Source organism: Curtobacterium sp. MCJR17_055 (assembly GCF_003224335.1).
Classification (GTDB): domain Bacteria; phylum Actinomycetota; class Actinomycetes; order Actinomycetales; family Microbacteriaceae; genus Curtobacterium.
This window is the reverse complement of sequence record NZ_QKLF01000001.1, coordinates 683,266-740,936: the sequence shown is the minus strand read 5'-3', so window position 1 is coordinate 740,936 and position 57,671 is coordinate 683,266. Positions and strand designations below refer to the sequence as shown.

The 57,671-nt window shown below is 71.1% G+C and carries 47 protein-coding genes and 1 pseudogene (2 of these 48 only partly in view); 35 read left to right on the top strand and 13 right to left on the bottom strand.

Annotated features, from left to right (window positions below; all coding sequences use genetic code 11):
- Positions 1-418 carry the 5' portion of an ABC-F family ATP-binding cassette domain-containing protein gene (locus DEJ16_RS03410; protein ID WP_110823299.1) on the bottom strand. The gene continues 1,235 nt to the left of window position 1, outside the view, so the window shows 418 of its 1,653 coding nt (coding positions 1-418); its start codon is at positions 416-418; its stop codon lies beyond the left edge, outside the window.
- A gap of 276 nt (positions 419-694) precedes the next feature.
- Between DEJ16_RS03410 and DEJ16_RS03405 the strand changes: the two genes are divergently transcribed.
- Both DEJ16_RS03405 and DEJ16_RS03400 read left to right on the top strand, forming a co-directional pair.
- Complete coding sequence (locus DEJ16_RS03405) at positions 695-1,027, top strand: DUF3140 domain-containing protein (RefSeq protein WP_110823940.1); 333 nt, start codon at positions 695-697, stop codon at positions 1,025-1,027.
- A gap of 26 nt (positions 1,028-1,053) precedes the next feature.
- Positions 1,054-1,476 (top strand): DUF3151 domain-containing protein, encoded by a 423-nt coding sequence (locus DEJ16_RS03400; RefSeq protein ID WP_110823941.1) that lies wholly within the window; start codon positions 1,054-1,056, stop codon positions 1,474-1,476.
- A gap of 117 nt (positions 1,477-1,593) precedes the next feature.
- On the opposite strand, the gene DEJ16_RS03395 is transcribed toward DEJ16_RS03400, so the two are convergent.
- Positions 1,594-4,659 carry a glycoside hydrolase family 2 TIM barrel-domain containing protein gene (locus tag DEJ16_RS03395; RefSeq protein ID WP_110823301.1) on the bottom strand — a complete coding sequence of 1,022 codons (3,066 nt, stop codon included), beginning with the start codon at positions 4,657-4,659 and terminating at the stop codon, positions 1,594-1,596.
- A gap of 205 nt (positions 4,660-4,864) precedes the next feature.
- Here DEJ16_RS03395 and DEJ16_RS03390 point away from each other — a divergent pair, with 205 nt between their 5' ends.
- Both DEJ16_RS03390 and DEJ16_RS03385 read left to right on the top strand, forming a co-directional pair.
- A complete protein-coding gene (locus DEJ16_RS03390) occupies positions 4,865-5,278 on the top strand; it encodes a hypothetical protein (protein ID WP_110823303.1) in 414 nt (137 codons plus the stop codon).
- Between the two features lie 2 nt (positions 5,279-5,280).
- Positions 5,281-6,453, top strand: a complete 1,173-nt coding sequence (locus DEJ16_RS03385; RefSeq protein ID WP_110823305.1) for a Vms1/Ankzf1 family peptidyl-tRNA hydrolase — start codon at positions 5,281-5,283, stop codon at positions 6,451-6,453.
- 87 nt (positions 6,454-6,540) lie between these two features.
- Here the strand turns inward: DEJ16_RS03385 and DEJ16_RS03380 are convergent, their stop codons facing one another.
- Positions 6,541-7,683 carry an MFS transporter gene (locus DEJ16_RS03380; RefSeq protein ID WP_110823942.1) on the bottom strand — a complete coding sequence of 381 codons (1,143 nt, stop codon included), beginning with the start codon at positions 7,681-7,683 and terminating at the stop codon, positions 6,541-6,543.
- Between the two features lie 100 nt (positions 7,684-7,783).
- Between DEJ16_RS03380 and DEJ16_RS03375 the strand changes: the two genes are divergently transcribed.
- On the top strand, positions 7,784-8,515 hold the full coding sequence (locus DEJ16_RS03375) for a GntR family transcriptional regulator (RefSeq protein ID WP_110823307.1): 732 nt from the start codon (positions 7,784-7,786) through the stop codon (positions 8,513-8,515).
- 24 nt (positions 8,516-8,539) lie between these two features.
- Here the strand turns inward: DEJ16_RS03375 and DEJ16_RS15680 are convergent, their stop codons facing one another.
- The gene (locus DEJ16_RS15680) at positions 8,540-8,698 is read right to left on the bottom strand and encodes a hypothetical protein (RefSeq protein WP_181419437.1); all 159 of its coding nucleotides are present in this window, start codon (positions 8,696-8,698) and stop codon (positions 8,540-8,542) included.
- A gap of 155 nt (positions 8,699-8,853) precedes the next feature.
- On the opposite strand from DEJ16_RS15680, the gene DEJ16_RS03365 reads away from it, so the two are divergent.
- The 10 genes and pseudogenes from DEJ16_RS03365 to DEJ16_RS03325 all read left to right on the top strand — a co-directional run bounded on the left by DEJ16_RS03365 (position 8,854) and on the right by DEJ16_RS03325 (position 22,046).
- Positions 8,854-9,954 carry a LacI family DNA-binding transcriptional regulator gene (locus DEJ16_RS03365; protein WP_110823311.1) on the top strand — a complete coding sequence of 367 codons (1,101 nt, stop codon included), beginning with the start codon at positions 8,854-8,856 and terminating at the stop codon, positions 9,952-9,954.
- A 115-nt stretch (positions 9,955-10,069) separates the two neighbouring features.
- A complete protein-coding gene (locus tag DEJ16_RS03360) occupies positions 10,070-11,854 on the top strand; it encodes an ABC transporter substrate-binding protein (protein ID WP_181419436.1) in 1,785 nt (594 codons plus the stop codon).
- Positions 11,851-12,831 carry an ABC transporter permease gene (locus tag DEJ16_RS03355; protein WP_110823313.1) on the top strand — a complete coding sequence of 327 codons (981 nt, stop codon included), beginning with the start codon at positions 11,851-11,853 and terminating at the stop codon, positions 12,829-12,831. The genes DEJ16_RS03360 and DEJ16_RS03355 overlap by 4 nt, the downstream gene beginning before the upstream one ends.
- Positions 12,828-13,781 carry an ABC transporter permease gene (locus DEJ16_RS03350; protein ID WP_110823315.1) on the top strand — a complete coding sequence of 318 codons (954 nt, stop codon included), beginning with the start codon at positions 12,828-12,830 and terminating at the stop codon, positions 13,779-13,781. The genes DEJ16_RS03355 and DEJ16_RS03350 overlap by 4 nt, the downstream gene beginning before the upstream one ends.
- A complete protein-coding gene (locus DEJ16_RS03345) occupies positions 13,778-15,553 on the top strand; it encodes an ABC transporter ATP-binding protein (protein ID WP_110823317.1) in 1,776 nt (591 codons plus the stop codon). Before DEJ16_RS03350 ends, DEJ16_RS03345 begins: the two co-directional genes overlap by 4 nt.
- Positions 15,550-16,380: pseudogene (locus DEJ16_RS15915) on the top strand (alpha/beta fold hydrolase); the annotation flags it as partial. The gene DEJ16_RS03345 and the pseudogene DEJ16_RS15915, both read left to right, overlap by 4 nt.
- A 75-nt stretch (positions 16,381-16,455) precedes the next feature.
- Entirely contained in the window at positions 16,456-17,652 is a 1,197-nt protein-coding gene (locus DEJ16_RS15910; RefSeq protein ID WP_375232126.1) for a glycoside hydrolase family 1 protein, read from the top strand.
- A gap of 608 nt (positions 17,653-18,260) precedes the next feature.
- Entirely contained in the window at positions 18,261-20,270 is a 2,010-nt protein-coding gene (locus DEJ16_RS03335) for an acyltransferase family protein (RefSeq protein ID WP_181419435.1), read from the top strand.
- A 5-nt stretch (positions 20,271-20,275) separates the two neighbouring features.
- Positions 20,276-21,280 (top strand): UDP-glucose 4-epimerase GalE, encoded by a 1,005-nt coding sequence (gene galE, locus DEJ16_RS03330; RefSeq protein WP_110823944.1) that lies wholly within the window; start codon positions 20,276-20,278, stop codon positions 21,278-21,280.
- A gap of 43 nt (positions 21,281-21,323) precedes the next feature.
- Positions 21,324-22,046 (top strand): sugar transferase, encoded by a 723-nt coding sequence (locus DEJ16_RS03325; RefSeq protein ID WP_110823323.1) that lies wholly within the window; start codon positions 21,324-21,326, stop codon positions 22,044-22,046.
- A gap of 95 nt (positions 22,047-22,141) precedes the next feature.
- On the opposite strand, the gene DEJ16_RS03320 is transcribed toward DEJ16_RS03325, so the two are convergent.
- Positions 22,142-23,338: a glycosyltransferase gene (locus tag DEJ16_RS03320; protein WP_181419434.1), complete on the bottom strand. Its 1,197-nt coding sequence runs from the start codon at positions 23,336-23,338 to the stop codon at positions 22,142-22,144.
- A 31-nt stretch (positions 23,339-23,369) separates the two neighbouring features.
- Positions 23,370-24,188: a glycosyltransferase gene (locus tag DEJ16_RS03315; protein ID WP_258365786.1), complete on the bottom strand. Its 819-nt coding sequence runs from the start codon at positions 24,186-24,188 to the stop codon at positions 23,370-23,372.
- Positions 24,189-24,210: 22 nt separating this feature from the next.
- Here DEJ16_RS03315 and DEJ16_RS03310 point away from each other — a divergent pair, with 22 nt between their 5' ends.
- Genes DEJ16_RS03310 through DEJ16_RS03300 form a run of 4 tightly spaced genes read left to right on the top strand, consistent with a single transcriptional unit; the run spans position 24,211 to position 29,341 of the window.
- On the top strand, positions 24,211-25,506 hold the full coding sequence (locus DEJ16_RS03310; protein ID WP_146232799.1) for a hypothetical protein: 1,296 nt from the start codon (positions 24,211-24,213) through the stop codon (positions 25,504-25,506).
- On the top strand, positions 25,503-27,110 hold the full coding sequence (locus DEJ16_RS15905) for a hypothetical protein (RefSeq protein WP_258365785.1): 1,608 nt from the start codon (positions 25,503-25,505) through the stop codon (positions 27,108-27,110). Before DEJ16_RS03310 ends, DEJ16_RS15905 begins: the two co-directional genes overlap by 4 nt.
- A complete protein-coding gene (locus DEJ16_RS03305) occupies positions 27,022-27,945 on the top strand; it encodes a glycosyltransferase family 4 protein (RefSeq protein ID WP_258365806.1) in 924 nt (307 codons plus the stop codon). Before DEJ16_RS15905 ends, DEJ16_RS03305 begins: the two co-directional genes overlap by 89 nt.
- Positions 27,946-27,982: 37 nt before the next feature.
- The gene (locus DEJ16_RS03300; RefSeq protein ID WP_110823333.1) at positions 27,983-29,341 is read left to right on the top strand and encodes a polysaccharide biosynthesis tyrosine autokinase; all 1,359 of its coding nucleotides are present in this window, start codon (positions 27,983-27,985) and stop codon (positions 29,339-29,341) included.
- Positions 29,342-29,825: 484 nt separating this feature from the next.
- Here the strand turns inward: DEJ16_RS03300 and DEJ16_RS15675 are convergent, their stop codons facing one another.
- Positions 29,826-30,227 (bottom strand): DUF3060 domain-containing protein, encoded by a 402-nt coding sequence (locus DEJ16_RS15675; RefSeq protein WP_181419432.1) that lies wholly within the window; start codon positions 30,225-30,227, stop codon positions 29,826-29,828.
- A 122-nt stretch (positions 30,228-30,349) separates the two neighbouring features.
- On the bottom strand, positions 30,350-32,578 hold the full coding sequence (locus DEJ16_RS03285; protein WP_146236251.1) for an Ig-like domain-containing protein: 2,229 nt from the start codon (positions 32,576-32,578) through the stop codon (positions 30,350-30,352).
- An 877-nt stretch (positions 32,579-33,455) separates the two neighbouring features.
- On the opposite strand from DEJ16_RS03285, the gene dnaK reads away from it, so the two are divergent.
- The 4 genes from dnaK (at position 33,456) to DEJ16_RS03265 (ending at position 37,750) form a co-directional block, all read left to right on the top strand.
- Positions 33,456-35,327: a molecular chaperone DnaK gene (dnaK, locus tag DEJ16_RS03280; RefSeq protein ID WP_110823339.1), complete on the top strand. Its 1,872-nt coding sequence runs from the start codon at positions 33,456-33,458 to the stop codon at positions 35,325-35,327.
- A gap of 5 nt (positions 35,328-35,332) precedes the next feature.
- The gene (locus DEJ16_RS03275) at positions 35,333-36,124 is read left to right on the top strand and encodes a nucleotide exchange factor GrpE (protein WP_110823341.1); all 792 of its coding nucleotides are present in this window, start codon (positions 35,333-35,335) and stop codon (positions 36,122-36,124) included.
- A gap of 30 nt (positions 36,125-36,154) precedes the next feature.
- Positions 36,155-37,156 (top strand): DnaJ C-terminal domain-containing protein, encoded by a 1,002-nt coding sequence (locus tag DEJ16_RS03270; protein WP_110823343.1) that lies wholly within the window; start codon positions 36,155-36,157, stop codon positions 37,154-37,156.
- Positions 37,157-37,339: 183 nt separating this feature from the next.
- Complete coding sequence (locus DEJ16_RS03265; RefSeq protein WP_110823945.1) at positions 37,340-37,750, top strand: heat shock protein transcriptional repressor HspR; 411 nt, start codon at positions 37,340-37,342, stop codon at positions 37,748-37,750.
- A gap of 190 nt (positions 37,751-37,940) precedes the next feature.
- Here the strand turns inward: DEJ16_RS03265 and DEJ16_RS03260 are convergent, their stop codons facing one another.
- Positions 37,941-38,642 carry a GntR family transcriptional regulator gene (locus DEJ16_RS03260; protein ID WP_110823345.1) on the bottom strand — a complete coding sequence of 234 codons (702 nt, stop codon included), beginning with the start codon at positions 38,640-38,642 and terminating at the stop codon, positions 37,941-37,943.
- A gap of 159 nt (positions 38,643-38,801) precedes the next feature.
- Between DEJ16_RS03260 and DEJ16_RS03255 the strand changes: the two genes are divergently transcribed.
- Entirely contained in the window at positions 38,802-39,953 is a 1,152-nt protein-coding gene (locus DEJ16_RS03255) for a class I SAM-dependent methyltransferase (protein WP_110823946.1), read from the top strand.
- A gap of 135 nt (positions 39,954-40,088) precedes the next feature.
- Here the strand turns inward: DEJ16_RS03255 and DEJ16_RS03250 are convergent, their stop codons facing one another.
- From DEJ16_RS03250 to DEJ16_RS03240, 3 genes are all read right to left on the bottom strand, one after another.
- On the bottom strand, positions 40,089-42,161 hold the full coding sequence (locus DEJ16_RS03250) for a hypothetical protein (RefSeq protein WP_110823347.1): 2,073 nt from the start codon (positions 42,159-42,161) through the stop codon (positions 40,089-40,091).
- A 149-nt stretch (positions 42,162-42,310) separates the two neighbouring features.
- The gene (locus DEJ16_RS03245) at positions 42,311-43,144 is read right to left on the bottom strand and encodes an aldo/keto reductase (protein ID WP_110823349.1); all 834 of its coding nucleotides are present in this window, start codon (positions 43,142-43,144) and stop codon (positions 42,311-42,313) included.
- 83 nt (positions 43,145-43,227) lie between these two features.
- Entirely contained in the window at positions 43,228-43,650 is a 423-nt protein-coding gene (locus DEJ16_RS03240) for a pilus assembly protein CpaE (RefSeq protein ID WP_110823351.1), read from the bottom strand.
- Between the two features lie 294 nt (positions 43,651-43,944).
- Here DEJ16_RS03240 and DEJ16_RS03235 point away from each other — a divergent pair, with 294 nt between their 5' ends.
- From DEJ16_RS03235 to DEJ16_RS03225, 3 genes are all read left to right on the top strand, one after another.
- Positions 43,945-46,683 carry a glycoside hydrolase family 2 protein gene (locus DEJ16_RS03235; RefSeq protein WP_110823353.1) on the top strand — a complete coding sequence of 913 codons (2,739 nt, stop codon included), beginning with the start codon at positions 43,945-43,947 and terminating at the stop codon, positions 46,681-46,683.
- A gap of 201 nt (positions 46,684-46,884) precedes the next feature.
- The gene (gene tatA / locus DEJ16_RS03230) at positions 46,885-47,184 is read left to right on the top strand and encodes a twin-arginine translocase TatA/TatE family subunit (RefSeq protein WP_110823355.1); all 300 of its coding nucleotides are present in this window, start codon (positions 46,885-46,887) and stop codon (positions 47,182-47,184) included.
- Positions 47,185-47,289: 105 nt separating this feature from the next.
- Positions 47,290-48,726, top strand: a complete 1,437-nt coding sequence (locus DEJ16_RS03225; RefSeq protein ID WP_110823357.1) for an MFS transporter — start codon at positions 47,290-47,292, stop codon at positions 48,724-48,726.
- On the opposite strand, the gene DEJ16_RS03220 is transcribed toward DEJ16_RS03225, so the two are convergent.
- Positions 48,671-49,882 carry a heparan-alpha-glucosaminide N-acetyltransferase domain-containing protein gene (locus DEJ16_RS03220; protein ID WP_181419431.1) on the bottom strand — a complete coding sequence of 404 codons (1,212 nt, stop codon included), beginning with the start codon at positions 49,880-49,882 and terminating at the stop codon, positions 48,671-48,673. The genes DEJ16_RS03225 and DEJ16_RS03220 overlap by 56 nt on opposite strands.
- 357 nt (positions 49,883-50,239) lie before the next feature.
- On the opposite strand from DEJ16_RS03220, the gene DEJ16_RS03215 reads away from it, so the two are divergent.
- From DEJ16_RS03215 to DEJ16_RS03180, 8 genes are all read left to right on the top strand, one after another.
- Positions 50,240-52,408: an ATP-dependent Clp protease ATP-binding subunit gene (locus DEJ16_RS03215; RefSeq protein ID WP_110823361.1), complete on the top strand. Its 2,169-nt coding sequence runs from the start codon at positions 50,240-50,242 to the stop codon at positions 52,406-52,408.
- 198 nt (positions 52,409-52,606) lie between these two features.
- Positions 52,607-53,161 (top strand): DUF2231 domain-containing protein, encoded by a 555-nt coding sequence (locus tag DEJ16_RS03210; RefSeq protein WP_110823364.1) that lies wholly within the window; start codon positions 52,607-52,609, stop codon positions 53,159-53,161.
- 42 nt (positions 53,162-53,203) lie between these two features.
- Positions 53,204-53,857 (top strand): response regulator transcription factor, encoded by a 654-nt coding sequence (locus DEJ16_RS03205; protein WP_110823366.1) that lies wholly within the window; start codon positions 53,204-53,206, stop codon positions 53,855-53,857.
- Complete coding sequence (locus DEJ16_RS03200; RefSeq protein ID WP_110823368.1) at positions 53,854-55,029, top strand: HAMP domain-containing sensor histidine kinase; 1,176 nt, start codon at positions 53,854-53,856, stop codon at positions 55,027-55,029. The genes DEJ16_RS03205 and DEJ16_RS03200 overlap by 4 nt, the downstream gene beginning before the upstream one ends.
- Before the next feature lie 47 nt (positions 55,030-55,076).
- The gene (locus tag DEJ16_RS03195; RefSeq protein ID WP_110823370.1) at positions 55,077-55,589 is read left to right on the top strand and encodes a hypothetical protein; all 513 of its coding nucleotides are present in this window, start codon (positions 55,077-55,079) and stop codon (positions 55,587-55,589) included.
- 107 nt (positions 55,590-55,696) lie between these two features.
- Positions 55,697-56,212 carry a hypothetical protein gene (locus tag DEJ16_RS03190; protein WP_110823373.1) on the top strand — a complete coding sequence of 172 codons (516 nt, stop codon included), beginning with the start codon at positions 55,697-55,699 and terminating at the stop codon, positions 56,210-56,212.
- Positions 56,212-56,709, top strand: coding sequence for a hypothetical protein (locus DEJ16_RS03185; protein ID WP_110823375.1), 498 nt, complete (start codon positions 56,212-56,214; stop codon positions 56,707-56,709). The genes DEJ16_RS03190 and DEJ16_RS03185 overlap by 1 nt, the downstream gene beginning before the upstream one ends.
- A 23-nt stretch (positions 56,710-56,732) precedes the next feature.
- Positions 56,733-57,671, top strand: the 5' portion of a protein-coding gene (locus tag DEJ16_RS03180; RefSeq protein WP_181419430.1) for an efflux RND transporter periplasmic adaptor subunit. The gene runs 78 nt beyond the window's last position; only the first 939 of its 1,017 coding nucleotides appear in the window; the start codon lies at positions 56,733-56,735; its stop codon lies beyond the right edge, outside the window.

Genomic DNA, 57,671 nt, shown 5'->3' with positions numbered 1-57,671 from the left:
CGTCCCAGTCGTCGCCGACCACCTCGAAGTCGTCCGGCGTCGCGTTCCCGGCGAGGACGGCACGGAGCGCCGTGACCTGCGCACCGACCCCGAGCAGGTCCGCGACGGTCCGCGGAGGGCCGGGACGGGCCTCCAGACCGGACCGCACGGCGGTGCCTGCTCCGGACGGGAGGTGCGGTGCGGCTCCGGCGAGCCGCTGCGGCAGGTGGTCCACGGCCCCCGTCGTCTCGACGGAACCGGCGGTGGGGACGAGCTGACCGGTGACGAGGCGGACGAGGGTCGACTTGCCGGCCCCGTTCCGGCCGACCAGACCGGTGCGGCCGCGACCGAACGCGGCGGTGATGCGGTCGAGCGCGACGGTGCCGTCGGGCCACGCGAAGGAGACGTCGTGCAGGACGACGGACGGACTGATGGGCATGCGGATGCCTCCGGAGGTCGTGCGGGCGCACGACACCGTCAGCCGCTCGGGCGGCGGTCCCACCGGTGGGCGGGCGAGGTCACGGTGTCAGCGCAGGGACAGCTGCTGCTGCGGCGCAGTGCCGGTGATCTCGCGCAATGTCGCACCGTCTCCGTCGGGGATCCCCGTGGCCGTCACCCGTGCCGTCGGCCGGTCGTCCCGCACCGCGACCCCGGAGCGATGACGGGGTACGACTCACCGTACGACCGTGCAGTCGCCGCGCGCAAGATGTCCGGCATGGCTGACGACGAGAAGCAGACGCGGGACGACTTCCACGACGCGGTGAACATGACCGCGTCCCAGCTCGAGAAGTGGCTGGACACCGACGAGTCGAAGTCCGTCGGGCAGAAGAAGGACGGCGCGACCGAGTCCACCGGGCACGAGTCCGGTCGGCACATCGTGGCGATCCTGCAGAAGAAGCAGGGTGACCTCACCGACGAGGACTACGCACACATGCGCAAGGTCGTCGGGTACGTCGCCCGGCACTCGGAGCAGCGGCCCTCGGGCGACGTCACCGACACCAAGTGGCGCTACTCGCTCATGAACTGGGGCAACGACCCGCTGAAGTAGGCGACGGCTCAAGTAGCGTGGCGGTCATGCCGGACAACCTGCTCCCGACCCCCTCGACCAACCCCGAGACCCTGCTGCCCGCCGAACCCGAGGTGGACGCGCTCCTCCGGTCGAACGCGCCCGTCTCCTCGGTCGTGGTGTCGCACCCGTCGTCGAGCCTGGCGTGGGCGCTGCTCGCCGACGAGGCGTGGGAGCGCGGCGCCACGCTCGAGTCCTACGCGTACGCCCGGGTCGGCTACCACCGCGGGCTGGACGCGCTCCGGAAGGCCGGGTGGCGCGGTGCCGGGCCAGTGCCGTGGTCGCACGAGCCGAACCGGGGCGTCCTGCGGTCCCTGTTCGCCCTGCGCCGCGCGGCCGAGGCGATCGACGAACCCGGCGAGCCCGAGCGCCTGACGCAGTTCCTCGACGGTGCGGACCCCGCGGCCGCCGAGGCCATCGCGCGCGGCTGAGCCGCGGCGCGCGCCGGCTGTGCCCAACAGGAACCCGTCCGAACCGGGGGATCCCCTGGTTCGGACGGGTTCCTGTTGTGCCGGTGCAGCCGCCGCCGTGCAGCTGCCGCCGCGGCCCTACGCCAGCAGCACGCTCCAGCTCCGGGCGCTCGGCCAGAGCTGGTGCTCGGGCAGGACGTCGAGGCCGCACGCCCGGCTCCCGAGGCCGTGCTGCGCGTCGTCGAGGTACAGGTACAGCGCGTCCGGCGTCGGCAACTCGTGCGGGTGCCCGGCACGCCCGACCTGCTGCGCGGTCCACGGCGTCAGGGTGAACCCGGCGCGGTGCCCCGACGCCGGGTCCGGCACGGTCGACACCGTGAACGGACCGACCGTCAGCGTCCGCAGCTCCGGACGGTGCCCGGTCTCCTGCGGCATCGAGTAGCGCGTCGTCATCGCGGACACGGGCGCCTCGAAACGTCCGACGCGCGCGGCGTGCGAGGAGTCCGCGTACGACTCGTCCGGGCCGGTACCGAACCACGAGACCGTCCCGTCCAGCAGCGCGGCGGGCAGGTCGATGCGGACCCCGACCCGCGGCCAGGTCACGTCCCACCCACCGAACGGCACCGCGTCGGTCCGCAGGAGCAGCCCGGCGTCGGTCAGCGTCCAGCGGTGCGTGACCTCGACGCCGGCCCCGCTGTTCGCCGCCGCGACGCGGACGCGCTGCACGAGGCCGTCGTCGGTCCGCTCGACCGCGACGAGCCGGTGCGTCAGGCGGTCGAGCCCACGGGCCTCCCACCGGGACGCAGAGGAGGGCGCATCCGGATCGCCGACCCCGCCGGTGAGCACCGGGTCCGCCGTCTCGTAGCCGCCCTGGGACGCGCCACGGTCGTTGTCCGTCGGCGCACGCCACAGTTCGAGGCGTGGGCCGGCGACCGCGTGCCCCTTGAGGGAGGCGAGGTCGCCACGGGCGGTGAAGGTCGCCTCCCCGAGACGGTCGCCGTCCCAGCCCGACCTGGGTCCACGGGAGCCGGTCCCGGCGCGCTGCGGAGCGGCGTCGACCACCCGGGCGGGCGCGCTCGCCACGAGCGTCTGGGTGCGTGCCACGACGTGGCCGGTGTCCGCCCACGCCGTCGGTCCGGCGAGCTCCGCCACGACCTCGAACCACAGCTCGTCGCCGGGGGCGAGCGCCGCCGCGGCGAGCACCTCCGCCGGGACCGGCACCGTGGCGGACCCCCGCGCGGCGACGACACCGGGGGCGAGTCTCCCGGACGCCTCGACGACGCCGTTCCGCGACAGCGTCCAGACGAACCGCAGGCCCGCGGTGGACGCGGAGTGGTACCGGTTCTCGATGAGCACGGTGCCGCCGCCCGCGGCCGTCCCACCGCCGAAGGGTGAGACGGAGAGGCGCACCGGCGCGACCACGGCCGCGAACTCGGCGAGGCCGGGCGTCGGGGTGTCGTCCGGCAACACGAGGCCGTCCATCACGAAGTTGCCGTCGTGCACGACCTCGTGGTGGTCGCCGCCGTAGGCGTAGTACGGGGTGCCGTCGGCGGTGTGGGCGAGGAGGCCGTGGTCACGCCACTCCCACACGAAGCCGCCGTGCAGTCGCGGGTACCGGTCGACCAGAGCCTCGTACTCGGCGATCTGGCCGGGGCCGTTGCCCATCGCGTGCACGTACTCGCAGTGCAGGAACGGCTTCGAGCGCTGCCGGGCGGCCTCGGCGGGACCGCACCCGAGCAGGGGCGTGGCCGCACCGCCGCCGATCGACTCGGTCTCCTGCAGCGTCGGGTACATCCGCGAGTAGACGTCGGTGTACTCGCCCGTGTAGTCGCCCTCGTAGTGCACGGGGCGTTCGGTGTCGCGGGCGTGCACCCACTGCGCCATCGCGGCGAGGTTGCGTCCCGTGCCGGACTCGTTGCCGAGCGACCACATCACGATCGACGCGTGGTTCTTGTCCCGCTCGACGGTCCGCGCGATGCGGTCGAGGTAGGCGTCCTCCCACGCGGGGTCGTCCGACGGGTTGCCCTGCCAGCCGAGGGCCTCGAACCCGTGCGTCTCGAGGTCGCACTCCAGGACCACCCAGAACCCGAGCTCGTCGGCGAGGTCGAGCACGCGCGGGTGCGGCGGGTAGTGCGACGTCCGGATCGCGTTGACGTTGCTGCGCTTCATGAGCGCCATGTCCGCGCGGGCGTGCGCCTCGTCGAACACCCGCCCGCGCTCGGGGTGCGTCTCGTGCCGGTTCACGCCGTGGAAGACGACCCGCTCGCCGTTGACGAGGAAGCGGTCGCCGACGATCTGCACGGTGCGGAAGCCGAGCCGGAGCGCGACCGTCTCACCCGCGGCCGACATCGTGGCGTCGTACAGGCGGGGGACCTCGGCGCTCCACGGCTCGACGCCCTCGACGGTCACCGGTGCGACGTCCTCGGCGGAGGCCCAGGTGACGTCCACGCCGAGCTCGGGCACCCGGAAGCGCACCGGGAAGGTGGCCTCGATGCTCGGCACCGTGATCGTGCCGGTGCCCGTCGCGGGACGGCCGGACGCTGCGGTCCCGGCGCTCGCTCCGTCGCCGGGGACGGCGGACCAGGCGGCGCGCACGAACACGTCGTCGATCGGTGCGACCGGACGGGCGAGCAGGGTGACGTCCCGGAAGATGCCGGGGAGCCACCACTGGTCCTGGTCCTCCAGGTACGAGGCCGCCGACCACTGGTGCACGCGCACCCGGAGTTCGTTGTCCCCGGGTACGAGCAGCTCGGTGACGTCGAACTCGGTCGCGAGCCGGGACCCGGTCGACCACCCGACCTCCTGCCCGTTCAGCCACACCCGGAAGTGCGACTCGACACCGTCGAAGCGGAGCAGCACCCGCGCGGCACCGTCGAAGGAGCCCGGCACGGTGAAGGTCCGGCGGTGGTCACCGGTCGGGTTCTCGTCCGGCGGGTGCGGGGCGTCGATCGGGAAGGGGTACTGGACGTTCGTGTAGCTCGGCGCCCCGTGGCCGTGCAGGACCCAGTGCGAGGGCACCGGGAGCGTGCCCCAGCCGTCCGGGTCCTCGAAGGCGGGGGCGTCGGCGACGGGCGACCAGCGGAAGTCCCACTCCCCGGCGAGCGACAGGCACGGAGCGTCCGTGTGCAGCCAGGCGCGCGGCGCCAGTCGTGTCGCCGAGCCCGGCGTCGTCGCGTGCAGGTCGTCGAGTGCGGCGTCGGTCAACGTCGACCAGTCCTTCCGTGGTGCCCCGCGCTCGGGGCGCTCGGGACGGGTGTGGCGATCAGCGGGGCCGGGACGGCGACCGTGCCGTCGTCCCGGCGCGTCGTCGATCGGGTGCAGCGTCAAGCCAACCACAGGACCCGACGTCCACCTGGGATCGGGGTCAGGTGCCGTCGCGGAGCGTGGGACCCCCACGAGAGGAGCAACGATGAGCGAACGCGGGAACACCACCCACAACCCGGAGCTCGACGACCAGCTGGCGCACGAGGCGCAGAGCATCGTCCAGGGACACGGCAGCAACGCCCACGTCGAGGAGTTCCGCCAGTCCGAGCCGGTACCGGACGACACCGACGACGCCGAGACCGTCCAGGCCTCGGGCTACGACGGCGACCTCGAGGGCGCACTCGTCGACGACTCGACGGACGTCGACACCGCCGACGACCCGGACGGGGTCGCCGCCGAACAGCCGGACGGCAGCGGTGACGGTGCCGACGCGACGGTCTACTCGACGTCCTCGGCGGCCGACCCGGACGCGTCGGCCGACGTCACGTCGTCGAACGCCTCGGCGGCCGACGGTGCGAGCGACACCGACGACCTGCCGACCACGGACGAGGAGGCCTGAGCATGCCCGTCACCGCGAACGAGGCCACCGACGAAGGACGCTCGCTCGGCACCCGGCTCGCCACCGGCGGCACGTGGACCTGGGCGTACGTCGACGCCTCCGGGGACCGCGAGGACCCGCAGCACCTCGCCGCCCTGCAGCGCCGGAAGGCCGAGGACGCCCTCCGCGCCGCGGGTGCCGACGCGGACGTCATCGACACCGTGATGGCCGAGCTCGAGGAGACGCCCGGGGTCCCCGCGCCGGTCAGCCGCTACGTCCTGGTGCACGACGGCAAGCTCGTGCTCAGTGACCTGCTGCCCGGGCACATGCACGGACCCGAGTCCGTCGGCCACGGCGCCGTGCCCGACCTCGTGCCGCTCCTGGCGCACCGCCCGCTCGACGTCCCGTTCCTCGTCGTCGAGGTCGGCCGTGGTGGCGGTGGCTACCGCGCCTACCGGCTCGGGCACGTCGACCACCCCGACCAGCGCGAGGAGCAGGAGGTCGAGGGCCGTACCGACACGCTCCACAAGTTCCAGGGCGGCGGCTGGTCGCACCTGCGCTGGCAGCACCACACCGAGGAACTCTGGCGACAGAACGAGTCCGAGGTGGCCGCCGCCGTGCAGGACGCCGTCGACCGGCTGGCACCACGGCTGATCGTCGTCGCCGGGGACATCCGGGCGCGGCAGCTCCTCGTCGCCGAGCTGTCGAAGACGAAGGCGACCGCACCCCTGCTCTCCGAGGTGCCGATCGACCCGCGGGCGTCCGACGCGTCGGAGGACGGTGTCCGCGAGCACGTCGACATCGCGCTCGCCCGCGTCGTCGCCCAGCGGCGGCACGACGTCGAGGATCTCCTCCGCACACACGAGGGACGCGGTGACGGCGAGGTCGCGGCGGGGCTCGGCCCGGTCGTCGAGGCGCTGCAGCAGGCGCAGCCGTCGGTCGTCGTCCTCGACCCCGTCGGGTTCGCCGACCGCACGGTCCTGGCCCTCGACGCCGCGCCCTGGATCGCGACCGCCCCGGAGCAGGCGCTCGGTGCAGCGGTGCTCGGACCCGTCCCGGCGGCGGTCGGGCTCGTCCGCGCCGCACTGCTCACCGACGCCGAGGTCGTGTACGCCAACGCCGCGGCGCTGCCCGGCGGCGGCCCGACCGCCGCGCTGCTGCGCTGGCGCACCGGACCGGAGGTCCCCGGGGCCTGACCGGCCGACGACGGACGGGAGGCTCGTGGCGGCGCCACCACGAGCCTCCCGTCCGTCCACCATCCCGACACGCGACCGGCGCGGAGGTCAGTCGTGCGAGCGGTCCGCCCGCGGGACGAGCGGCAGGGCCAGCACCGGCAGCGCCGCCACCAGCAGGAACGACCCCGCGAACCCGACCAGTCCGACCAGGGCGCCGATGCCCGGGCCGACGGCGCTCGCCGCGATGAACTGCCCGGTGTTCTGCGCGCCGAGGGCCCGGCCCGACCACCGCGGGCCGGCGGCCTCCGCGACCGACGTGTACGCGAGCCCGTTGTCGGCCACCGTGACGCTCGTCGCCACCACGAGGACGACCGCGGCGGCCGGCAGGTGCGCCACGTCGACGAGCGCGAGGACCGCCATCACCGCCGCCGCCGAGACGGCCACGACGCGCAACGGGCCGACGCGGGAGCCGACGCGGTCGCTCCACACCCCGACCAGGATCCGACCGACCGCCCCGACGAACTGGGACGCGCCGACCAGGAGGCCCGCGGCAGCCGTCGACCACCCGAGCGTCACGAGCCACACCAGGCCGTACGTGGACAGCGTGAACTGCGGCACGACGAGCAGGACCGACACCGCGTGGATGCGCCAGAGGAACCCCGTCGACCGGTAGGGGTTCTCGGCGGCAGGGCCGGCGGCTGCCGCAGGCGGGCGAGGCGGATCGACGATCCCGAGCGCGCCGGCCACCGCGAGGACCGCGCACAGCACCACCGGCAGGACGAGGGCCGCCCGGATGCCGGACGTCTCGGCGAGCGTCGGCACCGTGACGGCCGCCAGCGTCACACCGAGCGGCTGCGACATCTGCCGGATCCCCATCGCGAGACCGCGCCGTTCCTTCGGGAACCAGCCGACGACCACCCGCCCGCTCGCCGCGTTCGTCGACGCGCTCGTCATGCCGGCCAGGAGGAACGCCACCCCGAGCAGCACCGCGTCGTGGTCGGCGATCCACGCCCCGGCGACCGCGAGGGTGGTGAGGACGAGGCCGCCCGCGATGACGATGCGCTCGCCGATGCGGTCGGTGACCGCGCCCCAGGCGATGAGCGTGAGGACCATGCCCGCGGTGGGGGCGGCGGCCAGCAGACCGGCCTGCGTGAGGGACAGCCCCTGGGCGTGCAGGTGCGGGATGAGGAGTGCTGGCGCGGTCACGACGAGCGTGCCGGCGGCCTGCGCGGCGACCCCGAGCCCGAGCATCGTCCACGCTCGGGCGGGGGTGCGGGTCACGTGGCCTCCGTCTCGGCTGGTGTACCGGAACGGTATACCAACGGGGACGACGCCACTACGCTGGGTGCCCGTGACCGAACCGACCGACGCCGCACCCGTGTCGCAGACGGCCCAGCTCTACGACAACCTCCGCGCCGCGATCCTGACGCTCGACATCGCACCGGGGGAGCGGATCTCGGAGCGCGGCCTCGAAGCGCGCTTCCACGCCTCGCGCACCCCGGTCCGGGCGGCGCTGTCGCGGCTCGAGCGTGAGGGGCTCATCCTGCACGAGGGCCGCTCGTGGACGGTCACGCCGATCGACCTCGGCGAGATCGCCTCGCTCGCCGAACTCCGCGGGGTGCTCGAGCCCGCCGCGGCCCGGCTCGCCGTCGCCCGCGCCCAGCCGGACGCCCTCGACGCCGTCCGAGCGCACCTCGACGCCCTCCGCCCGACGCCGGACCAGCAGGCCGGCATCCGGATGGGCTCGACGTTCCACCTCGACCTCGCGGCCCTCGGCGGCAACCGGTTCATCACCGACGCCGTCGCGGACGCCCTGACCCGGCTCGAGCGAACCCGGTGGATCGAGGTCCGGACGCCGGAGACGCGCGACGCCGCGTGGCAGGAGCACAGCGACATCCTCGACGCGGTGCAGAGCGGCGACGCGGACCGTGCGGCGGAGCTCGTGGCGGCGCACGTGGCCGGCACGAACGACCGCCTGCTCGGGTTCATCGCCCAGGAGGGACGACGCCTCCGTGGTGCCGGCATGGCGATCGTCGGTGCGCCGGAGCGGGCGGGCGTCGACGCGGGAGCCGGCCGGGCCTGACGCGGCCCGCACCGGCGGCCGCGGTCACTCGACGAGCGGGTGCTCCTCCGTCCCGTCGAGCTGCGCGGTCACCCACGTCAGGTGCGGATCGGCGTCGTGGTCGAGGAGGGCCTCCCGCACCTCGGCCTCGTCGCTGGAGAGCCGGTGCGCGTCCCTGCGCCCGGACGGTGTCGACTGTGACATCTGCTCGTCCCTTCTCCGGATGGTCGGGCCAGTGTCGTCCTGCCCGCGTCCGTCCGCAAGACCCTCCGGGCGCGTCCGGAGGAACACGGGCTGCCTAGGATGGTCGGCGTCGTCGGGCGGCTCGCCCACGGCTCCGATCGCGAGGGAGGACCGGCGTGGGCCCGCAGCGCAGCGCACCTCCCACGGTCTACGACGTCGCCTCCGCGGCCGGGGTGTCGATCGCGACGGTCTCCCGGGTCCTCCGCACCCCCGACGCGGTCCGCGAGGGCACGCGCGACCGGGTGCAGGCGGCGATCCGGACGCTCGGGTACGTGCCGTCGGGGAACGCCCGCGCGCTGGCCGGTCGCCGGACCGGGGTGGTGGGCCTCCTGCTGCCCGGGTTCGACGTCGTCCCGGACGAGCGGCCGGACGTGGTCACCGACGGCGGCGTGCGCGTGGTCGACGACCGGCGGCACGTGATCCAGCCGACGCCGTCGAACCTGTACTTCGACGAGGTGCTCCGCGGCGCCGAGACCGAGGCCTGGCAGCGCGGTCTGGCACTCATGGTCGCGGCCGGTCGAGGGCCGTCCCGCGACGTCGTCGTGAACGACGTCGCCGGCCGGGTGGACGGACTGGCGGTCCTCGCGCAGACGGTCCCGGACGAGTTGCTCGAGCACGTGGCGCGCCGGATCCCGGTCGTCGTGTTGGCGGACGACCGGCGCTCGCGGGGCTTCGACTCGATCAGCGTCGACAACGCGGCCGGCATGCGGACCCTCGGCGCCCACGTCATCGGGCGTCTCGGCATCCGGTCGATCGCGTACGTGGCCGGGCCGGTCGACTCGCCGGACGACCAGGAGCGGACGGCCGGGTTCCGCCGCGCGCTCGAGGACCACGGACTCGACCAGCACGCGGTGCGCACCGTGCACGGGGACTTCGGACGCGCCCGGGCCCGCGAACTCGCCCGGGCCCTGCTCGACGAGCAGGTGCCGCGGGCGATCGTGTGCTCGAACGACCAGTCGGCGCTCGGGGTGCTCGACGCCGTGCTCGCACGCGGTCTCCGGGTGCCTGACGACGTGGTCGTGACGGGCTTCGACGGGATCGACGCCGGACGCTTCTCGTCCCCACGCCTGACGACCGTGCACCAGCCGATGGGTGAACTCGGCCGGGCCGCGGTCCGGGCGATCGTCGACCGGCTGGACTCCCGTGAGGGTCCGCCACGGTCCGTCCGGCTGCCGGTCGAGGTGCTCCTGCGCGAGAGCTGCCCGCCGTCGCTCTGACCGTCGGCCCCGGTCCGGAGCGTGACACCCTGCGCAACAACGTCCACACTTGCACCGCGAGATGTAAGCGCATACATTGGGTGGGTACCCACTCGACACGGAGGTCGACCGAGCAATGACGCTTCCCCCGCAGCGCACGCGCAGGCCCGCCGCCCAGGGCCCTCGGCCCCGGCTGGGCGGCATCCCGGGCGCATCGCACCGGTCCGGCCAGTCCCGTGCCGGCCGGACCCGTGCCGGCCGCCTCGCCGCAGCCATCGCCGGACTCGCGGTCGTGGCCCTCGTGGCCACCGGCTGCAGCATCCAGGTCCGTTCCCAGCCGGACCCGAGCATCGGCAAGGACACGATGCTCATCAACGCGGACCGCGGCAACCCGCTGTTCGACCGCAACTTCAACCCCTACATCCCGAACGCCCGCACCGCGAGCAAGTGGATGTACGAGCCGCTCATCGAGATCAACCCCCTCGACGGCACGGGCACCCCGTGGCTCGCGAGCTCCTGGGAGCTGCCCGACGCGCGGACGATCGACATGACGATCCGGAAGGGCGTCGAGTGGTCCGACGGCACGGAGTTCACGCCAGAGGACGTCGTCTTCACGTTCGACCTCCTCAAGGAGTTCCCCGCGATGGACGTGAAGGGCGCGTGGCAGCACATCGACCGCATCGAGCGGGACGGCGACCACCTGGTCTTCCACCTCAAGGGCGAGGACGTCCCGAGCCTCAACATCATCGGCGCGACGTACATCCTGCCCGAGCACCACTACGGCACGGTGAAGGACCCCGTCACCTGGCGTGACCCAGACCCCGTCGGCACCGGCCCGTTCGTGCTCGGCAACTACTCCGACCAGCAGTACTCGATGGACAAGAACCCGACGTACTGGCAGGCCGACGAGATCGCGATCGAGCACCTCGTGCTCCCCGCGACGAACACGCAGCTCGACACCGTCACACGCGGCTACGACTGGGCGTACTCGTTCATCTCGGACGTCGAGGGCACGTGGGGCGCTGCATCGCCGGACAACAAGTGGTGGTTCCCTGCCGGCGGCGTGATCGGCCTCATCCCGAACCTGACGAAGGCGCCGTACAACGACGTCAACGTGCGCAAGGGCATCTCGTACGCGCTCGACCGCGACGGCATCGCCGAGACCGCCTCCGAGGGCAACCTCAGCGCAGCGGGTCAGACCGGCTTGATCCTGCCGAACCAGGAGCAGTACCTCGACCCGTCGATCCCCGACGAGGGGATGATCACGCAGGACACCGACCGCGCCCTGGCCGAGTTCGCGAAGTCCGGCTACGAGCAGCAGGGCGGCAAGCTCGTCAAGGACGGCAAGCAGCTCGAGATCACCCTGATGACCGCGAACGGCTACTCGGACTGGCTCCGTGCCGCACAGCAGGTGCAGCGTGACCTCGGGAAGATCGGCGTGGAGGTGCAGATCCAGGCTCCGCAACCCGCCGGCTACCAGCAGAACATCAACAACGGCACGTTCGACATGGCGATGGGCGGCATGGGGAACGGTGACGTCTTCCAGGCCTACAACTCACTGCTGTCGAGCGACTTCTACCAGCCGGTCGGCAAGTCGACGGTGAACAACTTCGAGCGGTACAAGAACGCGGACACCCAGAAGCTCCTCGACGAGTACCGCGGCACGACCGACCGGGGCGAGCAGCAGCAGATCCTCAACAAGCTGCAGGCCATCGTGTACGACGACCTGCCCGTGATCGGCATGTACTACGGCGGACTCTGGGGCCTGTTCAACACCGGCAAGTTCGTCGGCTGGCCGAGTGCCGAGGACCCGTACATGGCACCGCAGAACTACGACTCCGCACCGCTGTTGATCTTCACGAAGCTCCGGCTCCGTGACAGTGCGGCGGGCAAGAAGATCCTGGAGGAGCAGGCCAAGTGAAGTACGTCCTCCAGAAACTCGTCCTCTTCGTCCTGACCCTCTGGGCTGCGGTCACGCTGAACTTCGTGCTCCCGCGTCTCATGCCGGGCAGCCCGTCCGATGCGGCGCTCGCGAAGCTCAGCCAGAACGGTCCGGTCACCGACGCCACGAAGAAGGCCATCGAGGCCCAGCTCGGCGTCCCCAGCGGCAACCTCTGGGACCAGTACGTCAGCTACCTGCACCAGGTCGTCACGCTCGACTTCGGCACGAGCTACACGTTCTACCCGCAGCCCGTCGGCGACCTGGTCGGCCGTGCCCTGCCGTACACGCTCGTGCTCGTCGGAACGGTGACGATCCTGGCGTTCGTCATCGGCACGCTGATCGGCGTCGCGGCGGCGTGGAAGCGCGGCACCTGGCTCGACTCGCTCCCGACCCTGTCGGGCTCCTTCATGTCGACGTTCCCGTACTTCTGGACGGCGCTCCTGCTGCTGTTCTTCCTCGGCTACGTCCTGCACTGGTTCCCGACCACCGGTGCCTCGTCCGCGACGAGCGTCCCGGGCTGGAACGGCACCTACATCGGCGACGTCCTGCGGCACGCGATCCTGCCGGCGGTGACGATCCTCGTGACGAGCCTGGGCGGCTGGATCATCGGCATGCGCAACGCGATGATCAACACGCTCGGCGACGACTACGTCACCTTCGCCGAGGCGAACGGCCTCCGCGGTCGCACGGTCGCCGTCCGCTACGCCGCCCGGAACGCGATCCTGCCGAACCTGACCGGCTTCGGCCTGGCACTCGGCGGTGTCGTCGGCGGCTCGGTGCTGGTCGAGCAGGTGTTCGGCTACCCGGGCATCGGCTACCTGCTGTTCAACGCCGTGATCGGGCAGGACTACCCGCTGATGCAGGCCCTCTTCCTGATGATCACCGTGTCGGTGCTCATCGCCAACTTCATCGTGGACGTCCTGTACGGCGTCCTGGACCCGAGGACGCGCCGATGACCACCACGAAAGCACCGGACACAACGGTGGCAGTACGGACCCGAGGAGAACAGGAAACCGCCCCCTCCAAGCTCAGGGCAGCCGCTCGCCAGCTCGGCGTCGTCTGGAGCAACACCAAGGCCCGCGTCGGCATCTGCATCCTCGGCGCCTTCGTCCTCATCGCCCTGTCCGCCCCGCTCCTCGCCCCCTACGGCGCCAGCCAGAACGGCTTCGAGCGCAACGCCGACGCCACGTGGGCGCACTGGATGGGCACCACCGCCGCCGGCGAGGACGTCCTCTCCCAGTTGATCTACGGCGCCCGGGTCTCCGTGCTCGTCGGCGCGGTCGCGGGCTTCCTCTCCACGCTCGTCGCCGTCGCGATCGGTCTGAGCTGGGGCTACATCCGCGGCTGGGTCGCCGAGGTCATCGGGTTCATCGTGAACCTCTTCCTCGTCATCCCGGGTCTTCCCCTGATGATCGTCATCGCGGCGTACCTGCAGAACGGCGGCATCGCGGTGATCATCGCCGTGATCGTCGTCACCGGCTGGGCGTGGGGCGCGCGCGTCCTCCGCAGCCAGACGCAGTCCCTGCGCAGCCGCGACTTCGTCACGGCCGCGCAGTTCTCCGGCGACGGTGCGACGCGCATCGTCTTCCGCGAGATCCTGCCGAACATGACGTCCCTGATCGTCGGCAGCTTCTTCGGCGCGGCGACGAGCGCGATCCTCGCTGAGGCGGGCCTCGAGTTCCTCGGACTCGGTGACTCGTCGATCGTCAGCTGGGGCACGATCCTCTACTGGGCGCAGAACTCGAACGCGCTGCTCACCGGTCAGTGGATCCTGCTGTTCGCCCCGGGTCTCTGCATCGCCCTCCTGGCGATGAGCCTCACCCTGATCAACTTCGGCGTCGACGCCGTGTCCAACCCGCGGCTGCGCGAGGGCGCGCGCCGCAAGCGCAAGGAGGTCACCGCATGAGCGGCGCAACCAGCGACGGCCTGGAGGCGCGTGGCGGCGCCGCCACGCGCCTCCCGTCCGGAACTCCGCAGGACCAGGGCCGGACCGACGTCCTGCTCGACGTCCGCGACCTGTCCGTCGTCTACGAGTCGGCCGGCCAGACGGCCGTCCAGGCCGTCGACCACGTCTCCTTCTCCCTGCGCAAGGGCGAGTTCGTCGGCCTGGTCGGCGAGTCCGGCTCCGGCAAGTCGACGCTCGGCTACGCGCTCACCCGGCTGCAGAAGCCGCCGGCGCGCACCAACGGCGGCAACATCGTCTTCGGCGGGAGCGACATCCGCGACCTCGGCGACGAGGAGCTCCGGCGCCAGCGCCAGGGCGGTTTCGCCATGGTGCTGCAGTCCGGCATGAACGCGCTCAACCCGGTACGGACGATCCGCAACCACTTCATCGACGTCTTCAGGGCCCACGGTCATGTGCCCCGCGAGCGGTGGGACGCCCGGATGCGCGAGCTCATCGGCAAGGTGAAGCTGCCCGAGACCATGCTCGCGCGGTACCCGGGGGAGCTCTCCGGCGGCATGCGGCAGCGCGTGTCGATCGCCCTCGCCCTGTCGCTCGAGCCGCAGCTCATGGTGTTCGACGAGCCGACCACGGCCCTCGACGTGCTCGTGCAGCACGCCGTGATGGACACGATCATCGAGCTGCAGCGTTCCGAGGGGTTCACCGCGATCCTCATCAGCCACGACCTCGGCATCGTGCTCGAGGCGACCGAGCGCGTGCTCGTCATGCACGAGGGGCGGATCGTCGAGGACGGCCGCTCGCTCGAGGTCCTCCGTGACCCGCAGGACGACTACACGACGATGCTGCTGTCGCACTACGCGGACCCGCGGGCTGAGGTCGTGTCGTTGCCGGGGTTCCCGGACCGGTCGCAGCGCTCGGCGTCCCGTCAGGAGACCACCTCGTCCTTCGCCACCGTCGGCTCCCGGGAGCGCTCGGCCGCGAAGAACCCGATCGTCGTCGACCACCTGGTCAAGACGTACCCGGCGCCCCGTCGTGGCGAGCAGCCCGTGCAGGCCGTCCGCGACGTGTCGTTCACCCTCGAGCCCGGGCAGTCGCTCGCCCTGGTCGGCCAGTCCGGCTCGGGCAAGTCGACCATCGCGAAGATGCTCACCGGCGTCGAGCAGCCGACCTCGGGCACGGTGCGCTTCGGCGACACGGACGTGGCGAAGCTCGGGAGGCGCGGTCTGAAGGACCTGCGCTCCGAGGTGCAGATGGTGTTCCAGGACCCGTACGCGGCGCTCAACCCGCTGCACACGGTGGAGTACATCCTGTCCCGACCGATCGCGAACTACACCGGACTCCGCGGGCGCGATGCCCGGCGTCGGATGCTCGAGATCCTCGAGACCGTGGGCCTGACGCCCGTCGAGCAGTTCGCGCAGAAGCTCCCGCACCAGCTCTCCGGCGGGCAGCGGCAGCGTGTGGTCATCGCCCGGGCGCTGGCCAGCGACCCGCAGGTGATCATCGCCGACGAGCCCGTCTCGATGCTCGACGTGACGCTGCGGGCCGGCGTCCTCGCGCTGCTCGAGGACCTGCGGGAGCAGTGGGGCGTCTCGCTCCTCTACATCACGCACGACCTGCTGAGCGCCCGCCTCATCACCGACGACATCATGGTGCTGCACGACGGCGCCGTGGTCGAGCGCGGCAGGACGGCCGAGGTACTGCAGCACCCGCAGGACGACTACACGGTCGCGCTGCTGGACGCGGTCCCGAACCCGCGGCGGACACTGCTCGGATGACGACCTTGCTCGACTTCCCGCCCGTTCCGCCCTTCGGGCACCTCCCGACTCCGGAGGGTGTCGACGCCGTCGGCATCGACCTGCCCGTCGGTCGGCTCACCGCCTACCGCGTCGTCCCTGCGGGGGAGTCGAAGGGCACGGTCCTGATCGTCCCCGGGTACACCGGGTCGAAGGAGGACTGGCGCACCTTCATGCCCCTGCTGCGCGAGGCCGGCTGGACCGCGGTCGCGATCAGCCGCCGCGGCCAGGCCGACTCGGCAGCACCGACCTCGCCGTCCGACTACTCGCTCGACGAGGAAGCGGCCGACGTCGTCCGGGTCGCGGCGCTGCTCGACGACGGCGCCCCGGTGCACCTGATCGGTCACTCGCTCGGCGGCGTGATCGCCCGCGCGGCCGCCATCGCCTCGCCGGGGTCGTTCCGCAGCGTCGTGCAGTTCTGCTCCGGCCCGTACGGCTGGCCCTACCGCAAGGTCACCGAGCTCACGATCCTGCACGACACCGGCGGGAACAACCGCACGCTGTTCGACGCCACGAACCCGCTCTGGGCGTACCGACCCGACGAGGACCTCCCCGACGACGTCCGCATGGTGCGCGACCGCTTCGACGCCACGAGCCCCCTGAGCGTCGTCGCTGGCGGACACATCCTCGAGGACCACACCGATTCGTCCGCCGAACTCCGCGCGACCGGGCTCCCGGTCCTCGTGGCGCACGGCGAGTGGGACGGCGCCTGGCCGATCCCGTGGCAGCGGCAGATGGCCGAGGACACCGGCGCCAGCTACGAGGTCGTCCCCACGAGCTACCACGGCCCCCACGTCGAGAACCCGGCCGCGACCATCGCGCTGTTCGACGACTTCCTCGGCCGGCACGCACCGGCTCGCACCGGCTCGCACCTGAAAGGCACCATCATCACCACGCTGCAGTTCCCCGACGGCTTCCTCTGGGGTGCCGCCACCGCCGCCCACCAGATCGAGGGCAACAACGTAGGCTCCAACTGGTGGGTGCACGAGCACGAGCCCGACACCACCATCGTCGAGCCCTCCGGCGACGCCGCGGACAGCTACCACCGCTACCGCGAGGACATCCGCATCGCCGCCGACCTCGGCCTGAACTCCTACCGGTTCAGCATCGAGTGGGCCCGCATCGAGCCCGAGCGCGGGTTCGTCTCCCGCGCCGAGGTCGACCACTACCGCCGCATGGTCGAGGCTTGCCACGAGGCCGGCATCGAACCGATCGTCACCCTCATGCACTTCACCGTGCCCCGGTGGTTCGAACGCGACGGCTTCTGGCGTGCACCCGACGCCGCCGACTTGTTCGCCCGCTACACCGAGGCCGCGCTCCCGGTCGTGCAGGACGGCGTCCGCTACGTCTGCACGATCAACGAGCCGAACATCGCGGCGATGCTCGCGGGTGGTGAGGACGCCGCGAACCTCGTCGCCTACGGCCTGCCGAACCCGGACCTGGGCGTCGCCGACGCCCTGCTGGCCAGCCACCGGCGGTCGCGAGACGTGCTGTCACAGGTGTCGGGCCTCAAGTCCGGGTGGACCGTCGCGACCCAGGCGTTCCGGGCGAACGGTGAGCCCGGCTCCGAGGAGATGCTCCGCGAGTACGGGTACCCGCGTGACGACTGGTACCTCGAGGCCGCTGCGGGCGACGACTTCCTCGGCGTGCAGGCCTACACCCGCACGTTCATCGGCCCCTCCGGTCCGTTGCCCGTCGCCGACGATGTCGAGACGACGCTGACCGGGTGGGAGTTCTACCCCGAGGCCTCGGCGGACGGCCTGCGGTCGGCGTGGGCGCTCTCCGGCGGTGTCCCGCTGATGATCACCGAGAACGGCATCGCCACCGCCGACGACACCCGCCGGATCGCCTACACGCAGGGCGCCCTCGAGGGGATCCACCGCTGCATCGAGGACGGCATCGAGGTCCTCGGCTACCAGCACTGGTCGCTGCTCGACAACTACGAGTGGGCCTCCGGGTTCCGGCCGACGTTCGGGCTCGTCGCATGGGACCGGGAGACGTTCGAGCGGACGCCGAAGGACTCGGCGCGGTGGTACGGGGGAGTCGCACGGGCGAACGCGCTCGAGACGCGTCGCGACTGACGTCCTGTCCTGACGGACGGGAGGCGCGGGGCCGGCTTGCACCACGTCACCCGGTCACTCCGTGGCCGGGTGACCGACGCCCCCGTGACTCCGTACACCGGTGGAGATCCTTGAGGGAGGGACGGCTCGTCGAGCGGACGAGCCGTCGTCGGAGTCGGTCCGCCGGCATCTCGACCAGCACGCCGCCCAGCACACATCCGTCGTGCAGTTCTGCTCCGGCCAGTACGGCTGGCCCTACCGCAGGGTGACCGAGCTGACGATAGTGCACGGCACCGGCCGGAACCTCCGTCGGCTGGCGGATTCGACCAATCCGCTCTGGCGTACCGACCCGACCAGGAACGCCCGTGACGGCGTTCGCATGGCCCGAAACCGGTTCGACGCGACGAGTCCGCTGAGCGTCATTGCCGGCGGGCACATCCTCGAGGGCTACACGCGGCTCGTCCGCCGGGTTACGGGCGGTTGGATCGGCGTGCCCGCGAGATGCTCCCGCGGGTGTCCGATGACCATGCCGGGCGAGGTGACCGGGACGAACCCCTTTCGTTGTGCATGTTCTCCACGTGAATACCAGTGTGCTGATACTTGAGTTACACATCGGCCATCATGTCCTCGTGTTCCTGCATCTGACAGCCGATCCGCTTCGACGCCGACGCAGCACTCGTCCCGAGCTCCAGGGCGTCCGAGCCGTCGCCGCTGCCCTCGTGCTCGCCTTCCACGCGGACGTGCCAGGACTGGACGGCGGCTTCCTCGGCGTGGACGTGTTCCTCGTGCTCTCCGGGTACGTGGTCACGACCATGTTGCTCGCCGAGCATCGCCGTTCCGGTGCGATCGATCTGGTGGCGTTCACCCGGGCACGCTTCTCACGCCTCGCTCCGACGGCCGTCGTGGTCGCCCTGTCGACCTTCGTCGTCGCGCTCCTGGCGGCTTCGCCGCTGGCGCGTCCGCAGTTGGTCCCTGAAGCGACCGCGGCCGTGTTCGGCTACGAGAACCTCCTCCTCGCGGTCCGCGGTGTCGACTACCTGCAAGACGACACGGTGAGCGCATTCCGGCAGTTCTGGTCACTCGGGCTCGAGGTGCAGTTCTACGCCGTTTGGCCAGTGGTGCTGGTTCTGGCACTGCGGTTCGCGGAGCGGCGCGGTGCGATCTGGGTCACAGGGTTCGGACTCGTCGTCTCACTCGCGAGCGTTCCGATGGCCCGAGCAGTGGCGGAACCGTTCGCCTTCTTCATGCTGCCCAGCCGTGCTTGGGAGTTTTTGGCGGGTGCGCTGCTCGCTGTGGGCCCCGCGTTCGCGTTCGCCCCCGCCGTCACCGCGGTGGTGCGTGTCGCCGGTCTGCTCCTCGTCGCCGCCGGTGTGGCCCTCGCCGGGCCGGAGACCGTGCAACCCGGCCTGCTGACGCTCCTCCCGGTGCTGGGGACCATGACCCTCCTGCTCCCGGGCACCTCGGCTCGGTTCGACGTGGTGCGGCGTCTGCTCAGTACACGGCCGATGGTGGTGCTCGGTGATGCTTCGTACTCGATCTACCTGTGGCACTGGCCGCTCCTCGCCCTTCCGGTCCTCGTCCGCGGAGCACCCACACCCTGGCCGTTCCGCCTCGTGCTCCTGGTCGCGACGGTCTCCGTCGGTCTGGGGAGTGCTGCAGTCCTGGAGCGGCGCGCTCGTCGATTCCTCGAGCGCTGCCGTCCTCGGACGACGAGCCTGCTCGCCGTGGCGGCGGTCGCCACGCTCGTCGTACCGAGTGCGGTCGCCGTGTCGGCTCGCACCTCGTCGGACGTGCGGGTGGCCGGCCCTGACGCTGCGCGCATCGCTCCGAGACCGAGCGCCCCCGACGTCGTCCCGGCGAACGTCACCCCGGCGCTCACCGATGCGCTTCGCGACCTGCCCTTCCCGTACTCGGCCCACTGCGTGGCGAACCTGCTCGACCCACCCGCCGAGCCGTGTGTGATCGAGCCGAGACGAACCCGTCGTGTCGCGCTCGTCGGGGACAGCCACGCGATGCAGTGGGCAGATGTCGTACGACGTGCTGCGAGGGACGCACGGGTGGGTCTGACCGTCCATGGTCGGGCTGCCTGCCCGTTCGCGGACATCCGTGTGGTCAACCCGCAACTCGGTCGGGAGTACCGGGAGTGCGATGCGTGGCGGCGCGAAACGCTCGCGAGCATCCGCGCAGAACATCCGGAGGTCGTCGTGGTCGGAGAGGCGACGGCGCTCTACCGGGGGCGACAGGTGGGCGACGGCCCCTTCGAGCGCGTTTGGCGAGACGGAGTCCGGCGATCCCTGGCCGCCCTGCGGCCCGGCACGCGGGTCGTCTTCGTACAGGACACCCCGTCGTGGCCGTCCGATCCGAACGAGTGTCTCGCGAGCCACCTCGAGGCGGTGGATCGATGTGCGCATCCCAGCGGGGTGCTGCTCGACGCCGACGTCCGTCGGTGGGTCAGCGGCCTCGCGCCATCGGTGACGGTCATCGATCCCGTGCCGGCGCTGTGCTCCCACTCTTGCTCCCCGGTGCTCTGGAACGTGCTCGTGTACCGCGACCGGTCCCACCTCACCGCTGTTGCTGCGCGAACTCGGCGGGCCCGTTCGAGAGCAACTCGCAGCCATATTTCGGCTGTGATATTTTGAACATCATGTTTTCACCACGTCATCCTGCGGTGCTGGTCACGGGCGGTGCGGGCTACATCGGGTCCCATGTGGTCCGGCTCCTCGTGGACGCCGGTCGCGAGGTCGTCGTGGTCGACGACCTCTCCACCGGAGAACTGGAACGTGTCGACGACGTCCCCTTCGTTCATCTCGACCTCGCTTCCGTCCACGCACGAGCTCGCCTCGACGCGACCATCCGAACTCATGGTGTCGGAAGTGTCGTGCACCTCGCGGCCATGAAGCAGGTCGGAGAATCCGTTGACCGCCCCACCTGGTACTTCGATCGCAACATCGGTGGCTTGACCAACCTCTTGGCAGCGATGGAGGACCGCGGCGTCCGCGCGATGGTCTTCTCCTCGTCGGCTGCGGTGTACGGCGAGGTGTCCGGTGGACAGGTGCGTGAAGACCATCCCTGCGCGCCGGTCAACCCCTACGGGCAGTCGAAGCTCGTCGGGGAGTGGATGCTCGCCAACGCGGCCCATGCGTGGGGACTGCGGGGGATCAGCTTGCGCTACTTCAACGTCGCGGGGACGGGATGGCCGCAACTGCGCGACCGAACGGAAGCGAATCTCGTCCCGATCGTCATGCGCGCGGTGCGGGAGGGGTGCCCGGTGCCGGTCTTCGGGGTCGACCACCCGACGCAGGACGGTTCCTGCGTCCGCGACTACATCCACGTCGTCGATCTCGCGGATGCACACGTCGCCGCGCTCGAACACCTCTGCGGAGCGGACGCCGGGCACACCGCGCTCAACCTCGGAACGGGCCGTGGGACCTCGGTGCTGGAGATCGTGCAGGCGGTGTCGGCTTGCGCCGCACGTCCGGCGGCCATCGAGGCCTTCCCGCCGCGCGCTGGTGACCCCGTGACCGTCGTGGCTGATCCTTCACGCGCTCGTCAACTCCTCGGTTGGCGGGCCCGCCACGACGTCGTCGACGCGGTCACGAGTGCGTGGTCCGCTTCCCTGACCGCCACCTCGGCTCGATCGGCCGGTTGACCGAGCCCGCGCCGTACTCGCTGTTCATCCCGGAAGGAATCCGATGCTCCCGAACCATCCGTACGACCGAACCAAGCGTGTCCTCGATGTCATCGCGGCACTGGTCCTGCTCGTCCTCTCAGCGCCCGTGTGGGCGATCGTGACCGTTGCGCTGCTCATCGTGCAGGGTCGACCGGTGTTCTTCCGGCAGCGACGGACCGGGCTCCATGGGTCGACCTTCTCGATGCTCAAGTTCCGGACCATGCTGCCGGACACCGACGGCAGTGGCACCGCGAGTGACCACCTCCGTGTCACTCCGCTCGGTGCGTTCCTGCGCGCGACGAGCCTGGATGAACTCCCGAACCTGCTCAACGTGCTTTGCGGCGAGATGAGCATCGTCGGCCCGCGCCCGATGCTCGCGATGTTCATCGAGCACCACGCACAGGACGGCCACGGACTTCGGCACGCTGTCCGGCCGGGGATCACCGGGCTCGCGCAGGTCAACGGACGGAACGACCTCGAGTACGTCCGACGCTTCGAGTACGACCTCGAGTACGTCCGACGTCGCTCACTCGGTCTCGACTTCGTCGTCCTGCTCCGCACCGTGCCGGAAGTCCTCGCTCGACGTGGTGCCTCCGGTGCTGAGCCCTGCGCACTCGCCGCGACGGACGACGTGGTCGCGAAGCGAGCAGCAGTGCTCGAGGCAACCGCAGATGCGAACGACATCCCGTCCGACCGGGACCACGATCGGCTCGATGGCACCGATCGACACCTCGTCGGAGTCTGAGCCGGCAGCACGGTCTGCGTCGCTCAGGCCATCCTCGTCCCGGTGGAACGGAAGGGGCGGTTCGACCGAACTCGAACCGCCCCTTCCGTCGTGCGTCACGGGCGGCGACGGCGCCCCCGACGGGACTCGCGACGCTCCGATCGAGCCCTCTCGACGTACCGGGTGAACGCGTCCCAGACCACGGACCGGTCGAAGTCCTCGACGGCACGACGATGTCCGCCGTCCGCGATCGCACGTCGGAGCGATCGGTCGGTTGCCACCGCTCTGAGCGCCTCTCCCGTCGCTCGTCGGTCGCCGACCGGAACGACGAGTCCCGTCTGGCCGTGCGCCACCAGATCGGCCAGGCCGGTGCAGTCGCTCGCCACCACGGGGAGGCGTGTCGCCCACGCTTCCAGGACGACGGTCGGCAGGCCCTCGCGATGTGACGGGAGGCAGAAGACATCGAATCCGCTGTACTGCTCTGCGGGGTCGTCCACGTTGCCGGTCATGGTCACCCAGTCACTGCGCAGCAGCGTGCGGACGTCGTCGTCGAGGAGGTCGACGCCCTCATCCAGTCCGATCAGCACCAGATGGGCCGGGATCCCGCTGTCGCGGACGTCCGCGACGGCGCGGACGAGGGTCTCGATGCCCTTGTCCCGGGTGACGCGCCCCACGAAGCCGATCACGAACTCGTCACCACGCAGCCCCCAGCGACCACGAACGGACGCTCGGAGTGCGGCATCGTCGGCGATCGCGGTCGCACGGGCGACGTCGGTCCCGACCACCGAACCCGCACCGACGACGTCGATGCGGGTGGTGGGCAGTCCGAGTTCCCCGCACCGTCGACGAAGGCCGTGACCGACCGCAAGGGTGTGCGTCGACATGGTCATGGACAGACGCTCCGCCGCGACGAGGAGCCGCCGCCAGATGCCGTGTGCAGTTTCGAGTCGGAGGCCGTGGAGGACCTGTACGCGAGTCGGCACTCCCGTGAGCCGAGCGGCGACACCTGCGAGCAGGGTGGCCTTCGGCGTGCCGTACACGACCGTCTCAGGACGCAGCTGTCGCATGAGCCGGACGAGCTCGAGCAGTGCGCGGAGGTCACGTGTAGGGGACGGATCCCGGGCGAGCGCGAGGGCGTGGGCTGGCACGCCCTCCCGCGCAGCGACGCGATCGAGGCGCCCGGTGTCGCCGGCAGCCATGGTGACGGGTGCCAACGAGGTCGTGGTGAGGTGGCGTAGCTGATCTCGCATCACGACGTCGAGGGTCGCGTCGACCGTCTTGACGACGAGGGTGCCGGAGCGGGGGGTGGGCATGAGGGGCCTCCGAAGGGGTGGTGGGAATCGGTCACGTGGTGACGAGGTAGCGCGGTCTGCGGAGACCCGCATTCCGCAACACCTGACCGGCGGTCCAGCCGGTATCGTGCGCGAACTGGAGGACGAGCGGCTTCCCCAGGCTGCGTGCGAGTCGACGACGCGAGGCGATCACCTTCCGCGCCGACGCCGAGAAGGCAGGGGTCCTCCGGCTGTGCATGCCGTCGTGCACCCGGTACTGCACCAATCGCTCCGGGACGTTCCCGAGGGTGCATGTCGCACTGAGGCGCAGCCAGAGGTCGTAGTCCTGCATCCGCACGCAGTCCGGGTCGTAGCCGCCTACACGCTCCAGAGGCGATCGCCGGAGCACCATCGCCGAGTGGACGAAGACGTTCCGCCGAAGGAGTTGCCGAGCGGTGTCCTCCGTCGGGACGTCGATGTGTCCCAGCGGTCGTCCGCTCTCGTCGATCACCGTGGCGGCCGATCCGACGCCGGACCACTCGGGATGCTCGTCGAGCGCTGCGATCTGTCGCTCGAGACGATGTGGTTCAGCGATGTCGTCTGCGTCCAACCGCGCGAAGAACGGCGTGTTCGTCGCGCCGAGGACGGCGTTCAGCGTCGCAGCCGTACCCCGTCGGGAGGGCCTGGTGCGGATCCGGACGCGAGGGTCGGCCATCCAGGATCGTCGGTCGTCCTCGATCGGCTCGCCGTCCAACGCCACGACCACTTCGAGGTCGTCGATGGTCTGCGTGAGGGCGGAGGTCACCGCCGCGTCCAGATGGGCGTCCAGGCGCACGGTCGGGATGGCGACGGTAACGCGGGGCGGAGCGCACCGTGAATAGAAGTTCGACATACACATACAGTATATTATGGGAATGGAGTCGTTCAGGAGGCCGTCGTACGGCCCGAGCACACGAGGGAAGGGCGGTCAGGTGTTCGTGCTGCTTGCTTCGGCGGCCCCGGGCATCGCTGGCCGGGGCGTGCAGTTCCTGGCGCTCGCGTGGTTCGCCACGCTCGTCAGGCCCGAGCAGTACGGTGAGTTCGCCGTGTTGCAGACGCTCGTAGTCGGAGCAGCGAGCGTTGTCGGCAGCACCGTCGGCATCACCGCCAACACGGCCGCGGCTGCCCACGGTGTCGACGGTCCGGGGTTGTGCGCTGCCGTCGGCGCGATGGTCCGCCTCCGGGCCGGCGTGCTCGTCGCCAACGCGTGCGCGTCCTTCCTCGTCGTGCTCGTCGGCTTCATCGCCCTCACCCACCCCTCGACGCCCGACGGGCTCGTACCGGCACTCGTCGCCGGAGCGCTCGGCGGTGCGGTCCCGGTGGCGGAGGTGCTCGTCGGTGTCCTCGCGGGCTCCGGTCGTCCCGGTGCCGCCGCCGCGGTCGATGCGCTCCGTGGTGTCGGTGGCGCTGCAGCCGCCGTCCTCATCGGTTCACTGGTCGACGGCGGCGCTGCAGCCGCAGGACTGGTCATCCCTGACCTCGTGATCGCCATCGTGGTCCTGGTCTGCGGCATCGGCCGACCTCAGGCGCCCGTCCGTCTGGATCCGAGCGCACGCGAGGGCGCTGTGTCCGGGATCGCGGCGAATCTGCTCGGGCAGGTCGCGGTCTGGATGGTCATCGCCGCGGTCGGTGCGGTCGGAGGAGCGGTGGCGATGGGGGTGTACGGCGTCGCGATGCGTTTCGCGTCCGTCATCACGGTCGCGCCGGTGTACCTCGGGAAGGTCGTTGTCCGCCACTTCGTCGAGGGGACCGACGCCCCGGGGAGGTGGACCCCTCGGTCGTTCGTCATGGTCGTGGGAGTGCTCTGCGCCATCGGCTCGGTGGTGTCGCTCCTGTTCCTCACCCTCGGCTTCCCCGAGCTGATCGACCGGTACCCGGGGGTCGTACCGGTGACGGTCGCGGTCCTGGTGGTGACATCGGTGCGGGCGGTCCTGATCTGTGTCGGACAGGTCTGCGTCGCGCGCCGAGCCTGGCGGACCTGGGTGCTCGCGGACCTCGTCGCGTGCGGTGCGACCGCTGCGTCGTTGGCGGTGACCGTCGCCCTCGGAGGGGCGTTGAGCACGGTCGTCCTCGCGTCCGGCATCGGGCACGTCGCAGGCATCGCCGTCCGGCTCGCAGGACTCCGCGGCCGCAGTGCTCGGCGGGCGTCCGCATCGGTGGCTGCGAGATGACGACGGCGAGCGCGGTCGTCCGAGCGATCGACGACAGTCGCGCGGCGGTCCACCACCTCGTGCGCGCAGCAGCCGTCGTGCCCGTCTTGCTCAGCCTCGGCTTCCTGGTGTTCGGGCACGGTGACGAGCGTGCCTTCACGGTCCCCGTCGTCGTGCACGCGGTCCTCGTCGTCCTCTCGCTCGAGGTCTCCAGGCTGCTCACGCTCCCGGTCCGCTTCGACGGCTTGACGCTCTTCACCGCCTGGGAAGCCGCCCGCGGCTGTGTCGCGCCGGTGATCATCCAGTACGTGGGCAACGGTTCGGCGTTCCACTACCGGCTGGGGAACGTGGAGGACTCGCGGACGGTGCTGTTCCTCGGATCGACGTTCTTCGCCACCGCGATCGTCGTGAGGCTCGTCGTCGGACTGGTCCGCGTCCGGACGAGCAGCGGTACCGGACGTCAGGTCGCTCGACTCCGACCGTCGCGCATCCCGACGTGGGTCCTGATCGTCGTCGGCTGCGTCGGTATGGTCATCCGCTTCCCGACCCCTGCCGCCGTCGTCGGCTTCCTCTCCGGAGCGATCGAGCAGCTCCAGGGCAACGACCAGATTGGGAGCAGCGGGGTCGTGCTCCTCGGCATGGTGCTCCGGCCGCTGCTGTTCGTCGGCCTCGTCCTCGAACTCCGTCGACGTCGCTCGGAAGGCCGACGCTGGCTGTGGCTGCTCCTGCCGCTCGGGCTCGTCCTCGTCTTCGGACTCGCGTCCTACGGGTTGAACCGGGCGACGGTGGCGTACGCGGTCTTCGCGGTGGTGTTCGTGTTCCTCGACCGGTCGGGACGCCGTCTGGAGACCGTGCCGATGATCACCGCAGTGGCCGCGCTCGGGACGTTCTTCGTCGGCATCGGGACGCTCCGGGCCACACTCTGGGTCAGTCGGACGGCGTTGGACGCGCCCTCCATCGGGATCGTCCCGGCGCTCCAGTCCGTGATCCCCTACTTCGGGACGCCGATGCAACTCGCGGCGGCGCTGCCCTGGATAGAGGCATCGAACCCCTTCGGCATCCGCACCTTCGGCTTGTCCTTGCTGTCGCCGATCCCAGGAGCGCCCGACGTGGCGAGGACCGCGTCGAGCACCGCCGTCTACAACCACGTCGTTTACCACAGCTTCCTCGGGAAGGACCAGCTCCTGCCGACCTGGTTCGAGGGGTACCTCTGCTTCGGACTCATCGGGGTGGTGCTCGCCGGCGCGTTCGCAGCCCTCCTGCTGAGCCTGAGCGACACCCTCCGCCTCGGGACGAGCACGGTGCTCTCCGCCTACGGGAGTGCGCTGCTGGTGCTCTGGAGCGCTCAGGCCGGCGTCACCTCGTTCGGAGTCATCGAGCAGAACATCATCTACTTCGTCCTCGTGCCGATGGTCCTCGGGTTCGTCAGCACCCCACCTGAGGCACGTGCCTCGACCAAGAACGAAAGGTCACATCGTGAAGATCCTCATGCTCTCGGGCATCTTCGGCCAGACCGCGGAGTACCGCGCCACCCACATGGCCGAGACCCCCGACAGCCTGCTGGCCGACGGCTTGTCGGCGATCGGTGTCGACGTGACGACCGCGCCGCCGAACTTCCGCGGTGACTGGCGCCCGTACGACATCGTCCACCTGAACCACCTCACGAACGCATGTCTCCGAGCGCTGGCCCCCTCGCGGCAGCGGATCGTATTCACGCACCACACGAGCGGGTGGAAGCCGTGGCACCACCGTCTCGTCCGCAACGCTGTCGAGCGGCGCGCCGACCGTGTCGTCGTCTTCACCGAGGACGAACGTCGTCGGCTGGGGAGGCACGTGCAAGGGGACAAGGTCGCCGTCATCCGCAGCGCGCTGGCCGTCGAACGTTTCGGACCGGAGCCGCATCGGGCTCCGGCTCCAGGGGAGCCCTGGGAGCTGCTGTACGTGGGCCAGCTCGTGGCGTTCAAGCGGGTGCACCTGGCACTCGAGCTCGTCCGGCGGATGCGCGCAGCGGGCCACCCGACTCGGCTCCGGATCATCTCCCACCGCGACACCCTGCGCCCCGATCTCGAGGCCGAAGCACGTCGTCTCGGAGTCGCCGACGCCGTCGAGTACCTCGGCACGCGCACTCGGGACGAGATCGGCCCTGAGATGGCGAAGTCACACTTCCTGGTCCTGCCGTCGCACCGCGAGGCACTCTCGACCGTGACGAGTGAGGCCGCGCTGACGGCGCTGCCCGTCCTGCTCTTCGACGTCAGCGGAGCCGACGAGCAAGTCCCAGGCGGTTGGGAGCGGCCGCACCCGGACGACGCCGAACGCTGGTTCGACCTGGCGCTTCGCCGTGTGGACCACTACGCCGAGGCCGCGGCCGCCTTCGAGCAGAACGCGACGACCGTTCGCGACCGCCTGGGGATCGATCGTGCAGTCCAAGAACACGTGGAGCTGTACCGATCCCTCCTCTGACCATCCACCACCGCAACCCGAACCAGAACGGAACGTCATGTACCTCTCAACCGTGCTCCACACCATCCGCAAGGGGTGGCTCCTCATCCTCGGCGGCGCCGTGCTCGGCCTGCTCGGAGCCGCAGCCGTCAACGTCACTGCCGTGCCGGAGTACAAGGCGACCACGAGCCTGTACGTTTCCGTCGGCGGTTCCACCAACTCGAGTGAGCTCGCTCAAGGAGGCACAGCCGCGGAGCAGAAGGTGCAGTCCTTCGCGGCGGTGGCCACCGGAGCCCGCGTCCTCCAACCGGTGATCGACGAACTCGGGCTCCGCATGACGTCGAACGAACTCGCGGAGAAGGTGGCGACGCAGACCCCGATCGACAGCGTCATCATCGACATCACGGTGACCGACGGTTCGCCGACCAATGCGAGCGCGATCGCGAATGCCGTCGGAGCAAGTCTCGCTGACGTCGTCACGGGCACGCTCGAGACGCCGAGTGCGGACGGGACGAGCCCGTTCCGCATCGAGACCGTGCAGCCTGCGCTCGTTCCGGAGGCGCCGGCGACGCCACGCGTCGTGTCGAACCTCGTTGGTGGACTCGCGCTGGGCCTCCTGGCAGGCCTCGCTGCTGCTGCGGTCCGCATCGCACTCGACACCCGGCTTGAGGGGCGGGTGGACATCGAGGAAACCGGCGGCGCGCCCGTGCTGGGCGAGGTTCCGTACCACCGGGACTTCCGGGACCGGCCGCTCGCCGTCCACAGCGACCCGCTCGCTCCGCGTTCCGAAGCGTTCCGGCGACTCCGTACGAACCTGCGCTTCCTCGAACTCGGGCGCGATTCGAAGAGCTTCGTCGTCACGTCCTCGTTGCCCGGCGAGGGGAAGAGCACCGTTGCGGTCAACATGGCACTCGCTCTCGCCGAGGACGACCAGCGTGTCGTGCTCGTCGACGGCGATCTCCGTCGCCCCAGGGTCGCGGAGATGATGGGCGTCGAGGGTGCGGTCGGATTGACTGACGTCCTCATCGGCCGGGCCGAGCTCCAGGATGCGCTGCAGCCGTGGGGCCGGGGCAATCTGGTGGTGCTGCCCTCCGGACAGGTACCCCCGAACCCGGCGGAGATGCTCAGCAGCACTGGGATGACCGCGATCCTCGCCGACCTCGAAGCGCGGTTCGACGTCATCGTAATCGACGCGCCGCCGCTCCTGCCCGTGGCGGATGCGGCGATCCTCGGTCGGATCGCGGGGGGAGCGCTCCTGGTCGCAGCCACACGCAGGACGAGTCGTAAGCACTTCGCGCAAGCCGCCGCTGCATTGCGGGACGCCGGGTCAGAGCCGCTCGGAGCGGTCATCACGATGGCTCGTCCGTCGTCACGAGACCCGTACGCCTTGAACTACTCCTACCAGTCGCCGAGCTGAGGTCGTCCTGCGCGGACTCCCGAGGGCGGGGAACCACAGGTTCCCCGCCCTCTTCGTGTCAGCAGCTCTGAGGGTGGCTCGTCGTTGCTCGGGACATCGAGCGGTTCAGTCGATGAGCGCCCTTCCGCGGACGGTCCGCGTAGGAGGCACGGGTGACGATCATGCCGCTGCCTGCGACTTGAACGCGGCCGGGTCTGGCCGTGGACGCCGCCCGACCGGCACCCGCGAGGAGCATGACCCCGGCAGTGGGTCGTTGAACGCGGACCTCACCAGCCGAGTGCACCGTCGAATACCTACGGAGCGCGCGCCGGCCGTTCTCCGGCACCATGACCTCGGCAGGCTCCGCCGTCTGCCTCTGCTCGGTCGATTGCGTGGTGCGGGCCACATCCACTGGCTCCGGTCCGTCGCATACGCTGCAACACGACAAGGGCGCCCGCGACTCGCGGGCGCCCTTGTCGTGTGATCGGTGACGACTGGCGCGGGATCAGTGGGCCGAGGTGGGGAGAACCTTCGTGCCCGAGCCGAGTTCGTTGAACGCTGGTTCTTCACCGTCGTAGTAGACGGTGTTGTCGGTGCCGCTGCTGGTGACGGTTTCCGCAGCGTGGACCGTGATCGTGTTGTGGTCACCCTCGACGGTGAGCTGCTTGACAGCGCCGATGGTCAGCGTGTTGCCGTGCCCCAGGACGTCGAACACGTCGCAGCCGTCGTGGTTGCTCTTCTGGTCGTCGGCACGGAGCGCGGCGACGCCGTCGGTGCACTTCGCTTCCGCGACGGGATGGGAGGTGGACGAGGGAGACGGGGACGGGCCGGGGGTGTGCGCCGTGCAGGCGCTGAGCGAGACGATGGTCGCGGCGGCGAGGACGCCGGCGATGATCCGGGTGCGCATGGAGGTCCTTTTGATTCAGGTCGGTCGGTGGACCGGCCACGCGGGAGCGAGGCAGGGGCGGGCTGAGTGCTCGCGCATTCGGCCCGCCCCTGGTCAGTACTCGCTGCGTGCCGGTGGGTGTGTCACTCGGCGGGCGTGATGGTGAACGGAGCGAGGGTGGTGGTCACTCCGTCCTTCGTCGTCTGGCTGACGGTGAAGGTGTAGGGACCGTGGCCGAGCCACTTCGCCACCGCCCATTCCCCGGTGTTGCTGACCTGCGTCGTGACCTTCGCCAGACCGTGACCGGGGTCGAGCGTGACCGTTGCGCCGGCAGCTCCGGTACCGCGGAACGTCTCCGCGCGATCGGGGGTGAAGGTGTCACCGTCGGCGTGGCTCGTGATCGCGAACGGCTGATCGATCGGCGTGGCTGTCTTGTTCAGGTGCAGTGTCGTGGAGCCGTTGGCTGCACCGTTGGTGGTCTGCGTGACGTCTAGGACGTACGTCCCGCCGCCCAACCACTTCGAGACCGACCAATGTCCGTTACTGGCGACCTGCGCTGTCGCGTCGACGGAGGTGAAGTTGCTGACGTGGACGCGGACCTCGGACCCGGGGGTGCCGGTGCCGGTGAAGGTGACCAGTTCGTTCTTGTGGTCTGAACCTTCTACGGGCGACGTCACGACGAAGGGTCGCGTGACGGACGCCGGCTGGTTGATCTGGATGCTCGTGCGGCCGGTCTCCTCGCCCTCGGGAGTGGTCTGGTAGACGTCGAAGTCGTACGCGCCGGAACCCAGGTACCTGTTCACCGACCACTTCCCGTTCAACGTGACCTGGGTGGTCACCTTCGCCAGACCGTCGACCTTGGGGTCGATGGTGATGGTGCTGCCGGGCGTGCCGGTGCCGGTGAAGGCGACCAACTCTTCCTTGTGCGTGGAACCGGAGGTGGGGGCGCTGACTCCGAACTTCCGGTCGACGGGTGTGCCCTCCTCGACCAGTTCGATGCCGTCGACACGGCTCTCCTGGCCCTTCGCAGTCTGAACGACATCGAACCGGTAGGTACCGATGTTCATCGGTCGGTCGATGTGCCACGAGCCATCCCACGCAACCGTGGTGGTGTAGTCAGCGAGCCCGCCGAAGGCGTCGAGCAGGACTGTGGCACCGGGCGTGCCGGTGCCGGCGAACCGCACGGTGGACTTCGCCGGGTAGGTGTCACCGGACGTGGGCGAGGTCAGCGAAACGGGGACCACGGCGGCGTCGCGGTCGAGCGTCACCTCCGCGGTGGTGACCGTGTTGCCCCGGGCAGTCTGGGTGACGGTGTAGGTGTGCTCGCCGTCCTGGATCCGCTCGACCGGGATCGAGAAGGAGCCGTCCTCGACTGTGCCGGACGCGACCTCCTTGCCGTTCTCGGTGATCGCGATACGGGCTCCGTCGGTGCCGGTACCGGTGACCGTCGCAGTCGAGTCCTCGAACGCATCGTCCGGGCCCGACGCGGTGACCGCCGCGCCGAAGTCCGCCTCGGTGGTGGCGGTCTGCGTGCCGTCGATGCCGGTCTGCTCGATGGTGAGGGTGTGCTTACCCGCCCCCAGCGAGTCGATCTCGAGCGACCAGGCGCCGTTCTGCACCTCAGTGGAGCCGAGTCGCTTGCCGTCCTCGTCCTTCACGGTGATCGTGCCGCCGTCGACGCCAGTGCCCTTGACGATCGCCTTCTTCGTGACGTCGTCCGGGAACTCGACCGACGCCGTCGGCTTCGCGACTGAGTTCTTGCCGGGGTTGATCTTCAGGTCGGAGTGCGTGCGGTTGTTGCCCTTCGTGATGCCCGCGGCGACGAGGGTGTACTCGCGGTCCTCGAGCCCGTCGATCGAGGCGAACCAGGTGTTGTTCTTCGCGGCCCTGGTCGAGGCGAGGACGTCATTCGAGTCCTTGTCGTACACGTTGACCTCGGTGCCTGCCGGCGCGGTGCCCTCGATCTCGAGTGGCTCGCCCGGCTCGAGGACGAAGTCGTCGTCGGGTGAGGTGACCACGACGCCCGCGCCGTAGTCGATGTCGACGCTGACGCGGCCGTTGTCCTGGCCGCGGATCTCCTGCCCCACCGTGAGCTCGTAGTTGCCCGGCATGTTCGGTGCGTTGATCGGCGTGGACCACTTGCCCTCGGCGTCCGCCTTCACGGTGACGACGTCGTCCTCGCCGTGCCGGACCGTGACCTTCGTGTTCGGCTGTGCCGTGCCGGAGACCTGCACGACGGTGTGGACGTCGTCGGCGAACGTCGCCGTCGCGGTGACCGGTGCGACCTCGAGCTTCACTTCGACCGTCGTCGTCGCGACGGGCACACTGCCCTGCAACGCCTCCAACTCAACCGACGTGGTTCCGAGCTTCAAACCCGTGAGGTATGCCGAGAACTTTCCGTCATTGACGGACACGGTTTTCCGCTGTGCCTCACCCGCCTCGTCCGTCCACTTCGCCCGCACACCCGTCGCATCGATCGATGCCAGCCCTGATACCGTCGCTGTTCCGGAATCCAGATTGATGTTCGAGACCCCCGCTACGAATCCCTTGAAGCGGTAGTGTTTCGAACCCTGGCCAAAGTGTGCTTGGTAACCGCTGCCGTAAAAAGAGAATTCATCTATGTACGAGTCCGGCGCTACTTTGAACTGCAGGTCACCACTCGGGAGTAGACGCATCAGCGAATTGTCGGACTCGCAGCTGATGTCGGACCGCATCCGATTGTCCGAGTCCAGACCGAAGCACTGGTTGCCCGCGACTGGGTTGATCATGTGACCGTACTCAGCGAACGGAAAAACGAGGCTCCGGGCAGCTGCTACTGCACTCTCATATGAGTTGTACTTGTTGAAGTGGGTCTGACTCAGAGTTTTCGTCATTCCCCAAACCTCACCATCGGAGCCGACGAGTACGGCGGGGGCCGCGGTCGATTCGGCCGCTTCCGCTGCGGGCCCGAAACTCAACCCGGTGACGATCGTGGCAGCAGCGAGCCCAGCGGCCCCGACTGCTCGAAGTGTCTTCTTCATATAAGGAGATGTCTTTCGATGCGCGCCGTGCTACTACACGGCTCCAACATGGACATGTGAAATGTCGCATGGACTCGCCGAAAACCTTCTGGGTGCAATGCGTACCTCCCGACCTGCGCCCACCCGACGCAACTTCCGCGCTCAGGACTTGACGCGCCTCCCGTCCTGAGTAAACTTGAGTCCGTCGGACGCAAGTCCAACCCCTTACCCCAACACGAGGAGTCAACACATGGGACGTGCAGTAGGCATCGACCTCGGAACCACCAACTCCGTCGTCTCCGTTCTCGAGGGCGGCGAGCCCACCGTCATCGCCAACGCCGAGGGGCTCCGCACGACGCCCTCGATCGTGGCGTTCACGAAGGACGGCGAGGTGCTCGTCGGCGAGACCGCGAAGCGCCAGGCCGTCACCAACGTCGACCGCACCATCGCGAGCGTGAAGCGCCACATCGGTACCGACTGGAAGGTCGACATCGACGGCAAGAGCTACACGCCGCAGGAGATCTCGGCCCGTACCCTCGGCAAGCTCAAGCGCGACGCCGAGCAGTACCTCGGTGAGGACGTCACGGACGCGGTCATCACCGTCCCGGCGTACTTCAACGACGCCGAGCGCCAGGCCACCAAGGACGCCGGTGAGATCGCCGGCCTCAACGTCCTGCGCATCATCAACGAGCCGACCGCTGCGGCGCTCGCGTACGGCCTCGACAAGGGCAAGGAAGACGAGCTCATCCTGGTCTTCGACCTCGGTGGCGGCACGTTCGACGTCTCCCTGCTCGAGGTGGGCAAGGACGAGGACTTCTCCACGATCCAGGTCCGCGCGACCTCCGGCGACAACCGCCTCGGTGGCGACGACTGGGACCAGCGGATCGTCGACCACCTCGTCAAGAAGTTCAAGGACGAGCACGGCGTCGACCTGTCGACCGACAAGATCGCGAAGCAGCGCCTCAAGGAGGCCGCCGAGCAGGCGAAGAAGGAGCTGTCGAGCCAGCTCAGCGCGAGCATCCAGCTCCCGTACCTGACGCTCACCGCCGACGGCCCGCTCAACCTCGACGAGACCATCTCGCGCGCGCAGTTCGAGCAGATGACCTCCGACCTGCTCGACCGCACGAAGAAGCCCTTCAACGACGTCATCAAGGAAGCGGGCGTGTCGGTCAACGACATCGCGCACGTCGTCCTCGTCGGTGGTTCGACCCGCATGCCCGCCGTGGCCGAGGTCGTCAAGTCGCTGACCGGTGGCAAGTCGCCGAACCAGGGCGTCAACCCGGACGAGGTCGTCGCCGTCGGTGCCGCGCTCCAGGCCGGTGTCCTGAAGGGTGAGCGCAAGGACGTCCTGCTCATCGACGTCACCCCGCTCTCGCTCGGCATCGAGACCAAGGGCGGCCTGATGACGAAGCTCATCGACCGCAACACCGCGATCCCGACCAAGCGCAGCGAGACCTTCACGACCGCCGACTCGAACCAGCCGTCGGTCGCGATCCAGGTCTTCCAGGGTGAGCGCGAGTTCACCCGCGACAACAAGCCGCTCGGCACCTTCGAGCTGACCGGCATCGCGCCGGCCCCGGCGGGCATCCCGCAGATCGAGGTCACGTTCGACATCGACGCCAACGGCATCGTGCACGTGTCCGCGAAGGACAAGGGCACCGGCAAGGAGCAGTCGATGGTCATCTCCGGCGGCTCGTCGCTGCCGAAGGAGGACATCGAGCGCATGGTCCGCGAGGCCGAGGAGCACGCGGCCGAGGACAAGGCCCGCCGTGAGGCGAGCGAGCGTCGCAACCAGGCCGAGCAGCTCGTCTACTCGATCGAGAAGCTCATCAAGGAGAACGACGACAAGCTCCCCGCGGACGTCAAGTCCGAGGTCCAGGGCGACGTCGACGGCCTCAAGTCCGCGCTCGCGGGTGACGACGACGAGGCCGTGAAGACCGCGTTCGACAAGCTCAACGAGTCGCAGGGCAAGCTCGGACAGGCGATCTACGCGCAGAGCCAGGCAGCCGACGCCGCCGGTGATGCGGGTGCGGGCGCCGGTGCCGAGGGCCAGACCACCGCTGACGACGAGGACATCGTCGACGCCGAGGTCGTGGACGACGACGACAACGACAAGAAGTAGGACACATGACCACCAGCAACGAGAACCCGCAGGACCCGCAGCACGACGGCGCCGACCTGCCTGGAGGCTCGGCTGACGGTGGGCAGACCGGGTCCGGCCCGGCGGATGGTTCCGCCGGGCCCGCCGGGTCCGCCCCCCAGGGTGGGCAGGCACAGGGCGGCCGGGCACAGGGCGGACGGGCGCAGGGCAACCCGGCCGAGGGCTCCGAGGACGGCGCGACGGCTGACGTCGACGGCACCGAGGACCTCATCGAGGCCGAGGGTCCGGACGTCGAGGTGTCGACGGACGCCCCGCCGGCGAACGACCTGAGCCCCGAGGACGAGGCGCTCCTGGCCGACGCAGCGACCGGCATCGCCGAGGACCGGCTCTCGCCGTCCGACCGCGACCTCGTCGGCGAGATGCGGACGGACATGCTCCGCGCCCAGGCCGAGCTCGTGAACTTCCGGAAGCGCGTCGAGCGTGACCGGGACGCCAACCGCGAAGCCGTCATCGCCGAGGTCGTTCGTGCACTGCTCCCGGCCCTCGACGACCTGAACCGCGCCGAGTCCCACGGCGACCTCGCCGAGGGACCGATGCAGGTCATCGCCCAGAAGCTCCGCAGCGGGTTCGACAAGTTCAAGCTCGTGCAGATCGGCGAGAAGGGCGAGACCTTCGACCCCAACGTGCACGAGGCGATCGTCCAGCTGCCCACGCCGGGAGCGACCGGCCAGACCGTGGCGGACGTCGTGGAGCCGGGCTACAAGCTCGGTGACCGCGTGCTCCGTGCGGCCAAGGTCGCCGTGGCGGTGCCGGCCTGAGGGTCGGCGACGGTGGAAGGGAGGTGAGCCGTGGCCAGTCAGGACTGGTTCGACAAGGACTTCTACGCAGTGCTCGGGGTGTCGAAGGACGCCTCCGAGGCTGACCTGAAGAAGACGTACCGGAAGCTCGCGCGGCAGTACCACCCGGACTCCAACCCGGGTGACGCTGCTGCCGAGTCGAAGTTCAAGGAGATCAGCGAGGCGTACTCGGTGCTCTCCGACAAGGAGCAGCGCAAGGAGTACGACCAGGTCCGCGCGATGGGCTCCGGCGCTCGCTTCACCTCGGGTGGTGCGGGCGGCCAGGGCGGCTTCGAGGACGTGTTCGGCGGCATGTTCGGCGGAGGCGGCGGCGGACAGCGCGTCCGGTTCGGCCAGGGCGGTGCCGGCGGTGCGGGCGGGTTCGAAGACATCCTCGGCGGCATGTTCGGCGGGGGCGGTTTCGGCCAGAACTCCGGCGGCTTCCGCGGCTTCGGCGGACCGACGAAGGGGCGTGACGTCACCGCGACGACCACGCTCGACTTCGCCACCGCGATCGCCGGCGACACCGTCAAGCTCGCGCAGGGCAACGGCCGACCGGTCAACGTCCGCATCCCCGCGGGCGTCGCCGACGGCCAGAAGATCCGGCTGCGTGGTCGAGGCGAACAGAGCCCCGACGGCGGCGAGGCCGGCGACCTGGTGGTCACCGTCTCCGTCCGCAAGCACCCGGTGTTCGAGCGCGACGGGCAGAACCTCCGCGTGGACGTCCCCGTGACGTTCGTCGAGGCGGCGCTCGGCGCCACGATCCAGGTGCCCACACTCGGCGGCGAACCTGTCAAGCTGCGGGTCGCCCCGGGGACGCCCTCGGGCCGGGTCCTCCGGGTCAAGGGCCGGGGCGTCCCGGGCAAGAACGGCACCGGTGACCTGCTCGCCACCGTCCAGGTCGCCGTCCCGTCCCACCTCTCCGACAAGGCCCGCGCAGCGCTCGACGCCCTCGCGGACGCCCTGCCGGACGAGGACCCCCGCGAGGACCTCCTCGCGAAGGCGCGCGGCTAGCCGCGCACCGAACCGCACTGCACGACCGGCCAGGAGGCTCGGCGCGGCTCCGTCAGGGACCCGAGCCGAGCCTCCAGGCCGGCAGGGTGGGCGCGCCGCCGGCGCGTCCCGTCACAACCGGTGGTGCGGGCACAGACTGGTCCCGCACCACGCGCACGACGGAAGGAGCGCTCGATGACCGAGATGGACGAGAACTCGCCCGTCTTCGCGATCGCGGTCGCGGCGGAACTCGCCGAGATGCACCCGCAGACCCTGCGGCAGTACGACCGGCTCGGCCTCGTCGTGCCCGGGCGCACCCGTGGCGGGTCGCGGCGGTACTCGATGCGCGACATCACCCAGCTCCGCGAGATCGCGCGGCTCGGGTCCGAGGGTGTGTCCCTCGAGGGCATCCGGCGGGTGCTCGACCTCGAGAACGAGAACGCACAGCTGCGCACCCGTGTCCGGGAGCTCGAACGGGCACTCGCCGACCAGCTCATCAGCCGTCCGGGTGCTCGGGTGTTCGCCGCGACGACGACCGGCGCCGCGGTGCCCCTGCGTGCCGGCATGCGGCCGCAGCGCAACACCGCCGTCGTGCTCTACCGGCCGCAGCGCTGACGAACCGTTCGCCCTGACGGTGCCCGTCAGCAGTCGAGCGGCGGATCGGCGAGCGAGCGGGCCGCACTGCCCGCGGCACTGCACGGCCCGGAGCCGTCGGGCCGCTCGTCCGCCGGGACGCACCGATCGACCATCCGGCGACGTGCTCGGACGGAGCGGATGACCTGGCGGATGCACTCCTGGCACACGGTCAGCGCTCCGCATGTCCTCGGAGCGGGTCGTCGTCCCCGTCACCGGCGTCAGCGCGATCCGGGTCCGGCAGCAGGTGCACCGCCCAGGTCGCTCGCTCCGCCAGCCGTCCGTCACGTCCGTCCACGGCGATCCGCAGCGCGACGACACCGTTGCGGATGTGCTCCCACGGCAGTGCCTCGTGCAGCCGGTCGTTCCGCAACCGGAAGGTCAGGCCGTCGAGTGAACTGAGCAACGCCGCCGACAGCATCGGGTTGTGGCACTCGTTGATGAAGGTCCGGTAGACCGGCGTCGCCGCGTCAGCCGTCGGCATCCATCCCGGCTCCTGCATGCAGTCGAGCAGGACGCCGAGACGACGGAACAGCGAGGACCGTGACCGGTCGCTCAGCGACGCGACGGCGAGCCGCACCACACCGCCGAACAGGAGCCCCAGGGCCTGCAGCGCAGGGAGGACGTCCTCGTCCCGCGGCACCGCCACGCGTGTGTACCGGTTCGCCCGCAGTTCGACCAGACCGAGGCGACCCAGGTCCGCGAGGGCCTCCCGCACCGGCGTCCGTGAACACCCGAGCTGCAGCGCGAGTTCGTCGTCGTCGAGTCGTTGGCCGGGACGGAGCCGTCCGCTGATGATCTCCGCACGCAGACGCTCACGAGCGACGTCACGGAGCAGGGTCTTCGTCCCGGGGGTGGGTCGCGCTACGAACATCGGCCCCTCTCGCGGTGCTGCGGAGCCCGGGCGGTCCGGGCGTGTTCCGACCGTACGACTCCTGCTGCACGATGTCGCGTGTGGTATATCGGTGTTCTCCAGCGCCGGGTTGCAGACCGGGGAACGGGACTGCCAGTGCGCCGCGGCTACTCTCGGTCCGTGCCGTCCTTCGACTTCGCCGACCACTTCCGGCGCCACGCCCGCGAGCAGGGCCCGGACCTCATCGCGATCGACGGGACCGACCGGTTCCTCCTCGACGAGGCTCCGCACGTGCACGGCGACGCCCTGCGGCACCCGGGCGCCGTCACGGTGGTGGACGACCGGTACGGGGTGCTCACCCTCGGAGTGCTCGCCCTGCACGGAGCGTCGGATGTCCGTGTGGTCCAGGACTCGCTCGTCGGTGAGCGAGCACTGGAGGCCAGCGCCGGCACGTTCGGCCGTCGCGGGTTCCACCACCCGGAGGGCTTCGAGGAGGCGTTCCGTGACGCCCGACTCGTCATCCTCCGGCTCAGCAAGTCGCACGACCGCCTGGACGAGGTCGCACGCGCGGTCGCCCGCTTCGCCGCGCCGGACGTCGTGCTGCTCTGCGGTGGACGCACGAAGTACATGACCCTGACCCAGAACGACGTGCTCCGGCGGTCGTTCGGCGAGGTCGTCGCGAGCCGTGGGCGCGGCAAGTCCCGCCTGCTCATCGCGTCGGACCCGCTCCGCGCCGCCGCCGAACGCGCCGCGGTGACCGATCCGTGGCCGCGTCAGGTACGTCAGGACGAGCTCGACATCACCATCGCCGCCCACGGCGGCGTGTTCGCGGGCACGTCGCTCGACATCGGGACGCGGGTCCTGCTCGAGGCCGCCGAGGCGGCCATGCCGGAGGCCCGGGTCGTCGTCGACCTCGGGTGCGGCAACGGGGTGGTCGCGACCGTCGTCGCGCGCTCCCGCCCACGCGTGCGCGTGGTGGCGACGGACGTCTCCGCGGCGGCGATCGCCTCGACGCGTCTCACCGCCGACGTCAACGGCGTCGGCGACCGCGTCCGTACCGTGCGGAGCGACGCCGGCGACGAACTCGACGAGGACAGCGCCGACCTGGTGCTGTGCAACCCGCCCTTCCACGCGGACACGACCGTCTCGACGGACGCCGCCGAGGCGATGTTCCGCAACGCGGCCTCGGTGTTGCGTCCGGGTGGGGAACTCTGGACGGTGTGGAACTCGCACCTCCGGTACCGCCCGGTGCTCGAGCGCATGGTCGGACCCACGCGGCAGGTGACGCGGACGGCGAAGTTCACCGTCACGGCGTCGGTCGCCCCGCGCTGAGCTCCGGTCAGACGAGCCGCCGACGTCTGCGGGCCCGGGGGAGTGGCCGGCCGCGACGGGGACGACCCCGCACCACGGGCGTGGAGCGGGGCCGTCCGCATCAGACCCTCGTGACGGGCCGTCGTGCCGTGCGGGTCAGATCGTGACCGTGACCTGCGTGGAGCGGTCACCCGAGACGACGGTGATGACGTGCTCGCCCGCCGTCAGCCCGGTCACGGTGAGGTGTCCGGTGCCGTCCTCGTGGATGGCGCTGTAGGCGAGGACCGTGCCGTCCGCGTCCTTCGCCTGCAGGCCGCCGATGCCCGAGGGGAGGCCCCAGACGTCGATCTCGGCGCTGCCGGTGAGTGCCGACGCGTTCACGACCGTGGCCGCGAGCTGGTCGGACGGGTGGTCGCCGTTGCCGACGACCACGTCCTGTTCGGCGGTGCGGTCGCCGTTCGTCGAGGTGACGTGCACCGTCGTCGTCAGCGCTTCCGGTGCAGGCAGGACGACACTCGCGACGCCGCCGTCGCCGATCGTCGCCTGCTTCGTGACGCCGTTCGCGGTGGCCGTCACCTCGGTGCCCTCCGCGCCCGAGAAGTGCGCGACGACCTCGGAGGCGGTGAGGCGGCTGGTGGTCACGGCGACCTCGGCCGGAGCGGGGGTCTCCTCACCGTCACCCTCGCCCGGGTCCGTGGTTCCGCTGCCGTCGCCCTGGCCGGGGTCCGTGGTGCCGCTGCCGTCGCCCTGGCCGGGGTCCGTGGTGCCGCTGCCGTCGCCCTCGCCGGGGTCCGTGGTGCCGCTGCCGTCGCCGTCGCCCTCGCCGGGGTTCGGGGTCCCACCGTCGGCGTCGTAGCGGAGGGAGTACGGCTCCGACTTCCAGCGTCCGTGCTCGTCCTGGTACTGCACGGTGAGCTCGTTCAGGCCCTCCTCGAGGTCCTCCGAGAACGCGATCCGGAAGTCGCCGTCGGCGTCGGTCGTGCCGTGCGCGGCCATGGACCCGGTGTGGTCCGTGACCAGGACCTGTCGGTACGAGCCGACGGTCGACCCCTCGATGGTCGGACGGGCCTCCGTCACGGTGGAGCCGTCGGCGGGCGTCGCGATGGTGAAGCCGGTGGTCTTCGGGGCCCAGGTGACGCTCTGGGAGACCCGCTTCTGCCAGCTGCCGTCCGGCTGCTCGAATGCGACGACGATGCCGTTGTCGCCGAGGTGCAGCGCGCCCTCGATCGTGACCGACCAGTTGCCGTCGGCGTCGGCGGTCGTGCTCCCGAGGGGGTCGACGCCCATCGCGAGGATGCTGACGCGGCCGTTCGGGCGACCGTGCCCGGTGAAGGTCGGCTGTGCGGTGTCGACCGTGGCGCCGTCAGAGGGGCTCGTCACGTCGTAGACCGGTTCGGTCGCCTCGCCGGGGCCCAGGTTCTCGGAGCCGGAGCCGGAGCCTTCGCCGGTGCCGGAGTCCTCCCCACCCGAGCCGGAGCCCGAGCCGTCCCCGGCGTCCGCGCCGACCTCCGCCACCACCCAGCCGCTCGCCGCGAACCGGTCGTGGTCGGGCGTGCTCGCCGGGACGGCGTCGTTCACGGTCCGGACGAAGGCGTGCTCGGCGTCGGCACCGCCCGGGATCCGGACGCTGAAGTCGCCGTTCGACCCGGTCTCGGCGGTGGCCAGGACGGTCTCGCGGTCGGTCGACGTCTGGACCTCGGCGCGGAGGTTCGTGTGACCCGTGACCACGAGGTCGTCACCGTCGCGGGTGACGGAGTCGATCGTCGGGGTCGCCGCGTAGGCGTCGAGCTCGGCCTGACCCGGCATGCTGTACGTGCCGTTCTTCTTGACGACCGACGCCGTGATGGTCTGCGGACCGGACACGAGCGACTCGAGCGTGCAGGAGTACAGGTTCGGACGCGCCTGGGTCGCGGTGCCGGTGCACAGGACGTGCCCGTCCGCGTCGACGATCTTCAGCGTGCCGCCGGTGACGGAGCTCGTGACCTGGGCCTCCGGGGTGGCCTGCCCGGTGACGAACAGGCGGTTGCCGTCCCGCTCGCCCTGGGCGGTGGCGCCCTGCACCGTGTACACGTTCGTGGTGCTGCCGACGATCGGCCGTGAAGCCGTCGCCCCCGGGATCGACGGGGTGTCCGCAGTGCTCGTCGCGGCGGAGGCGGCCGACGGGACGAGGGTTGCGGCGAGGACGAGGCCGAAGGCGGCCCCGGCTGTTGCTCGGTGGATCGTGCGCATGGTTCCCTTCCTGTCCGCGCGGAGCACGCGGACCTGGGAATACTGCATGTGGCATACGGAGAAGATCCCGAGTGTGATGGTGAGGTTCCTCCACCAGAACGAGGAAAGCCCCGACCAGATGGCCGGGGCTTTCCTCGTGGGAGCGTTGACTACGCGGGGACGTAGTCGAACGTGTCCGGGTCGGGGCCGGTGCGGTGGCCCTTGTCGAGCGTCGTGATGTCCGTCATGTCCTCGTCCGAGAGCTCGAAGTCGAAGATCTGGAAGTTCTCCTCGACGCGCGAGCGGGTCACCGACTTCGGGAAGACGATGTCGCCGCGCTGGATGTGCCAGCGGAGGACGACCTGGGCCGGGGTCTTGCCCGTGCTGCGGGCGATGCGGGTGATCGTCTCGTCGTCGAGCACGAGACCCTGGGCGATCGGGGACCAGGCCTCGGTCGCGATGCCGTGCTCCGAGCCGTACGCGCGGAGCTCGTCCTGCACGAGGTACGGGTGCACCTCGATCTGGTTCACGGCCGGCGTGATCGTGGTCTCGGCAGCGAGACGGTTCAGGTGGTGCGCCTGGAAGTTGCTGACGCCGATCGAGCGCGCGGTGCCGGCGTGGTAGAGCTCCTCGAGCGCCTTCCAGGTCGGGACGAAGTCGCTCACGGTCGGGAGCGGCCAGTGGATGAGGAAGAGGTCCGTGTAGCCACCGAGCAGGTCGGCCGACTTCTTGCCGTTCTCGGCTGCTGCGTCCGGGGCGTGGAAGCCGTTGTTGAGCTTCGAGGTGACGAAGACCTCCTCGCGGGGGATGCCCGACTCGGCGATCGCCTCACCGACCTCCTTCTCGTTGCCGTACATCTCGGCGGTGTCGATGTGGCGGTAGCCGACCTCGAGCGCAGTGAGGGTTGCGGCCTTCGTCTCGGCGGGGTCGATCTGGAAGACGCCGAAGCCGAGCTGCGGGATCGTGCGTCCGTCGTTGAGCGTGATGTTCGGAACGGTGGTCATGCGTCGATCCAACTCCCGACGTCGCGCACGGCTTCCCGGGGACGGTCAGGCGGGCGTGTCCCCCTCCCGCCGGTCCGGGTGGGTCAGGCGAGTGCGGCCGCGATGTACGCGGCGAGCGCCTCGCCGTAGGCCACCGCCGGGTCGGCCGAGGCGAAGGTCCGGTCGGTGCCGGCGATGCGGGCGGTGACCGTCCACAGCACCTGGTCGTCTTGGCCGACCAGCCGCGTCAGTCCGACGAACGCCGGCCCGAGCAGGTCCCGCAGTTGGTCCTCGCGCGGCAGCCACAGGGAGTCGGCCGCGGCGACCGAGTCGAGCGCCCACTCGGTCGTGCCGTTGAAGCCGAGTTCGACGCCCGTGGGGTGGTCGTGCCGCTCGACCGTCATCTCGGAGACGGTGTACACGTCCTCGTCGACCCCCGGCTTGTCGATGACGAACCGGTCGCCGGTGTCCGGGTGCCAGCGGAGCCCCGCGGTGCGGAGGGCACGGGCGAGTTCCACGGTGATCATGCGCCCACACTGGCACGCACCGGACCGGCCGGCACCGAGCGCACGACCAGGTTGCGGACCGGACCCGCGAGGCCGCGCTCCCGGGACGGCAGGACGGCCCTCCGGAGAACTCGTCGGGCGGTCGTACTACCATCGCGACGCACCCGCGCGTCACGCCCGTCGTGACGCGCGCGCGACGCGACGACGCCCGGCCACCGGTGCCGCGCCTCCCGGTCGGACCACCGACCACGGGGCGGGCCGAGGGCCGGCGTCCCGAACCGCAGGGCCGACCGGCCCGCTCAGCAAAGGACCCGTATGACCCTCGACCGTGAGGAACTCCGCGACGGTTGGACCGTGTCGCTCGTCGAGGACGGCGCCTCCGGCGTCGCTGCCGACCTGCCGACCGGCGTCCGCGGTGTCACGTTGCCGGCGACCGTGCCCGGACAGGTGCACACCGACCTGGAGCGTGCCGGGCTGCTGCCCGATCCCACCTTCGACCGCAACGAGACCCGGACGCAGTGGGTCGGGCAGTCGGACTGGGCGTACCGACGGCAGCTCGACGTCGACCCCCGCGGCCACGAACGGGTCGACCTCGTCTGCGACGGCCTGGACACCGTGGCCGAGCTGTCCCTCGACGGAGTCCCGATCGCGACCACGCGGAACATGCACCGGCGCTACCGGTTCGACCTCCGGCAGGTCGAGACGTCGGGTCCGGTCGACGGCAAGGAACTCGAGATCGCGTTCGAGTCGCCCTACCGCGAGGCCGAGCGCGTCGCCGCGCGCGCGGGCAGCATGCCCGGCCCGTACGACGAGCCGTTCCCGTACGTGCGGAAGATGGCGTCGAACTTCGGGTGGGACTGGGGGCTGACCGCGGTCACGAGCGGACCGTGGCGACCGGTCGCGATCGAGCGGTGGTCGACCGCCCGTCTCGCCGACATCCGGCCCCTCGTCGACGTCGAGGCCGGTGAGGGCGTGCTCGACACCCACATCGCCCTCGAGCGCTCCGGCCCGACGCTCCACGGCACGAGCACCGGCGACCTCGACCTGGACGGCGAGGACGACGACCTCGTGCTCGTCGTGACCGTCTCGGGTCCCACGGTCGACGGGCGGACGACCAAGCAGCGGTCCCGCGCCCAGGTCACCCCGAAGGAGGACGGTGCGGTCGTCACGGTCCGTGTCCCGGACGCGGCGCTGTGGTGGCCGCGCGGGTACGGCGAGCAGGCCCTCCACGACGTGGTCGTGGAGCTGCAGACCGTCGACGGCGCGGTGCTCGACCGGCGATCGTTCCGCACCGGGTTCCGGTCCGCCGGGGTGCGGACGGCGCTCGACTCCGCCGGTCGCCCGTTCGAGGTCGTCGTCAACGGCACCGTCATCGACGTCCGCGGCGTGAACTGGATCCCCGACGACGTCATCGTGTCGCGGGTCGACCGTGCGCGGTACGCCGCCCGGCTCGACGCGGCGGTCGACCTGCGCGCGAACCTCGTCCGCGTCTGGGGTGGCGGGGTCTACGAGTCGCACGACTTCTACGAGCTGTGCGACGAGCGCGGTCTGCTCGTCTGGCAGGACTTCCCCTTCGCGTGCGCCGCGTACCCGGAGGACGAACCGCTCCGCGGCGAGGTCATCGCCGAGGCGCAGGACAACGTCGCCCGGCTGTCGCGGCACCCGTCCCTCGTGGTGTGGAACGGCAACAACGAGAACATCTGGCTGCACGACGTCGACGGCTGGGGGGACGAGCTCGGCGACCGCCCGTGGGGCCTCGGTTACTACCTCGACCTGCTGCCGACGATCGTCGACGCGGTCGACCCGTCCCGCTTCTACACGGTGGCGTCGCCGTGGTCGGGGTCCGAGTCGATCGAGCCGAACCACGTCGACCACGAGACGCACCACTCGTGGGACGTCTGGAACCGGGTGTCCGACGACCACTACCGCGACTCGGTGCCCCGGTTCGTCTCCGAGTTCGGGTGGCAGGCGCCGCCGGCCTGGCGCACGCTCCGCGACGCGGTGACCGACGAGCCGATGACGCCGACGTCCCCCGGGGTGGTGCACCACCAGAAGGCCGCCGACGGGATGGCGAAGCTCGCGCGGGGGATCGAACCGCGGTTCGGCAGCGCCGGGGACGACCTCGACCGCTGGCACTACCTGACCCAGCTCCAGCAGGCCCGCGCGATCGCGACCGGCGTCGAGCACTGGCGGACGCACTGGCCCCGCAACACGGGCGTCGTGGTCTGGCAGCTCAACGACCTGTGGCCGGTCTCGTCGTGGTCCGCGATCGACTCAGCCGGTCGCCGCAAACCGCTCGCGCACGAGCTCCGCCGGCTCTACGACGACGTCCTCGTCGCGATCCGCCCGGTGTCGACCGTCGACACCGCCGTCCGCGCGGTGCCCACCGAGGTCGACGACCGGACGGGAGGCCCGGCTCCGCGCACCGCGTCCCTGCCGGTCACCGACGTGGCCGGGTCCGGCACCGTCCCCGGCGACGACGGGCGTGACGACCCGTCGCGGGCCTCCGACGCCTCGCCGGTCGAGGTCGCGGTCCGCTCCGCCCGCACCGGGCTCGACACCGTCGTCCGGGTGCGCCGGATCGACCTGTCCGGGCGGATCCTGGCGGAGGAGACCCTGCCCGTCGTGCTCGACCGTCCGGGGGTCGCCGTCGTTCGGCTGCCCGCGAGCGTCGGTGTCGTGGACGACGCCCGGGGCGAGGTCGTCGTCGCGGACATGGACTGGCGCCGGGCCGTGTGGACGCCGGCGCCGGACCGGGAGATGCGCTGGCAGCCCGCGCGGTACCGGGCGACGTTCTCGGCGACGCCGGAGGGCGACGGGCTCGACCTCGTCGTCGAGGCCGACTCCCTCGTCCGCGACCTGCTCGTGCAGCCGGACCGGGTGGCCGCGACGGGCACGGTCGACCGCGGGTTCATGACGCTGCTGCCGGGGGAGCGCGTGCGGTACCGCCTGACCGGCGTCGGGGAGGCGGACATCGCGGCCCTGACGAGCGAGCCGGCGCTGCTGACGCTCGACCGGGTCCTCGCGGAGCGGAGGAGCGAGGCGGAAGCCTGAGCCCGACCGGCGCCGGGGCACCGCCCGCTCGGCCGTCCCTGGACGAACGGTGACCATCGGGCTCCTCGCCTGGGCTTCTCACGCGGTGCGAGTTACGATGGTGGGACAGCGGGACACCGCCGGACCGGTCGACGGTGACCGGACGGGACGACCAGGGACACTGGTCGGACGGCGGCCAGTTCCAGTACCGAAGGAGTCGACATGTTGCAAGGCCTCACCGGAATCCACCTGGTGATCATCCTCGGCATCGTGCTGCTGTTGTTCGGTGCGACGAAGCTCCCGGCGCTCGCGAAGGGCCTCGGCCAGTCGATCAACGTCTTCAAGAAGGAGATGGGGACCGACGACGGCAAGAAGACCGGCGCCGCCTCGACCGATGCGACCGCGAACGCCGCACCCGTCCAGCAGCCGACGGCGCAGTACCCGAGCAGCAACGGCGTCCAGGAGCCGGTCGTGAACCCCGGCCCGTCCACGCAGCCGAACAGCGACTCCCGCTCCCTCTAGACCGCCGACCCATCGGCATCCCGGCCCCGGGACCGACGACAGCCCTCGTGCACCAGCACGGGGGCTGTCGCCGTTGCACGGCGCGACCGGGCGCATGATGGCCTCATGACGACCAGCGCCCCAGCCGCAGCCGCCGACCGGTCGGGAGGCACGGCCCCCCTCCACGACGACCGACGCCTGGTGCTCGTGGTCGCGGTCCTCGCGTCCTTCGTCGTGGGGCTCGACTCCAGCGTCGTGAACGTCGCACTCCCCGCGATCCGGACCGAGCTCGGCGGTGGCCTCGTCGTCCAGCAGTGGACGGTGGACGCCTACCTGGTCACGCTGGGGTCGCTGGTCCTGGTCGCCGGGTCGCTCTCCGACCTCTTCGGCCGGGTCCGCATCATCACGTGGGGTCTCGTCGTGTTCGGCGTCGCCTCGGTCCTGTGCGCCGCTGCACCGAGCGGCGAGGTGCTCGTCGTCGCGCGCGCGGTGCAGGGGGTCGGTGGAGCGCTGGTCACCCCGAGTGCGCTCGCGCTGATCGTCGCCGCCTACCGCGGGGCAGCCCAGACGAAGGCGATCGGGACGTGGACGGCCTGGTCGAGCGCAGCGATGATCCTCGGCCCCGTCGTCGGCGGGCTCGTCGTGGACGGCATCGGGTGGCGCTGGATCTTCGTGCTGACCGCGGTGCCGATCGTGGTGACGATCCCGCTCGTCCGCCGCATCGGGTCCGAGGTGCGCGGCGGCCCGCACGCGCGGGTGGACGTCGTCGGCGCGGTGCTGGCGGTCGTCGGGGTCGGTGGCGTCGTGCTCGGGCTCATCGAGCAGGAGCGGCTCGGGTGGGGCTCGCCCGTGGTCGTCGGCGCGCTGGTCATCGGCGGGGTCGCGCTCGGGGCGTTCGTGCCGTGGGAGCTCCGGGTGACCCGGACGTCCGGGGCGCCGCTCGTCCCGCTCGGGCTCTTCCGGGCGCGGAACTTCACCGTCGGGAACCTCGCGACGCTCTCGATCTACGGCGCACTCGGGATGGTCTTCTTCGTCGTCACGCTGTTCCTCCAGGAGGTCTGGGGTTTCCCGGCATGGGTGGCGGGCCTCGCGACGCTGCCGCCGACGCTGATGCTCCTCGCGCTGTCCACCACGGTCGGTGCGCTGGCCGGTCGGTTCGGACCGCGGTGGTTCATGACGGCCGGGCCGGCGATCGCCGCGGTCGGTGCGCTGCTCATGCTCCTCGCCGGGGACGACCCGGCCGGGTACTGGTGGTCGGTCCTGCCGGGACTGGTCCTCGTCGGTGCCGGCATCGCGACGATGGTGACCCCGCTGACGAGCGCCGTCCTCGGCTCCGTCCCGCAGACCCAGGCAGGTGCGGGGTCGGCGGTGAACAACGCCGTGGCGCGCATCGCGGGCCTCGTGACGGTGGCGCTCGCCGGGGTCGTCCTGGGCGGCGAGATCGGCGTCGCCGGCCTGCACCGGGCGATGGTCGTGATGGCGGTGCTGCTGCTGGCCGGAGCCGTCGTCAGTGCGGTCGGGATCGTGGACCCGGACCGTCGAGACTCCGACTCGTCCGCCTGACCAGCCGTTCGAGCGGCCCGGTGCCGATCCACCGCCGCCACGGGGTCGCCACCAGACCGGCGCCGACGACCACCAGGAGGGTCGCCGTCCACCCGGAGTGCCAGCGTCCGTCACCGGTTGCGTCGAGTGCGGCGTACACGACGATGTGGGCGGCGTAGACGCTCAGGGCGAGTGCCCCGACGGCACGCACCGGGGCGAGGAGGACGCCGGCGCGACGTGCGGTGAGGAGGCCGAGCGCGAGGACCGCGAGCGCGACGCCGAGTGCGCCGACCACCTCCGGCGTCGACCCGGCGTGCGGCTGCACCGAGGTCAACCCTGCCCAGTCGACACCGGGGTGCGCGACCGTGCCGCCACCCTGTGGGACGAGGTGTGGTCCGGCGCCGGCCGGGCTGGTCCCCGCCGACCCGGCCCCGGCGGAACCCGCGCCGGCCGTACCGGAGCCGGTGGACGCCGACCCGCTCACGCTCGTGTCGCCGGGTGGGAGTCCCAGGGCCGCCCGGACGAGGACACCGCCGCCGTAGCCGACCACCCCGGCGGCGATGCCGGTGGCGAGCAGGAGCAGGTGCACCCGGGTCCGCCGGAGCGGGAGCCGTCCGACCACGAGCCCGACGAGGACGACGCCCCACCAGGTGATGCCCGGGTAGGCACCGAGCAGGACGCCGTGCACGAGTGGGTCGCTGGCGTCGTGCAGCACCGACCGGCCGACCGCGGTGCAGACCGGTCCCGTCACGAGCGCTGCGGCCGCGACCCCCGCGACCGTGCGGGTGCGGGCACCCAGGAGCGGGATCGTCGCCACGAAGCACACCGCGTACGTGGGCAGGATGACCTGGACCGGGGTGTCGAGGACGGTCAGGAGGGAGCCGAGGACGAACAGGGCGACCGCGCGGACGAGCACCCACCGTCGGTGCGCCACGAGGTCCTCCGGTGCCGACGGGTCCGACGGGTCCGACGCCGGCCGAGGTCGGGTCATCAGCGTGAGCGAGACGCCGGCGCAGAGGGCGAAGAGGACCGCCGAGCGCCCGTCGACCACCGCCGCCCAGGTGTCCGGCCGCGCCCAGTCGAAGTCGGGGTGCGGTGGACCGAGGTGCGCCACGACCATGCCGAGCACGGCCAGACCGCGGGCGAGGTCGAGGCCGTCCAGCCGGGACGGTCGCACAATCGACGCCGGGGCTGGCCCGGCGGACAGCCCGTCGGCGGACGGCCCGTCGGCGGATCGACCTGCGGCCGGGCCCGGGGACCGGCCGGGGGATCGGCGGGTGGAGCGGCGGAGGGACGGGAGCGGACCCGGGGTCCGGCGAGCTGTCGAGGCGGTCATGTCCCCAGCACAGCGCGCGGGGTGTTTCGTCGGAGTTGCCCGCAGGTGGCGGGAATGCCGTCACCCGCCGTAAACTTGAGTCAAGTGGACTCAGGAAGGCGCTGACGGGATGGGCCCCGCGCCGGACGGTCCGAGGACTCCGGTCCGGCTGGCGGTCGCCGGCCGACCACACGGCAACGCAACGGAAGGACGGAACGCATGGCGAACCTCCAGGGCGCTCCTGACTCGCAGGAGAAGCAGAAGACCGCCCTCCAGCAGTACGGCGTCGACCTCACGGCGATCGCGCGGAGCGGCAAGCTCGACCCGGTGATCGGGCGGGACGCCGAGATCCGGCGGGTGTCGCAGGTGCTCACCCGCCGCACGAAGAACAACCCGGTGCTCATCGGCGAGCCCGGCGTCGGCAAGACCGCCGTCGTCGAGGGGCTCGCGCAGCGCATCGTCGCCGGTGACGTCGCCGACTCGCTCAAGGACAAGCGGCTCGTCTCGCTCGACATGTCCGCCCTCATCGCCGGTGCGAAGTACCGCGGCGAGTTCGAGGAGCGACTCAAGGCCGTGCTCAAGGAGATCGACGACTCCGACGGGCAGGTCATCACGTTCATCGACGAGCTGCACACGCTCATGGGCGCAGGCGGCGGCGAGGGGTCCGTCGCCGCGTCGAACATGCTCAAGCCGATGCTGGCGCGCGGCGAGCTCCGGCTCATCGGGGCGACGACGCTCGACGAGTACCGCGAGTACATCGAGAAGGACGCCGCCCTCGAGCGACGCTTCCAGCAGGTGTACGTCGGGGAGCCGAGCGTCGAGGACACCGTCGCGATCCTCCGCGGCCTCAAGGAACGCTACGAGGCGCACCACAAGGTGACGATCAACGACTCCGCCCTCGTGGCCGCGTCGGCGCTGTCCGACCGGTACATCTCCGGCCGTCAGCTGCCGGACAAGGCGATCGACCTCATCGACGAGGCGGCGAGCCGACTGCGGATGGAGATCGACTCCAGCCCCGTCGAGATCGACGAGCTCAAGCGCACCGTCGACCGGCTGCGCGTCGAGGAGTTCGCGCTCAAGCAGGAGAAGGACGACGCCTCGAAGGCCCGGCTCGAGACCCTGCGGGACGAACTCCGCACCCGCGGCGAGCTGCTCGCCGGACTGGAGGCGCGGTGGCAGGCCGAGCGCGCCACCCTGAACCGGATCGGTGAGCTGAAGCAGCAGCTCGACGACCTCAACATGCGGTCGCAGCGTGCCCAGCGGGAAGCCGACTACGAGACCGTGTCCCGCCTGGAGTACGGCGAGAAGCCCCGCATCGAGGCCGAACTCGCCGCAGCCGAGCAGGCCGGGTCCACCGACCGCATGGTGAACGACAGCGTCACCGACGAGGACATCGCCGCCGTCATCGCGCAGTGGACCGGCATCCCCGTCGGGCGCCTGCTGCAGGGCGAGACCGAGAAGCTCCTGCACCTGGAGAGCGAACTCGGCCGTCGGATCATCGGGCAGCGGACCGCCGTGTCGGCCGTGTCGGAAGCGGTCCGTCGGACCCGCGCCGGCATCTCCGACCCGGACCGTCCGACCGGCTCGTTCCTGTTCCTCGGCCCCACCGGCGTCGGCAAGACCGAGCTCGCGAAGGCGCTCGCCGAGTTCCTGTTCGACGACGAGAAGGCCCTCGTCCGCATCGACATGAGCGAGTACGGCGAGAAGCACTCGGTCGCGCGGCTCATCGGCGCCCCGCCCGGGTACGTCGGCTACGAGGCCGGCGGGCAGCTCACCGAGGCCGTCCGCCGTCGGCCATACTCGGTGATCCTGCTCGACGAGATCGAGAAGGCGCACCCCGAGGTGTTCGACGTCCTGCTCCAGGTCCTCGACGACGGCCGGCTCACCGACGGGCAGGGCCGCACGGTCGACTTCCGGAACACGATCCTCGTGCTGACGTCGAACCTCGGGTCGCAGTTCCTCACCGACCCGGCGCTCTCCGCCGAGCAGCGTGAGGCGGCGGTCCGCGAACTGGTGCAGCAGGCGTTCCGTCCGGAGTTCCTCAACCGGCTCGACGACATGGTCGTCTTCCAGGCGCTCACCCCGGACGACCTCAGCCAGATCGTCTCGCTCTACGTCGACCGACTCGCGCGTCGACTGTCCGGTCGCCGCCTCGAGCTCGCCGTGACGCCGGACGCCCGCACCTGGCTCGCCGAGGGCGGGTACGACCCGGCCTACGGCGCTCGGCCCCTCCGCCGGCTCATGCAGCGGCAGATCGACGACCAGCTCGCTCGCGCCATCCTCGCCGGCGACGTCCGGGACGGCGACACCGTCCGCGTCGACGTCGCGCCGGGTGGGGAGCAGCTCACCGTCGAACCGTTCGAGGTCGGCGAGCTGGTCGAGGAGTGACCGGCCCGGCCCGCACCACGGCACCACGGCGGGCGCGGGCGTGACGGCCGCGCGGTGACGGACGGGAGGCCCGGTGCCGGTCGCAGGGACCGGTGCCGGGCCTCCCGTCCTGCGGTGCCGGCCGTCGTCGGTGTCGCCTGGCGGACAGTGGCGGCGTGCTGTGAACCCGATCCCCGGCGGCGGTCTACCGTCGGCGGCATGCCGGAGATTGCAGCACTGCGACGCGTGACCGATTCCATCGAGCAGGCGAGTGTGCTCGACAAGGCCGTCGACCTGGACCGCAAGGTCGTCAACGCCCTCATCCGACCGCGGGCGCTCCGGCAGATCCTGCACGGGGTGCCGTTCGGGCACCCGATCCACCCGCTCATGGTGCAGGTGCCGCTCGGTGCCTGGATCTCCGCGGCCGTCCTCGACCTCGTCGGCGGGAAGGGCAACGAGAAAGCCGCGAAGACCCTCGTCGGGCTCGGCGTCGCCTCCGCCGGGAGCGCGAGCGTCGCCGGCTACACCGATTGGTCGGAGATGAACCGCGAGCAGCTGCGCACGGGTTGGGTGCACCAGGCGGTGAACTGGGTCGGCATCACGTTCTACGGCCTCTCGTGGCTGCAGCGGAAGCGCGGCAACCACGCAGCCGGGCGGACGCTGGGGTTCATCGGACTCGCGACCGTCTCGGTCGGCGGGTACCTCGGTGGGCACCTGTCCTACCGGCAGCGTGGCGGCGTCAGCACCTCGGGCGAGGTCCCCTTCGACGCGTAGGACTCTCAGCCACCGCATACCGTACTGGTACATCATGTTCCGGTGCGTGTGTTGGTGGTGGACGACGAAACGGCGCTGGCCGACCTCGTCGCGAGGGGGTTGCAGCGGCAGGACATGGCCGTCGACGTCGCGTACCGCGGCGACACCGCCGACGAGCTCCTCGGCGTCAACGACTACGACGTCGTCGTGCTCGACCGGGACGTCCCGGGCCTGCACGGCGATGCGGTCGCGCGTCGGTTGGCAGCGCGGGGCTCGCTCACCAGGATCCTCATGCTCACGGCGGCGACGTCGCTGGCCGACCGGGTCCAGGGCCTGGAGATCGGCGCCGACGACTACCTGACGAAGCCGTTCGAGTACCCGGAACTCGTCGCCCGGGTCCGTGCCCTCGGTCGGCGCTGCCTCGCGCCCGTCGCGCCCGTGCTCGAACGCGGCGGGATCGTGGTCGACACGAACCGGCGGATGGCCACCCGGGACGGCCGACCGCTCGACCTGACGAGCAAGGAGCTCGGCGTCCTCGAGGAACTGCTGCGCGCGGACGGTCGGGTCGTCCCCGCAGAGGAGTTGCTCGAGAAGGTCTGGGACATGAACGTCGACCCGTTCACCACGGCGGTGCGGGTGACGATGTCGAAGCTCCGGCGGAAGCTCGGCGACCCCGATCCGATCACGACCGTCCCCGGGCGGGGCTACGCGCTGTGACGCGGACGTGGAGCATCCGGGCGCGGACGGCCCTCGCGTTCGCGCTGACGGCGATGGCGCTCGCGGCCGGCACCGTCGCCGTCGTCAACCTCGGGTCCCAGGCCTCGCTGCAGCGTGCGGTGCTCGATCGGCAGCCCGGCGCCGGGCATGTCGACGGTGTCCCCGGGGTCCGCCCGGACAGCGGTCCTGCGACAGCGGTCACCCTGGACGGCAGCGGTGGCGTGCAGGTGGTGGCGGTCGTCGCCGGGCTGCAGTGGCAGTGGTCCGTGCTCGGGGTGACCGGCGCGGGCGTCCTCGCCGGTGGGATCGGGTGGGCGGTGAGCCGGCGGATGCTCGCGCCCGTGGACCGCATCACCGCGACCGCCCGCCGGATCTCGGCGTCGACCCTGCACGAGCGGATCGCGCTCGACGGCCCGGACGACGAACTCCGGCGGCTCGCGCACACGATCGACGACCTGCTCGACCGGCTCGAGGACGCCTTCGCGAGCCAGCGGCGGTTCGTCGCGCAGGCGTCGCACGAGCTCCGGACGCCGCTCGCCGTGCAGCGCGCGGCCCTCCAGATCGGGTTGCCGGACGACGCCGGACCGGCCGACGTGGCCCGCACGCGGGAGGAGCTGCTCGAGCAGAACCGGCGGACCGAGCACCTCGTCGAGTCGTTGCTCGTCCTCGCCGAGGCGGACCGGGGACTGGACGGGCGGACCGTGGCGGTCGACCTGGTGGCGCTCGTGGACGATGTGGCCGCGGAACACCGCGCCCGGGCGGAGACCGCCGGCCTGACGCTGACCTGCCGGACGGAGGGCGGGCCTCCAGGGCGGGTGCCCCCGGTGCAGGGTGAGCCGGTGCTCCTGCGGCAGGCGCTGCGGAACCTCGTCGACAACGCGATCGAGTACAACGTGCCGGGCGGGAGCGTCCGGGTGACGGTCGACGCTGCCGGGGTGCTCGTCGAGAACGACGGGCCGGAGGTCCGTGCAACGGAGGTCGCCCGGTTGACGGAGCCGTTCCGGCGGGGCGGGACGACCGCCGAGCCGCCGAGCACGACCACCGGTCGGCGGCACAGCGGGCTCGGGTTGTCCATCGTGGCGGCCGTGGTGCGCGCGCACGGGTGGGTCCTCGGCGTTCACCCGCGTGACCGCGGTGGACTCGTGGTGCGCATCGGTGTTTCGTCGGTGTGACCTCGGCGGTACCGCTGCCGCAACGTGCCGACCGCTCTGCTCGGAGCATGACGACGACACCGAGATCATCCTCCCGACCGCTCTTCGCCGGCCTGCTCGCCCTCGGGTTGGTCACCGGCTTGTCCGCCTGTACCGGGGCGCCGAGTTCCGCTGCCGGGACCGCGGACGCCGACGCCGGCCTCGGGTCCCGGTGGGGCGCGTGCATGCGCTCCGCGGGGTTCTCCGTCGAGGACCCGAGCGACGACCAGATCCGCTCCGGGACCATCACGTCGCCGTCCGGCGTCGACCAGGACCGCTTCCGGTCCGCGGCCGACCAGTGTGCGGAGGACCTCGGCGTGCACGGGGCCGACTCCGCCTCGAAGGAGAAGTGGATCCGCGAGTACGACCAGGTCGCGTCCTGCATCCGTGACGCCTACCCGGACTTCCCGGAGCAGCGGCCCGGCGTGATCGAGTGGGACCGCGAGGAGTACCCGCCCGCCGGTGACCCGGCGTTCCAGCAGCGGGCCGACGAGTGCACGAGGAAGTACTCGCCCGACACGAAGACGCAGAGCGTCGGATGAGGCGCGTCGACGACGCCCTCCGGCGGGCTGTCGGCGCGGAACGGTGTTGCGTCGATGTGACCTCGGCGGTACCGCTGCGGCAACACCTGGGCCGCTGTGCTGGAGGCATGACGACGACCACGAGACCACGGACACGACTCTTCCTCGCCGGTCTGCTCGCCCTCGGGCTGACGACCGGCGTCACGGCATGCTCGGGCGCGACGGACCCCACCGCCGGACCGACTCACGCAAGCACGGGCATCGGAGCCCAGTGGGGTGACTGCATGCGCTCCGCCGGGTTCGACATCGAGGACCCGAGCGACGACCAGGTCAGCTCCGGGACGATCCTCTCGCCCGCGGGTGTCGACCAGGAACGCTTCCACAGCGCGGCCGACGAGTGTGCGGAGGACCTGGGTGTGCACCGCGCCGACTCGGCAGAGCAGGACAAGTGGGTGCGCCAGTACCAGCAGGTCGCCTCGTGCGTCCGCGAGGAGTACCCGGACTTCCCGGAGGACGGGTCGGACGGTGGCATCTCCTTCGACCCGGACGGGTACCCGCCCGCCCGCGAGCCGGCGTTCCAGGAACTGGCGCAGAAGTGCATGCAGCAGTACGCACCGGACACGCAGACGCAGGAGGTCGGCTGATGCGGATCGACGCGCGAGCCGTGCTCGCCTCCTTGCTCGTGCCGGCGCTGCTCACCGGGTGCTCGTCGGCGCCCGACGACGAGTCCCGTCCTCCGGCCACCGGCACGCCCTCGGCATCCACTGCGTCAGCCGCAGAGGTCGGCGCATGCATGCGGGACCGCGGCCACGACGTGGACGACTCGCAGTTCGCCGAGAGCGGGGGCTCCCGTGCCCGCGTGAGCGTCCCACCGGGGGTCGACGCGGACCGCTGGGTCGCCGATCTGAACGCCTGCTCCGGCGGTGCCGCCGACGCGCCCGCTGCCCAGCCGGTACCCGGCTGGGACGCGCTGAGGAGGAAGGCGGCGGCCTGCATCCGGGACGGCGGGTTCCCCGACTACCCGGACGGGACGGAGGACCAGCGCCGGTGGAAGCCGTCGGACACCGACGCGTTCGACCGCGTCGCGGAGGACTGCGACGCGGAGGTGTACGGCGCCGTGGGGACGGAGGCCGGGCGATGAGCATGACTCGCAGGGCCAGGACCGTGACCACGGCCGTCTGCCTGGTGGCCGCCCTCGGAGCAGGGACCGCCACGTGGGCACTCGTCGCCGCACCCTCGACCGAGGCCGCCGAGCACGTCGCCGAGCACCACGGGCCGACAGCGGAGGTGACGCGCGGTGACCTCGTCGAGACCCGGACGGCCGCCGGCACCCTCGGGTACGGTGCACCGACCCCGGTGGAGGGTGCCGGCGGTGGGACGCTCACGTGGCTGCCACGGCCCGGACAGGTCGTGCACCGTGACGAACCGCTGTACGCCGTCGACGAGCGGCCGGTCCGGGCGTTCACCGGCACCACCCCGCTCTGGCGGCCCCTCTCCCGAGGGCTGCACGGCGCCGACGTCCAGCAGCTCAACGAGAACCTCGCGGCGCTCGGCTACGACGTCGCCGAGGACGACGTGTTCGGTCCGCGGACCGCCGCTGCCGTCCGGGCGTGGCAACGGGACCGCGGGCTCGAGGTCACCGGCACGATCGACGCGGCACAGATCGCGTTCGTCGACGGGACGGTCCGTGTGGCGTCCGTGCCCGGACGACTCGGACAACCGGCCGGTGGCGACGTCCTGCAGGTGACGAGCACGAAGCGGGTGGTCACGGCGACGGTCGCACAGCGTGACGCCGAGCCCTTCGCGGTCGGCACCGCGGTCCGGGTGCTCGTCAACGGCGGCGGGGATGCGATGGCCGGCGAGGTCGTCGACACCGTCCCGGCCGAGTCGGACGACGGCAAGGAGACCGTGACCGTCACGGTGTCGTTCGACGCCGGCGACCGGGAGTTGCCCGACGCAGCCTCCGCACAGGTCGTGGCCGACGGACACACCGAGCGAGACGTCCTGTCGGTCCCGGTGTCGGCGCTGGTCGCACACGGCTCGTCCGGGTACGCCGTCGACGTCGTGGGGAAGGGCGGTCACACCCGGCGCGTCCCCGTCCAG

Bases quoted from the DNA above. Each gene is read 5' to 3' on its own strand.
- DEJ16_RS03225 (WP_110823357.1), top strand. From the start codon at position 47,290: ATGACGACCAGCGCCCCAGCCGCAGCCGCCGACCGGTCGGGAGGCACG.
- DEJ16_RS03350 (WP_110823315.1), top strand. From the start codon at position 12,828: ATGACCACCACGAAAGCACCGGACACAACGGTGGCAGTACGGACCCGA.
- DEJ16_RS03185 (WP_110823375.1), top strand. From the start codon at position 56,212: ATGCGGATCGACGCGCGAGCCGTGCTCGCCTCCTTGCTCGTGCCGGCG.
- dnaK (WP_110823339.1), top strand. From the start codon at position 33,456: ATGGGACGTGCAGTAGGCATCGACCTCGGAACCACCAACTCCGTCGTC.
- DEJ16_RS03235 (WP_110823353.1), top strand. From the start codon at position 43,945: ATGACCCTCGACCGTGAGGAACTCCGCGACGGTTGGACCGTGTCGCTC.
- DEJ16_RS03190 (WP_110823373.1), top strand. From the start codon at position 55,697: ATGACGACGACCACGAGACCACGGACACGACTCTTCCTCGCCGGTCTG.
- galE (WP_110823944.1), top strand. From the start codon at position 20,276: ATGTTTTCACCACGTCATCCTGCGGTGCTGGTCACGGGCGGTGCGGGC.
- DEJ16_RS03325 (WP_110823323.1), top strand. From the start codon at position 21,324: ATGCTCCCGAACCATCCGTACGACCGAACCAAGCGTGTCCTCGATGTC.
- DEJ16_RS03390 (WP_110823303.1), top strand. From the start codon at position 4,865: ATGAGCGAACGCGGGAACACCACCCACAACCCGGAGCTCGACGACCAG.
- DEJ16_RS03320 (WP_181419434.1), bottom strand. From the start codon at position 23,338: ATGCCCACCCCCCGCTCCGGCACCCTCGTCGTCAAGACGGTCGACGCG.
- DEJ16_RS03240 (WP_110823351.1), bottom strand. From the start codon at position 43,650: ATGATCACCGTGGAACTCGCCCGTGCCCTCCGCACCGCGGGGCTCCGC.
- DEJ16_RS03305 (WP_258365806.1), top strand. From the start codon at position 27,022: ATGGCCGAGACCCCCGACAGCCTGCTGGCCGACGGCTTGTCGGCGATC.
- DEJ16_RS03245 (WP_110823349.1), bottom strand. From the start codon at position 43,144: ATGACCACCGTTCCGAACATCACGCTCAACGACGGACGCACGATCCCG.
- DEJ16_RS15905 (WP_258365785.1), top strand. From the start codon at position 25,503: ATGACGACGGCGAGCGCGGTCGTCCGAGCGATCGACGACAGTCGCGCG.
- DEJ16_RS03405 (WP_110823940.1), top strand. From the start codon at position 695: ATGGCTGACGACGAGAAGCAGACGCGGGACGACTTCCACGACGCGGTG.
- DEJ16_RS03315 (WP_258365786.1), bottom strand. From the start codon at position 24,188: ATGTCGAACTTCTATTCACGGTGCGCTCCGCCCCGCGTTACCGTCGCC.
- DEJ16_RS03210 (WP_110823364.1), top strand. From the start codon at position 52,607: ATGCCGGAGATTGCAGCACTGCGACGCGTGACCGATTCCATCGAGCAG.
- DEJ16_RS03380 (WP_110823942.1), bottom strand. From the start codon at position 7,683: ATGCTCGGGCTCGGGGTCGCCGCGCAGGCCGCCGGCACGCTCGTCGTG.
- DEJ16_RS03300 (WP_110823333.1), top strand. From the start codon at position 27,983: ATGTACCTCTCAACCGTGCTCCACACCATCCGCAAGGGGTGGCTCCTC.
- DEJ16_RS15675 (WP_181419432.1), bottom strand. From the start codon at position 30,227: ATGCGCACCCGGATCATCGCCGGCGTCCTCGCCGCCGCGACCATCGTC.
- DEJ16_RS03345 (WP_110823317.1), top strand. From the start codon at position 13,778: ATGAGCGGCGCAACCAGCGACGGCCTGGAGGCGCGTGGCGGCGCCGCC.
- DEJ16_RS03385 (WP_110823305.1), top strand. From the start codon at position 5,281: ATGCCCGTCACCGCGAACGAGGCCACCGACGAAGGACGCTCGCTCGGC.
- DEJ16_RS03260 (WP_110823345.1), bottom strand. From the start codon at position 38,642: ATGTTCGTAGCGCGACCCACCCCCGGGACGAAGACCCTGCTCCGTGAC.
- DEJ16_RS03265 (WP_110823945.1), top strand. From the start codon at position 37,340: ATGGACGAGAACTCGCCCGTCTTCGCGATCGCGGTCGCGGCGGAACTC.
- DEJ16_RS03215 (WP_110823361.1), top strand. From the start codon at position 50,240: ATGGCGAACCTCCAGGGCGCTCCTGACTCGCAGGAGAAGCAGAAGACC.
- DEJ16_RS03250 (WP_110823347.1), bottom strand. From the start codon at position 42,161: ATGCGCACGATCCACCGAGCAACAGCCGGGGCCGCCTTCGGCCTCGTC.
- DEJ16_RS03195 (WP_110823370.1), top strand. From the start codon at position 55,077: ATGACGACGACACCGAGATCATCCTCCCGACCGCTCTTCGCCGGCCTG.
- DEJ16_RS03310 (WP_146232799.1), top strand. From the start codon at position 24,211: ATGGAGTCGTTCAGGAGGCCGTCGTACGGCCCGAGCACACGAGGGAAG.
- DEJ16_RS03400 (WP_110823941.1), top strand. From the start codon at position 1,054: ATGCCGGACAACCTGCTCCCGACCCCCTCGACCAACCCCGAGACCCTG.
- tatA (WP_110823355.1), top strand. From the start codon at position 46,885: ATGTTGCAAGGCCTCACCGGAATCCACCTGGTGATCATCCTCGGCATC.
- DEJ16_RS03360 (WP_181419436.1), top strand. From the start codon at position 10,070: ATGACGCTTCCCCCGCAGCGCACGCGCAGGCCCGCCGCCCAGGGCCCT.
- DEJ16_RS03275 (WP_110823341.1), top strand. From the start codon at position 35,333: ATGACCACCAGCAACGAGAACCCGCAGGACCCGCAGCACGACGGCGCC.
- DEJ16_RS15680 (WP_181419437.1), bottom strand. From the start codon at position 8,698: ATGTCACAGTCGACACCGTCCGGGCGCAGGGACGCGCACCGGCTCTCC.